This window comes from Archangium sp. Cb G35, assembly GCF_001896145.1.
Lineage (GTDB): Bacteria > Myxococcota > Myxococcia > Myxococcales > Myxococcaceae > Archangium > Archangium violaceum.
Window position 1 is genome coordinate 1 of record NZ_MPOI01000004.1, and the last position, 57,671, is coordinate 57,671.

The following is a 57,671-nucleotide window of genomic DNA, read 5'->3' on the forward strand; positions in this document are numbered from 1 at the left end:
GTCCAGGCTCCAGCGGGCCGCGGCGAACAGCCGGTAGTAGGCCGAATGGTGCTTGGGGCCACCGGCACCTACCGCTACCAGCACCCCGGTGAGGGTGTGCCTGCCGGCGAACAGCCACCCCTTCACCACCGTCGCCAACGAGTTGAGCGTCGGCGTCGTCATACTGGCGCCCATTTGCAGGACGAGTTGCAGGAACATGTCGGGCAGCATCATGGCGGGCCTCCTGTTGGGCTGAGGCGGTGTCTGCCCCTGGCTCCAGCAGCCCACCTCTCCCATCATCTCCTCCAGCATGACCTCTAATGTCCTGCCGATGCCCGCTCCACCTCCGCTTCCCTGCGCCATCTTCAGGCAAGCTGGAAGGCGTCACTGGGCGCGAGGGCTACTCAGCCCACCAGCGCATCCGCCGCTCGCCCCTCCAGTCCGCCACAAACTGCGAAACTCGAACTGAGAGAGCTTCGCGAAAAGCCCGTCGGCACGGTCAGGCTCACCTCTGACGAGCACGCCATCCGGACGGTGCTCTGGCCGGCGCTACGCAAGGTGCTGCCGGATTATCCAGACATCAACCTGGAGATCACCATGGACTATGCTCTGACCGACATCGTCGCGGAGAGGTACGACGCCGGCGTCCGCTCGGGAGGGCTCATCGCCAAGGACATGATCGCGGTGCCCATCGGACCGGAGATGCGCGGCGTGACGGTCGCCTCGCCGCGGTATCTCGGCGGGCGCAAGCGCCCAGAAACTCCCCAGGATCTGACGGCACATCGCTGTATCAAGCTTCACCTGCCGACCTATGGAGGACTTCCTCCGTGGGGATATAAGAAGGGCGCCCAGGAACTGCGCGTCCGCGTGGAAGGCCAGCTCGTCTTCAACAGCATCAATCCGATCCTGGAAGCTGCGCTGGACGGCTTCGGATTGGCTCAGCTGCCGGATGCCCTGGTCCAACCCCTGCTGGATCGCGGGGACCTCGTGGAGGTCTTGGCCGACTACTCGCAGCGCTTCCCCGGCTACCATCTCTATTACCCCAGCCGCAGGCAGCCGACGGCCGCTTTCAGAGTCATTGTCGAGGCGCTGCGCTATCGCGGCACCTAGTCGCCGCGCATCCATGATTCAGCCGCCCTCGATGCGTATGCGTATAGGCGGGATAGAGGCCATGTTGAGGGTGAGGGCTGGAGCGCAGGTGCCGAGGAGGACCGCTGACAGGGGCCGCCCGAGCAGTGAGCCAAGCAGGTGGACAGGCCGCGCAGCCCCTTGAGGTATACGACTGCCCAGGCCGCGCTTCCATGGGGTGCGCGGTAGGTGACTGGGCCTTTTGGCTCTGGGGAGGCGTAAACTTTCTTCAACTGGCTTATACGAGTTCGTCCAACTTCCCCGTCACCTCCTCTGCGTTCCAATCCATCAACCGTGGGATTCCCGATACCTTCGTCACCCAGGTGAGTCCATCCGGTGGAGCGTTCTGGTACTCGAGCTATCTGGGTGGAAGCGCTGCGGACTCCGCGGGAGGGATCGCGCTGGACTCTTCGCTGAACGTCTATGTGTCAGGCCGCACGCTCTCCAGCGACTTTCCGACGACTGTTTATGGCTACAGTGGCGGCTATGACGCATTCATTACCAAGTTCACAGGGCCTTGAGTCGTTGAAGCACGGATGAGGACCGGGTTCATGGGGGCCAAGCAGCTCAGCTTGCGCCTCCACTCCTCCGGCCCGCTGGGATGCGGAGCGCGAGTCCACCGGGCACAACGAGCTCAGCCTGGGATGCGGCTGGAGCGCAGGCTGTTGTTATGGTGAGACCATGAACCCCGCCTCCGCCTCCCCACTGCCCCTGCTGCTCATCCTGCTGCTGATCTCCCCCGGCGTGGGCTTCGCGCAGGAGGCCCCCCCTGCCTCGCCCGATGACCCCACCGTGCAGCCCGAGCACTCCACCGACGCCCCTCTACCGGGCAGCGGTGAGCGCTCGCCCCCGCGGTTGATGGAGGAACCCCAGCGCCCCTATCAGGGCGTCCGCATCCTGGCGGAGTTCGGGGGCGGCGTGTTGCTCGGGGCCACGGGGCTCGTGCTGGGTTACTTCCCCACCCTGTTTTCGAACGCCGAAGCCCTCCCCATGCTCGTGCTCACTGGCACCGGGATCGCGCTGGGGACCTACTGGGGCGGTCAACTCCTGAAAGGCCAGGCGAGTCTGCGCGGTACGGTCGTGGGAATGCTCCTGGGCGGCGCTGCGGGCATGCTCCTCAGCGTCGCCGCAGGGGCTCCCCCCACCAGCGTCTTGAGCATCTACTTCGCGCCTCCCCTCATGCTGCTCGGCGCCATCATCGGGTACGAGTCCACCGAGAAGGGAGACCCCCCCACGCGCGTCCAGCCCGTGGTGAGCCTCACCCCGCGCGGCGCGAGCCTCGGCCTGGCCGGTACCTTCTGAGCCCCGTGCCGGCTCCCCTTCCATCAACCTTCCACGGGCCTCCCATTCTCCCATGCGCTCCCCCAAGCAGGTGAGGAGGGGGCGGGCGTGGCACCTGAGGCAGCGGTCAGGAAGGAGCCGAAGAAGGAGCGGATGCCGCGAGTGGACTGGGCGAAGCTGCTGCGCAGGACGTTCGCGTTGGATGTCTTCACCTGTGCCTGGTGTGGAGGCAGGCGCCGGGTGTTGGCGTACCTGACGGCCCCCAACGCAGTGCGCGCCATTCTGGAGCACCTGTCACTGCCCACGCGGCCTGCTCAGCTGGCTGCAGCGCAGGGGCCACCCCAGCACGCGTGGTGTTGAGCCTCGAGCAGTCACGGTGCCAAAGACGCCCACGCCCCTGCTGCCTCCCCCTGGGGAGGCCACTGGGCCGGCGTGTGCCCCATGGGGCTGCACCGCCTCTCCACCGGCCCGGCGCACAGCCCTCGTGGCACTCGTCAGCAGCCCTCCTCGACCCCTCGGCTCCAGCCCTGCTTCATCAGAGGTTGCCCGGCGCTCTGAGCCGAGCCTGCTCCCAACGAGGAAGCTCGGCTCGTCTTGGGGGTGAACTCATTGCCACCCTGTGCTGCTCGGCCGTGGTCTCATGTATGCGGGAGTTGCTCGAGCGCGACTACGGCCTTGATCGCGCCCGCCATGTCGAGCACGAGCAGGCGGGCGGACGCGGCGGGGCAGTGCCGCTCCGGATGCAGCACGAGTTGCAGCGAGGGCTGCTCGGTGTCCTGCGGCTCGATTGCGAACAGCCGTTTGCCATCGCGCACCTCGAGCAGCGAGAGCTTCGCATCGAAGAAGCGAGTGGCGATCCTCGTGCAGGCGGTCGTGTCGCCGAAGTGATCGAGTTGGCAGATGTTCGGATCCAGCGTCACCCTCGCCGAGCCCTCGTCGGCGGAGATCGTAATGCGGTGGACTGCCTGCCCATTCGAGAGCGGAAGCGGCGTCACCTGGTACGGAGTCTCGAGCTCCAGATGGAGATGTTTCATGGTGGCCTCCATTCGTATAGAGGGGCGGAGGCGAGATCGTGACGCGTTGGCGGTGGTGCTGGGGGCGTTGTGTCAGTCTGACATGCCCCTGCATACGCTTCCCCCGGACTTCCAGCGCGGAAGATTGCCCGCGTCCCCCACTGGGGTAGCCTGCACGGACGATGGAAGGGTACCTCGACGCGTTCATCGCCTTCATCCGCGCCGAGCGCGGCCTGTCCGGCAAGACGGTGGATGCCTATGCCGCGGATCTGGCGGTGTACTTCGCGGACTTGAAGCGCAAGGGCATCACCGACGTGGTGCGCGTGCAGCAGGACGACATCACCGGCCACCTGACGACGCTCAACATGCGCCGGCTCTCCCGCCGCAGCCAGGCACGGCACCTCGCGGCCATCCGCGGCTTCCACCGCTTCCTCGTGGCCGAGAAGTACGTGGAGAAGGATCCCACCGAGGACATCGACACCCCGCGCTCCGCTCGCAAGCTGCCCATCTTCCTCACGCTGGAGGAGGTGGAGCAGTTGCTCGCCGCTCCGGACGAGGGCACGCCTGCGGGCATGCGGGACAAGGCCATGCTCGAGGTGCTGTACGCCACCGGTCTGCGCGTGAGCGAGCTGGTGGGCCTGGGCATCAACGACATCCAGCTGGGCGCCGGCTACCTGGTGGCCAAGGGCAAGGGCGCCAAAGAGCGCATCGTCCCGGTGGGCACCATCGCGGCGGAGAAGGTGCGCACGTACCTCGCGGGGCCCCGGCAGTTGCTGCTGGGCGAGCGCGAGTCCAAGGCGCTCTTCGTCACGCCGCGCGGGGATGGTTTCACCCGTCAGGGCTTCTGGAAGCTGCTCAAGCGTTACGCGCTCAAGGCGGGCATCCGCAAGCCGCTGTCGCCGCACAAGCTGCGGCACTCGTTCGCCACGCATCTGGTGGAGCGCGGCGCGGACTTGCGTGCGGTGCAGGCCATGCTGGGCCACGCGGACCTGGCCACCACGCAGATCTACACGCACGTGAACAGCGCGCGGCTGCGGGCCGTCTACGACAACGCCCACCCGCGCGGAGACGACGTGCGCGGGCGGGGAGGGGCCCTGGGCGGCCGCGTGGCGAGGAAGAGGGCAGGGGGCACGTAGACCCCCACCCGTCACCTCACGTCATCACGGCGTGGGCGCCGCCACGGTCTGGCCGCCCGCGGGAGCCGGCTGGCCCTCGACCGGAGCGGCAGCAGCCGCGGCCTCGGCCGCCGCCTTCTCGGCCGCCAGCTTCGCGGCGGCCTCCGCCTCGGCGCGCTTCTGCGTCTCGGCCTCGGCGATCTTGCCCATGGCCGCCAGGCCCTTGTCGAAGTCCGCCCCGAGCATGGCATCCATGTTCACGAACAGGCTGAAGGCCTTGCCCATGAAGTCGTTGGTGCCGTCCATCTTCCACGTCACCGTCACGCCCTCGGCCGCCGGGCTGAAGGTGAAGGTGGTCGGGCTGGTGGACGCGAACGGCCGGATGAACTCCAGCTTGATGCGGACGAGCTCGTTGCTCTTGCTCTCCTCGATCTCCATCCGGCCCTCGCCCACCTGGTCATTGCCAGACCAGCCGTACTTCGCGCCCACGCCCGTGGCCGCGCCCTCGAAGGTCGTCTTCTGGTTCGGGTCCAGCTTGTCCCAGGGCGACCACCCACCCCAGTTGTGGAAGTCGTTCACCAGCGCGAACGTGATGTCCGGCGCCGCCTTGAACGTCGCGCTGCGCTGCACGGTGTAGGTGGCCGGCTGCATGGCGATGACGCCGCACAGCGCCACGATGATGCCGACGACACCGAGGAGGATTTTCTTGAGCATTGGGGAGAGCTTTCCTGACGGGTGAGAAGGCGGGCGGGTCATAGGGGAATGTGCTGAGCACTCGCAAGAGTCCGGGAGTGTGGACTCCTCGCGGATCGTCTCGACCCTGCCGTGCGGAGAACCCTACCGGAGAAGTCAGAGTCCGGTGTACGATGGCTCAAGACGAGGAAGCGGTGCGCTGCCTCGCGGGTTCTGACCACAAAGGTAGGGGGTGCGGAGATGGGGAAGGGGAAGAAGCCGGCCACGTATGAGGACATCGAGGCGCTGCCGGTCGGGTGGGTCGGGGAGTTGTTGGAGGACGAACTGGTGGCTTCTCCGCGCCCGGCCATGCCTCATGCGCGGGTGGCCTGGGCCCTGGGCGTGCTGTTGGGCCCTGTTTCCGATCTGGGACAGCGTGGACTGGGCGGTGGGTGGTGGATCCTCCATGAGCCGGAGCTCCATCTCGGGAGGGATGTCCTGGTGCCGGACCTCGCGGGGTGGCGTCGCGATCGAATGCCCGTCCCGCCCTTCATGGACGAGCCGTTCTCCACCGTGGCTCCAGATTGGGTGTGCGAGGTGCTCTCGCCCTCGACCGAGCGGGTCGACAGGAAACGTAAACTCCCGCTCTACCACCGCGAGGGTGTGAGCCATGTCTGGCTCATTGACCCGTCGGTTCGCAGTCTGGAGATCTACCGTCGGCAGGAGAGGGACTGGTTACACGTTGGCCAGCACAGCGGGGACGGAGAGGTCATGGCAGAGCCGTTTGACATGCTCCGGTTGATGCTGGGCTCGCTGTGGTGGCCACGGGCCAGCACAACACGGGCCCAGATACCCTCACCCTAGCCCTCTCCCGAGGGGAGAGGGGACATCGCACGGCTTCGTCTGGGGGGTCTCAGCGCACGATGATGGGGATGCCGAATGGCTCCGTCTTCGCGCGCTTCCTCGGGGCCCCGGTGTCCGGCATCAGCTTCGCGACGCCCGCTTCCATCAGCCGCTTCAGCGCCCGGTACGCCGCCAGCTCACCCATGGCCGTGTTCCGCAACGCCTCGCGCACCGTCCGGCTGCTCCTCAGCTTCGTGTACAGGTACAGGTCGTCCGCCGTCAGCGACGGCGGGGCAGGGCGCGGCAACGGCTCGAAGTACAGCCGCCCGTCCAGCGCCAGCACCTCCTCCGCCAGCGCCACCGTCAACCGCACCTCCGCCTCCCGGTACAGCGTGTGCGCCTCCGGCACCGGCGCCCGCTCCAACACCTGCGCCGCCACCGCCACCGCCTCCTCGTACCGGCCCCCGTCCACCAGGCCTCGCGCCAGCGTCAGCAGATCCGCCAGCTCCGTCGCCTCGCCCACCTTCGGGCCCCTCGGCTTGCGCGGCGTCAGCGCCCCGCGCCGGTACAGGCGCAGCACCCAGCGCGCCCCATGCAGTGGGCCCTCCGGCGACGCCGCCAGCAACTCGCTCAGCGTCGCCCCGTTCTCGGCCAGCTGCAGCAGCTGCTCCTCCGCCGCCGACACCGTCTCCACCGCGAACTCCCGGTACACCCCGAACGTCGTCGCCGGCCCCGGGAAGAGATTCCAGAACACCTTCCACTCGAGCAGCCGCGTCAGCGCGTCCCGGTGCAGCTCCTTCAGGCCCAGCTGAAGCTCCACCGCCCGCCCCAGCGGCGGCAGCCCCGGACGGAACTCCACCTCGCCGGACTCCCACCCGTAGCAGTCGAAGAGCGCCTCGCGCGCCTTGTGCTCCATCGCCTCCAGCAGCCGCGCCCTCGCCACCAGGCCCCGTTCCACCACGAAGGTGCCAAAGGGCACGCCCGCCGTCTCCGCCGCCTCGAAGGCCACCGCCGCCCGCTCCGCGTCCAGGATCCGCAGCCGCGCCAGCATCTGCCCCAGGTGCTCCGTCGCCTCGCTGGAGCTCTCGCCCACCAGGTAGCCGCGCTGGAAGAAGAAGTGCCGGCGCACCGCGCCGCGCTCCACGCGCAGCATCCCGTCCACGGCTGGTGCCTCGAAGAACGCGGGCATCAACAGCTGCAGCCGGTAGCTGGCCAGATTCCCCTTGAACCGATCCATGTCGACGACTTCCTTCTCGCTGGGGGAACGGCAGGGTAACGAAGCCCGTCACCCTCGGCAACCCTTTGATTTCACAGTCCTTTGACCCGGCTGCCGAGAAGTTCCCAGTAGTCGGTCTGCTCGGGGAGCGGGCGGCCGGGTTCAATTGCCGTGGCGCGCTCGCAGGAAAGTTGCAGGGTCGCCCTGGGTGTGCGAACCAGGGCTGTCACCCCTTTCGTGTATAGGCGTGGGAGTCATGCGGATCCTCTCGGGAGTCCAGTCGTCGGGCCGGTTGCACATCGGCAACTACTACGGCGCCATCCGTCAGTTCGTGCAGCTCCAGGACGAGGGCCAGGCCTACTTCTTCATCGCCAACCTGCACGCGCTCACCACCGTGCGTGAGCCCAAGCTCGCCGACGAGCTGACGCGCGACGCCGCCATGGCCTACGTGTCGCTCGGCCTGGATCCGAAGAAGGCCGTCCTCTTCCGGCAGAGCGACGTGCGCGAGGTGCTCGAGCTCTACTGGATCCTCGGCACCGTGGTGCCGCACGCCCACCTCGAGCGCGCCCACAGCTACAAGGACAAGATCGCCAAGGGTATCAGCCCGGACTTCGGCCTCTTCGCCTACCCGGTGCTGATGGCCGCGGACATCCTGCTCTACAGCCCGGACTACGTGCCGGTGGGCAAGGATCAGATCCAGCACATCGAGTTCGCTCGTGACTGGGCGGTGAAGTTCAACCTCACCTACGTGCCCGGCTACGACCCGCAGGACCCCGAGGGCAAGGAGAAGGGTCACGCCCCCGGCATCCTCAAGCTGCCCGCGGCCCGCGTCCAGGAGAGCACCGCCACGGTGCCGGGCGTGGACGGACAGAAGATGTCCAAGTCCTACGGCAACACCATCGAGCTCTTCGGAGAAGAGAAGGAGATCAAGAAGCGCATCATGGGCATCAAGACGGACTCCACGCCCGTCGAGGCACCCAAGCCCACCGAGAACGCTCCCTTGTACGATCTGCTCAAGCTCATGCTGCCCGAGCAGCGCTTCCCGGAGGTGGATGCCTCCTGGCGCGCCGGTGGCAAGGGCTACGGCGAGTACAAGAAGCTGCTCCTCGAGGCCTACCACGACACCTTCGGTCCGGCACGCAAGCGCTATGACGAGCTCAAGCGCGATCCCGCCGAGCTCGAGCGCATCCTCCAGGATGGCGCCGAGCGCGCCCGGGCCGAGGCCTCCCAGCTCATGCAGCGGATCCGCCGCGCCGTGGGCGTTCCCTGAGCGCGTGAAGGACGTCTGGTGAGCGCAGGCCGTCGCAGCGCCCCTCCCACCGAGGAGACCCTCGAGGCAGACGTGCCCCGCAGTCCGGGCGACGCGTTCCGCGTCGCCTTGCCCAATTTCGAGGGACCGCTCGACCTGCTGCTCCACCTCATCAAGGAGCACCGGCTCGACATCTTCGACATCCCCCTGGCGCTCATCACCGAGAAGTACCTCGAGCACCTGGAGCGGATGCGGGAGATCAACCTCGACATCGCCGGCGAGTTCCTGGTGATGGCCGCCACGCTGGCGCACCTCAAGAGCCGCATGCTCCTGCCGCGCCAGGACACCGCCGAGCAGACGGCGGACGCGGTCGCCGAGCTGCAGCAGGAGGACGCCGGAGATCCGCGCGCCGAGCTGGTGCGCCGCCTGCTCGAGTACCAGAAGTACAAGGACGCCGCCGAGCAGCTCGCCAGGCAGGACATCCTGGATCGCGACGTCTTCCCGCGCCGGGTGCCCGTGGAGGCCGTGCCCATCCCCGAGGAGGAGGTGGGCCTGCAGGAGTTCTCCGTCCTCAAGTTGATCGAAGCGCTCGACCGGGTGCTGGAGCGTCTGACGCCCAAGCTGCAGCACGAGGTGGTGCGCGAGAAGGTGAGCATCTCCGAGGCCATCATGCGCATCGCCGAGCGCCTGAAGGCCCAGGGAGCGTGTACCTTCGAGAGTCTGTTCGATGAGCATCGTACGCGTCAGGAGCTGGTGATCACCTTCCTGGCCATCCTGGAGATGGTGAAGCGGCGGTTGCTCAAGGTGAGCCAGGAAGCCCCCCTGGCGGACATCCTGCTCACGCCCAACGGGGATGCCCTGGAGCGGCTGGTCCCCACGGAGGTGGATGAGAGTGAGTACCGGTAACAACGGTCCCGAGGACACCGGAGGCAAGCCCCCGCGCTCCTCCGGCGGCCCCAGCCCCTTCACCGAGGAGGAGATCGCCGCCGTCACCGGCCCCGGTGACGAGGACGAGCTGGAGGACTCCGAGGTCGCGACGATCGAGGCCGACGAGGTCCCCGACCTCCAGTCGTCCTTCGAGAAGCTCGTCGTCAAGAGCCGCAACCTCTCTCCGGAGCGCATCCGCACCGTCGTGGAGAGCGTGCTCTTCGTGGCCGAGAAGCCGTTGGATCTGGATCAGCTCTTCGAGGCCACGGGCATCGATCGCGAGAAGATCCAGGAGGCGCTCAACCTCATCTCCGGCGTCCACCGGGACGGCATCAGCGGGATCGTCCTGTACGAGGTGTCCGGCGGCTGGCAGTTCCGCACGGATCCGCACTCGGGCGAGTACGTGCGGCGCTACCTGCGCGTGAAGCCCCAGCGCCTCACCCGCGCCGCCGTGGAGACGCTGGCCATCATCGCCTACCGCCAGCCCGTCACCCGCCCGGAGATCGAGGACATCCGCGGCGTGGACTGCGGCGCCGTCATCAAGGCGCTGCTGGATCGCAAGCTGATCAAGATCCTCGGCAAGAAGGAGGAGGTGGGCCGGCCCATGCTGTACGGGACGACCCGCGAGTTCCTCGAGTTCTTCGCCCTGAAGGACCTGTCCGCCCTGCCCACGCTGCGCGAGTTCCACGAGCTGACGCAGGAGCACCAGGAGATCGTGGAGAAGGAGCGGCCCTCGGCTCCGGCCGCCGCCGGCACCGTGGAGCTGCTGGCGGATCCGGACTTCCAGAAGCGCATGGACAAGAGCGTGGCGGCGTCGGAGGCCGCGCTCGAGGAGCTGGAGCAGGCCATGGACGCCGCGGACAAGACGCAGAAGGCCGCCTCCAGCGTCCTGAACCCGACCCCCCCACCACCCCCCGAGGCCCCCCCCGAGGGTGAAAAGGGGCCAGAGCCCGCTTGACGGGGGGGCCAAGAAGTGGAAGGTGGCGGAAATGGCGTCTGAACGTTTGCAGAAGTACCTGGCCCGCGCGGGCGTGGCCTCTCGGCGGCACGCGGAAGAGCTCATCACCGACGGCCGCGTCACGGTGAACAACCAGAAGGTGACCGAGCTGGGCTCCAAGGTGTCCCCGGGAGACCTGGTGACGGTGGACGGCAAGCTCGTCTCGCCGCCGGAGGAGTCCACCTACTACCTGCTGTACAAGCCGGTGGGCGTCGTGACGACGCTCTCGGATCCGCAGGGGCGGCCCACGGTGGCCAACTACATCGAGGAGACCGGCAAGCGGCTCTTCCCGGTGGGCCGGCTGGACTACGACGCCGAGGGGGCGCTGCTCGTCACGGACGACGGGGCGCTGGCGCACAAGCTGACGCACCCGAGCTTCCAGGTGCCGCGCACGTACCTGGCGAAGGTGAAGGGCTCGCCGGACGCGGCCACGCTGGAGAAGCTGCGCGGCGGCGTGCGGCTGGAGGACGGCATGGCCACGCCGCTGTCCGTGGACGTCTTCGAGCAGGCCGAGCGCAACACCTGGCTGAAGATTGTGGTGGCCGAGGGCCGCCCGCACCTCATCAAGCGGCTGTGCGCCGCGGTGGGGGCCCCGGTGGTGCGGCTGTACCGGCCCTCCTACGCGGGCATCACCGTCGAGGGCCTGCGCCCGGGCGAGATGAAGCCGCTGTCGGAGAACCAGGTGCGCATGCTGCAGGAGGTGGCCGACGGGAAGGCCACGCCTCCGGAGCGAGAGCTGAGGCTGCCGCCGCGGCGCCACGGGCGTTCGGCCCCGGGCTTCGAGGCGGCGGACCTGGACGATGATGATTTCGGTGACGAGGCGCCTCCCGCGCCCGCCAAGTCGCGTGCGGCGGCGAAGAAGCCCGCGCCGCGAGGGGCTGCCGCCCGGACGGAGCGTCCCGAGCGCAAGGGTGTGAAGGCGGAGCGTCCGGCGCGAGCGGCGGCGGGTGCTCCCGAGCGCAAGACGTTCGCCCCGCGTGGCGAGGGCGGTTCCCGTCCGGCGTTCCGTGGCGCGGCGGGCCGTGCCGAGCGCCGCGGGACGTGGACTCCCGGCGAGGACGAGGTCGAGGAGACTCCGAGCAGCCGTCCCGAGCGTGAGGAGCGTGGCGAGCGCGGTGGCCGTCCGGAGCGCAAGTCGTTCGGAGCGGGCGCCGGTGGCCGTCCGGAGCGCCGTGAGTGGTCGCCTCGGGGTGGTGAGGAGCGCGGCGAGCGTCCTGCTCGCAAGCCGTTTGGCGCGGGCGCCGGTGCCCGTCCTGCCCGGAAGTCCTTCGGCGAGGGTGCCGGTGGCCGTCCGGAGCGCCGTGAGTGGTCGCCTCGCGGCGGTGAGGAGCGCGGCGAGCGTCCTGCGCGCAAGCCGTTTGGCGCGGGCGCCGGTGCCCGTCCCGCCCGGAAGTCCTTCGGCGAGGGYGCCGGTGGCCGTCCGGAGCGCCGCGAGTGGTCGCCTCGGGGTGGTGAGGAGCGCGGTGAGCGTCCTGCGCGCAAGCCGTTTGGCGCGGGCGCCGGTGCCCGTCCCGCCCGGAAGTCCTTCGGAGAGGACGCCGGTGGCCGTCCGGAGCGCCGTGAGTGGTCGCCTCGGGGTGAGGAGCGCGGTGAGCGTCCTGCGCGCAAGCCGTTTGGCGCGGGCGCGGGTGGACGTTCGGAGCGCAGCAGCCCCTTCTCGTCGAATCCGAGCGCCGAGCGCCGGGTTCCCTCGCGTGGCCCCCGTCCAGAGCGTCGCGAGTGGGCGCCTCGGGACGAGGAGCGTGGTGAGCGCCCCGCGCGCAAGCCGTTCGGAGCGGGCGCGGGTGGCCCGGCCCGCCGCGGTGCGGCACGTCCGGGAGGCGAGGAGACGGGCGAGGGCTCGAAGCCCTTCGTGAACTGGCGCGAGAAGAAGCAGGGGCCCACGTCCGATTGGAACTCCCGGGCTCCTCGGGGCGCCGGTGGTCCTCGCGGCGCCGGGGGTCCTCGCGGCGCTGGGGCGCCCAGGGGCCGAGGGGGCCCTCGCAAGGGCCGCTGAGTCGTGGGCGGTCGCACGCACCGCTGATATAACCGCCGGCGTCTCACGCTTTCCCTCCCCGGAGAACGATGCGAACCGGCGTGCGCTCCTTCCTTGTCGTCCTGTCCCTTCTCTCCACCGCCGGGTGCAGTGGAAGCCGGGATCAGCTTCTCGCGGATCTGCAGAGCCCTCGCCCCGAGGTGAGGGCCCTCGCCGTGAAGAAGCTGGCCGAGGACGCCCGTGCCGATGATCTGGCCCTCTTCACCCGTGCCGCCAAGGACATGGCCTCCATCGTCCGCGGCGAGGCTGCCTCCGCGCTCGGCAAGAGCCAGGATCCCCGCGTGGTGGATCTGCTCGGCGAGCTGCTCGAGGACTCCGACGTGGACGTGCAGGGCCAGGCGGCCATGGCCCTGGCGCAGGTGAAGAACGACAAGGCCAAGGCCTATCTCACGCTGCAGTACGGCCGCCGCGGCCGTCAGACGCGCCAGGTGATCGTCCAGGCCCTCAAGCAGGCCAACGTGCCCGGCGCCATGGCCGAGGTCGTCGCCGCCGAGTCCAAGGCCATCTGGGAGCGCAACCTCCTGGCCATCAACGAGGGGTCGCTGCCCGAGCGCGTGGGCGCCGCCGAGGAGCTGGGCAAGAGCGGCCGTCCCGATGCCTTCACCCGGTTGGTGCCCCTGGTGCGCGGCAGCCAGGTCATTCTCGCCGCCGCCGCGGTGCGCGGCCTGGGGGACCTGGGCGACAAGCGCGCCGTGCCCGCCATCCTGCCCCTGCTGGACGAGAGCTTCCCCGAGCTGCGCGAGTCGGCCATCACCGCCCTCACGCGGCTGCAGGAGCCCCAGGCCATTCCCCGGCTGCAGGCCGTGGCGGTGGAGAAGAGCTCCGTGAGCCCCCTGGCCATCGACGCCCTGCTCGACATGCCGCGCCAGCCCCAGACGGATGCGGCGCTGTGCGCCATCGCGCTCGATGCCGGGACCCGTGAGGCCATCCCCGTTGCCCGGGCCATGCGCGAGCGCGGCGGCTGCCCCGTGGATCCCATCGTCGAGCGTCTGTCGCGCCCCTCCACCGCCGCCGGCGGGTTGCAGGTGGTGATCGGCCTCGGCCCCGCGGCCAAGGACCTGCTCCCCAAGGTGCTGCCCTACATCGCCCAGGGCGATGCCACGTTGCGTGCGCTCGCCGTGGACGCGGCCGCGGCCATCGGGGATGCCTCCGCCGCCCCCGTGCTGCAGAAGGCCTTCGAGCAGGAGCTCGCGTCCGCGCAGGTGCTCCGCCAGGACTGGGTCACCCAGAAGCTCCCCGAGAGTTATGGGCCGGGCTTCGATCCCTCCCAGCCGGAGAGTGGCGGCGACCGTGCGGCGAAGCGCGAGAAGCACTCCAGCCTCATGGCCCGCGTGAAGGCGCTCAACGCGGCCAAGACGCGCGAGCAGGGCCGGCCCGTGGTGCAGCAGCGCGCCCCCGCCGAGCTGTTCGATGACGTGGACTCGAGCAAGCTCGAGCCGCTGGCCGGGCTGCTGCGCGCGCTCGGGGCCGTGAATGCGCCCGGGGCGCTGGAGCTGCTCAAGAGCTTCGCCGGCGACTCCAGCGTGACGGTGCGCACCGCCGCCCTGGTGGGCCTGACGCGGCTGGGACCCGAGGGCGTGGCGCTCGCGAAGAACGGCCTGTTCGAGGCCGAGCGCGATCTGGTGAAGGCCCTGGCCCAGGCGCTCGCCGAGCAGGGCGAGGCCGGGCGGTCCGCGCTGGTGGAGCTGCTGCCGCAGATCCACGGCGAGAAGCTGGTGGTGCTCGATGCCCTCGTGAAGACGGGCGTGCCGGCCTCCGCGGTGGGCGAGCTCCAGAAGGTCGTCTCCGAGGGAGGCACCGAGGTGGTGCTGGCCGCCACGCTGCTGGGCCGGCTGAAGGCGAAGGAGGCGGTGCCCACGCTGGTGAAGGCGCTGGAGGAGCCCTCGGGCGTCGGCCGGCGCGAGCTGCTCACCGCCCTGGGAGAGATCGGCGACAGCACGGCGGCCGAGGTGGTGGCGCGCGACCTGTACCATGACCTGCCGGAGATCCGGGCGGCGGCGGCGGGGGCGCTCACGAAGATGGGCACGGGCGCCCAGGCCGATGCACTGGACGCGCTCAAGAGTGACTATTACCGTCGGGTCCGTGAGGCAGCGGTGACGGCGTTGGCCAAGACGACGACCGCGGCCGAGGGGGCACGCTGACATGGAGCCACGGCAGCTCAGGGACAAAGCCAACGAAGCCCTCACCAAGGGACGCTTTGCCCGGGCCGCCGAGCTCTTCGAGGAATACTGTCAGCTGGACCCGAAGGACTACCAGGCGCGCGTGCGGCTGGGGGATGCCTGGGTGAAGGTGGGCAACAATGCCCGCGCCATCTCCTCCTACCAGGCCGCCGCCGAGGGGTTCGCCCGCGAGGGGTTCCTCCCGCGAGCCATCGCCGCCAGCAAGCTCATCCTGGAGCTGGATGCGTCGCACCAGGGCGTGCAGCAGATGCTCGCCAACCTCTACGCCCGCCGGGGCGGAACGGGAGGCCCGGCTCGCGCGGTGACGCCCAGGCCGCTGGAAGCGCCTCCCGTGGCGAAGCAGTCCGCGTTCTTCATCGAGCTGCCGCCGGACGTCGACGAGGCCCTGGCCTCGGAGGAGCCCGAGTCCGTTGGGGACTCCGAGCCCGAGCCCAGGGCCGCCTCGTCCCTGTCGGGGCTCGAGGTGGAGCTGGACTTCGAGGAGGCAGGCACCGAGCCTCCCGCCGCGCCCGCGGCGGACATCGAGGTGGAGCTGGATCTCGGCGATGCGGAGAAGGGGAGCCCGGAAGCCGCGCCCGTCCAGGCCGCCGTGGCGAAGTCCGCGCCTCCAGGTCTGCGCCGCCGCTCGAGCGACGTGCGTCCGGCCGTGACGGAGCCGCCATCCGCGCCTTCCACTCCCGAGCCTCCGCCCCAGCCCCTCCGGGTGGCGGCCGTGGGCCCTGCCTCGCCGCGCCTCGAGCGCTTCACGCCCCAGGACGGTGTGGACTTCCAGCCGCCGGTGCCGGGGAGCACGCCCTTCACGGAACTCGCGGTGCAGGCGGACTCGTTGCTGCACGCGGTGGAGCTGGCGGCGCTCGCGGGCGCCGGGCAGCACGCGGAGCCCGTGCCGTCCGCCCCCGAGGTGGAGGAGACGAGCACGCCGGAAGCCGAGGAGCCCGTCGCCGAGACGGCCCCCCAGGACGAGGCGTTGCCGAAGATTCCGCTCTTCTCGGACCTGCCGCGTGACGCCTTCATCGCGCTGTTCGAGCGTTGCCCGCTGCGCCGCTTCCCGGAGGGCGGACGCATCATCGAGCAGGGCACGCGGGGTGATGCCTTCTACGTCATCTGCGCGGGCCGCGTGAGCATCGTGCGCCAGTCCGGCGCCGAGCAGCGCGAGCTGGCCCAGCTGGGCGAGGGGGCCTTCTTCGGCGAGATGGCGCTGTTGTCGGGCGCGCCGCGCTCGGCCTCGGTGGTGAGCGCCTCCGAGGAGACGCAGGTGCTGGAGATCTCCGCGCCGGTGCTCGCGAGCCTCTCGCGCAGCTACCCGCAGGTGGCCAAGGCACTGAGGCGCTTCTGCCGGCAGCGATTGTTGTCGGACGTGGTGAACACCTCGGCGCTCTTCCAGCCCTTCGGCCGCAAGGATCGGCGCGAGCTGGTGGAGCGCTTCCGGGCTCGCGAGGTGCGCCGGGGCGACATCATCATCCACGAGGGCCACCAGGTGGACGGCCTCTATGTGGTGCTCTCCGGCGAGGTGGCCGTCACCAAGGGCGAGCAGCCCCTGGCCCGGCTGCGCGAGGGCGAGCTGTTCGGCGAGATGTCCCTGCTGCAGAAGACACCCGCCAACGCCACCGTGAAGGCCGCGCGCAACACCTCGCTGCTGCGGCTGCCTCGCGAGGACTTCGACACCCTCATCCTCACCCATCCGCAGATCCTCGCGCTCGTCTCCGAGCTGATCGAGACCCGCCAGCGCAGCAACGAGGCCCTCCTCGGAGGGCAGGAGAAAGTCACTGGCGAGACGCTGGAGCCATACGAGGAGCTGGTGCTGTTCTGAAGCCTGCTCCCTCGGGGGGTGAGTGTCCGTCCCTTGACGCCGTGCGGTGGGTGGAAGCGGAAAAATGCTGTATGTGTGAGGAATGGCGCGAATCTCATTCCTCGCATTGCTGGTGCTGCTCACAGGGGGTTGTGCTTCGCAGCGGCTCGCGGGCGCGAATCTGGATCGCGTGTCGCGGCCCGCGTTCATCTCCCGGATCGAACTCGAGGCGGGCCCGCACAGCCTCGTGTTCCGCGAGGACAGCGCCTACAAGGACAAGCTCAAGAAGCTGGAGCCGAAGGAGGCGGATCGCCGGCTGCAGGCGAAGCTGACCGGAGCGGTGTCCCGTTTCGAGGTCTCCGAGCGCCTGCGGGTGAATACGTTCCGGCAGCTCCCCGAGGAGCGGCCGTGGGTGGACGCGTTGGATCCGGCGCGAGTGGCGACGATGCTGGAGAGCTTCCTGGTGGAGGAGGTGCCGGCGAACGCTCCGGACTATGACCTGCTGACGCGGCTGGGGGCGGACTCGGTGGTGGAGTTCGTCATCCAGGACTACGGAATGCGCAGCGTGAAGGGGCAGGCGGGCGCGTACATGCGGGGCTATGCGCGCATGTTCAAGATCAACGGGAGGGCGGAGATCTGGCGCCGGCCCTTCCTGGTGGACCGGGTGGCCGAGGGCGCCGAGCACCTGGATCCCTTCAAGGTGGGGAAGGATCCCGCGCTGTTCCGCCGTGAGCTGACGGCGATGCTGGACGTGGTCGCCGGGCAGTTCGCGGAGGAGCTGCGTCCGCCGGATCGCAAGCCGGGCGGGCCGCTGCCGCCGGAGGAGGGTGACAGTGTCCACTCGACGGGCCGTGAGCTGCCGGCCCCGCCGAAGCCCACCGAGCCCGAGCTGGCACCCGGCGAGCTGCCGGATCCGGATCCGTGACCTCTCGGCTTTCAGCCTGGTTTTCAGTTCAGTGAAGTGAGCGAAGATATCCCCTCTCCCCTCGGGAGAGGGTCAGGGTGAGGGTGCCTGTCCCGGTACTCCAACCCGTGGCTCACAGTGTGGACAGTGGGTTCAACCAGAGTTCACCCGAAACCCTCACCCCGTCCCTCTCCCGGGGGGAGAGGGGAAATGGCCGCGGATCAGCGCTTGTAGGGAGCTCAGAAGATCGCGTGCTCCGCGAGGAGCACCGCGAGCCCCAGCACGAAGCTGACGAGCGTGATGGGAAGACCCACGCGCAGGTAGCCGAGGAAACTGAGCTCGGCCTTGCCGCGGGCGGCCTCGAAGACGATGAGATTGGCCACGCTGCCCACCAGCGTGAGATTGCCCGCCAGCGTGGATCCGAGCGCCAGCACGTGCCAGCCGAGCACGGGATCATGCAGGGTGGGCACCCAGGCGCGGGCCAGCATGACGAAGGGCACGTTGCTGAAGAGGTTGGAGGCCACGAGCGTCAGCCCGGCGAAGCCGAGCGTCTCGCGCCAGGGCGGCCCGGACATGAAGGGCGAGAAGACGCGGTAGATGTCATCCGCCCAGCCAGCCTTGTTGACGCCGTAGACGACCACGAAGAGGCAGGCGAAGAAGAGCAGCAGGACGTAGTCCACGCGCTCGATGGCCTGGCGGGGAGGGGCGCGGCGGGAGAGCGTCATCACCACCGCGGCGCCGGCCAGGGCGCTCCAGCTCATGGGCAGGCCGATGAAGAAGGCGGCGACCACACCCACGAGCGTGGCGAGCGTGAGCCCGAGCAGCGGGCGGTCCACGGGAGGCGGAGGCGGGTGCGTGTCGAAGCGCTCGTGGGAGAGCTGCTTGCGGAAGACGAAGAGGAGCCCGGCGATGACCACGCCGGTGGAGAGCACGGCCGGCAGCGCCATGTAGGCCACGAATTGCGCATAGGGCAGCCCGGAGGCGCCCTGGATGAGCATGTTCTGGGGGTTGCCGGTGAAGGTGGCCACCGAGCCCGAGTTGGAGGCCATGCAGACGGCGAGCAGGTACGGGATGGGCGGCAGGCGCGCGTCCTCGACGACCACGAGCACCAGCGGGGTGAGCATCAGACAGATGGTGTCGTTGACGAGGAAGGCGGAGAGGAAGGCGCTGGTGCAGGCCACGGCCACGAGCAGCAGCCGGGGCGTGTGGGCCTTCTTCAGCGCCCAGGCACCGGCGGCGCGGAAGAAGGCGGCCTGCGAGAGGTAGTCCGCCATCAGCATCATCCCCAGCAGGAGCACGAGCGTGTCCATGTCCACGGCGTGCCGGGAGGGATCGGAGCTGTAGTTGAAGACCTCGGAGGGGGCGACGACACCGGCCACCACCATGAGGACGGCGCCCACGAGCGCGCCTCCGGGGCGATCCAACCTGGGAAAGGGGAGGCGGATACCGGCGATGAAGACGTAGGTGAACAGGAAGATGGCGAGGGCCAAGGCGGGCGGACAGTACCCGAAAGCCTTCTGCTAGGCTGCGGTGGACTTTCTCGGAGGGGGAGAGGGGTATGGCAGGCACCGACCGCCACGACGCACCGGTGGAGCTCGACGGAAGCGAGGGCGAGGGGGGAGGGCAGATCCTCCGCTCGGCGCTCTCGCTGTCGCTCATCACTGGGAGGCCCTTCCACATGAGGAACGTGAGGGCCAACCGCCAGCCTCCGGGGTTGAGGCCGCAGCACCTCGCCTGCGTGCGGGGCGCGGAAGCCATCAGCGGGGGACGGAGCGAGGGCGCGGCGGTGGGGGCCTCGGAGCTGCGCTTCGAGCCGGGACCCGTACGTCCGGGCGACTACGTGTTGGAGGTGGGGACGGCGGGCAGTACGCCGCTGCTCTTCCAGTGCCTCTTCTACCCGCTGGCGCTGGCGGGGGGCGGCTCGCTCACCCTGCGCGGGGGAACGCACCTGCCGCACAGCCCCAGCTACCACTACGTCGTGGGCGTGTGGCTGCCGGTGGTGAAGGCCTACGGGCTGAACGCCGCGCTGCGCCTGGTGCACGCGGGCTTCTACCCACAGGGCGCGGGAGAGTTCATCGCCGAGGTGGAGCCGGTGCGGGATCCCCCAGACCGGGTGGATCTGCCCTCCCGAGGGACGCTGCGGGACATCGCGGTGGGCTCGTTCGTGGGCGGATTGCCCTTCGGCATCGCGGAGCGGCAATCCAAGGCGGCGGTGGCGGCCCTGCGCGAGCGGGGCATCTACAGCCACGCGGAGAACCGGCCGCTGCCGGTGACGCACTCGGTGGGCACGGTGACGTTCATCATGGCGCAGTTCGAGAACACCATCGCCGGCTTCACATCCCTGGGGAAGCGGGGGCTTCCGGCGGAGGACGTGGGGCGCGAGGCGGCGGAAGAGGTGGCGCGCTTCATGGAGAGCGGGGGCGCATTGGACGAGCACCTCGGAGATCAAATCCTCCTGCCCGCGGCGCTGCTGGCGGCGGGGAAGCTGGGCGCCTCCTCTCCGGGGACGACGCGCTACACGACGGCGCGGGTGACGGATCACCTCACCACGCACGCGTGGCTCATCGAGCGCTTCCTGCCCGTGCGCGTCACGGTGGAGCCGGGAGGCGCGGTCGAGGTCGCTCCGGCCTGAGCGCCATTGGCGGGCCCGGCCCCTCCGTGCCACAGTTCCTCCCGATGAGCGCTGCCCTCGATCTCGTCCTGGAAGCCGGAAACATCACCGACACGCGCGCGGATGTGGTGCTGCTCAAGCACGCCCAGAGCTTCTACGGCGCGGATCAGGCCGTGGCCTCGCGGCTCGTCCAGGTGGGCATTCCGATGGCGAGCTTCTCGGTGCCCATCGGGGATCATGTCTTCATCGAGACGCGGGGTGCCATTGGCGCGCCCCTGGCCCTCTTTCTCGGCACCGTGAAGCTGGGGAAGTTCGGCTACCACGAGATCCGCCAGTTCGCGGCCCGGGCGCTCAAGGCGCTCGAGTCGCGCCCGGACATCCGGCACATCGCCTGCACGGTGCACGGCCCCAACTACGGCCTGGACGAGGACGAGGCGGCGCTCGCGCTCGTCGGAGGCCTCGTCGAGGCCTTCATGCGGGGCGCCGGGCCGCAGGGGCTGGAGCGCATCACCGTGGTGGAGCTACAGCAGAAGCGCGCGGATCGGCTGCGCACGGCGCTGGAGCGGGGACTTGGCAAGAGTCCGGGGGTGGAGCCCCTGACGAGCGGTTGGGGTTTCCGCGTCAAGCGCACGAGCCAGCACGTCCAGGCGCCGCCCATGGCCACGGCCGGGGCGCAGTCGATGGCCAAGCCCCACGCCTTCGTCGCCATGCCCTTCGCCACCGAGATGGAGGACGTCTACCACTACGGCATCCTGGGCCCCGTGAAGGGCGCGGGGCTCCTGTGCGAGCGCGTGGATCAGGCCGTGTTCGAGGGCGCCATCATCCAGCGCATCAAGGAGCGCATCGACACCGCGAAGGTCATCATCGCGGACCTGTCCATGGCCAACCCCAACGTCTACCTGGAAGTTGGTTACGCCTGGGGCAGGGGACGGCCCACGATCCTGCTGGTCCGGGACCTCAAGGAGCTCAAGTTCGACGTCGCGGGCCACCGCTGCCTCGTGTACCGCAACATCCGGGACCTGGAGACTCAGCTCACGCGCGAGCTGCAGCACCTGGGCTGAGCACACCGGGTGCCCCTACTTCGCTTCCGGCTCCGGGGACCTGGGCCGGAAGAGGGGACACCGGAGCACGGGCTGGGGCGCGTACTTCTGCGGCAGCAGCGGGCAGAGGATGAACGTGGACGTCTTCGTCCTCACGTACCTCGGCGGCGCGGCGCAGCGGTGACAGAGGCTCGTCGGGAAGGGCAGCGGGGAGGGCGGAGACTCATCCATGAGGCCCTACCCACGCCTGGACCGCGAGCCGATGTCAAGCGCGAGCACCGGGCGCGCTCAGGGCATGCTGACGTTGGGGCAGGCGAGCTGCCCGCCGGTGAGGAAGTAGTTGTTCGTCCGCAGCACCAGGTGCCCGTTGTCGGTGGAGGGGTTCGTCTGGGCCTGCTCGCCCGCGCCGAAGATCATGCCGATACCGTGGGCGGCGGCCACCTCCTCGGGGTGGTCGAAGAAGTAGTCCAGACGGTTGTCCTTCCAGTGCTGGTCGTAGCCGGGCATGGACATGTTGCCCACGGGGAGCTGCCACCAGAGGTTGGGCCGGCCCATCCGCTCTGAGAGCGCCTTGGCGAACCGGAAGGCCTGACGGAAGTGGGGGAGCGTGGCGTTGGTCGCATCCCACCAGCTGTCGCGGCCCAGACGCACCTGATAGTACTGGGCGTCGCGGTCGCTCGTCTCCACCACGACGAAGTCCCCGGCGGCCCCCCCGCACTCCATGAGGAAGTCCGCCACCTTGCGGGCCTCACCCTCCACGTCGAGCGCGGGATCCCTGTTCATCATGGCGTCGATCTTCGTGGCCCACGCCGAGGCATGCAGGCCCACCTTGGCGTTGGGGGCGTACTTGCGGGCCATGGAGATCATGCAGCGGCCCATGCCGGCGATGGTGTTCTCCACGTTCGCGCAATCCGTGGGATTGGCCGAGGCGACCGCCGCCGGAATCATGTGCGGATTCGGGTTCACGTGCTGCGCATACGCCCAGAAGTCTGGCTCGATGTGAAGCAATGCAGTGGAATTACCAATCTGCTTCAACACGAAACGCCAGTCATTGTAATAGCGTTGCATCAAGGAGAGGGTCTGCGCCGCGGCCACTTCCTGCGCGCCCTCGGCCACACGGCTGGTGTGGAGCATCTGGTAATAGGTGATCATCGGGATCTGTCCCAGATTGATCGTCTGCTGGAAGTAGTCACGCAGGTACTGCCCCGGAGGAACCTGGTCCCACTGCCAGCACCCCCACCAACCACAGCCATTGGGATTCCAGTTGGAGCAGGACTGCCCGGCGGAGGAGCAGCTCGTGCTGCACGAGTTGCACGGCTCCACGCTGTCGAACAGGCCGCCCGCGAGGTAGATGTAACGGATATCGAACGGCGCCAGCCCGGCCACGGCGTTGTCCGTCTGCCCGCCGAGGAGTACGTGGTCCTTTCCGAGTGAATCGAGCAGTGGCTGGCCAAGGCAGTCCGTGGGCGGGGTCGTGCCGCCATCCGTGCCGGTCCCCGCATCCGGAGTGCCCGCGTCCGGAGTGCCCGCGTCCGGAGTGCCCGCGTCCGGAGTGCCCGCATCGGAGCCGCCCGAGCCGGCGTCCGGAGTGCCCGCGTCTGGCGGACACTTCTTGCACGCACCTCCACCGCGCGGGGCGGCCTCTGCTTCACGGGGTGCTCCGCTGAGGATGTAGAAGAACAACATCCCGGGGACCAACAGCAACGACCAACGCGCGCTGGAAGGCATGAGGGACCTCGTGAATTCGGGTCTGATTCTTTGACATAAAACCAGACTCGCGATCCCACGCGGCGGCCACCATCAACCTGTCTTCTTCATCCATCGGATGAAAGTGATTGCAATGCCGATAGAAGTTTTCGTGGGAATACGTGTAAGTCCGGTCCCGGCGAAAATTTTCAGATTACTGCCCTCCTACGAGGGTGCTACCGCCTGAGCTTCCAGCTTGGCGTGGTGCCGCGCGGTGAACAGCAGCGCGAGCGCACTCAGGACATGCCAGGTGGCGTGTCCCTGCACCCAGTGATTGTCCGGGTCGCACCACACCCGCGTCACGTCCGCCACTGAGCACGCCGCCGCCGCGGCCATCAGCCCCACCGCCAGCCAGAAATCCCGGTACGACTCGCGCGGCTCCTTCCGCCGGGACAGGCGCATCTCGGTTCCCACGATCACCAGCACCGCCCCCAGCACCACGAGCTGGTAGGGGACTCCCGCGAGCCGCATCACCGGCACGAGCAGGGTGCACCCCACGGTCAGCCCGGTGTGGACCGCTCCCACCCGCTCGCGCGGCAACCAGCCGAGGCGGTGTAGGTTCAACGCCACCAGCAGGAAGGCGAGTACGTACATCCCCACGAAGTCCAGGAGCTGGGTGGCGAAGTTGTTCGTCGCGTGGAAGGCGAAGGAGAGTGCCCCCACGAGCAACGTCGTCCACGCGAAGTGTCCCATGGCTCGGCTGCCGGTGACCCGCCACATCCACGCACACCCCAACGCCACGGCCAGGTAGGCGAGGTTGGACCAGGCGTTCGCGGGCTCGTTCACCCAGGCGCATAGCTTCTCGGGTGCTGCCAGGTCTGGTCCTCTAGAATCCATCATGCCTACATCTCACGACATCGTGGCGATAAAGAGTCCGAACATGTCATGCCTACATTAGCGGCTTTTGTGTGGATGGGTAGTGGATGTATATGTATATAGAATTGCAAATATATATCATGTTTCGTGTTTTGATATTGATTTATTATTGTGTTTTGCTTGCATGTGATTTGCTTGGATTTGTGTTTGTCAATTCAAATAAAAATAAATTAAATCAAATAAATAAAGACAATCATTTAATTAATTTTAATTAATAATTAATTGTGTTTGCATGCATAAACACAGGCAAACAAATAATGTCTTGCTATTGATTGAATTCCAAAGCCTTGCATCCCGCGGGGCCGCGGCGAGCACCTCAAGTGCATCGGGGCCCCGAGCGGGATGGGGCCGCCTCAATCCAAGGGGGTGCTGGCGCCGCGCAGGGCCTCGTCCACCAGCCACGAGGGCACCTCCAGCGCTCTGGCCAACTGCTTCAGCTCCAGGTAACCCAGGTTGTCCACGTCGCCGTCCGGGGCCTTGCGCAGCGTGAGGTGCTGCACCAGCCGGGACCGCTCGGGCAGGGTCGCCTTCTCCAGGTACAGCTGCTCCAGCACGGGCAGGAGCCTTCCCGTCCTCAGGGCCAATTGCAGCAGATCGGGATGCTCGGACTTCTCCAGGTAGGAAGGATCCAGCTCCCGCAGCTCCCACGCCAACAGGGTGTCTGCCTCCTCGTCCGACAGTCCTTCCTCGCTCGCATACTGGCCCGCGTTCTTCAGGAAGGTCCTCGTCTTGGAGAACGCCACGAGCGCGCGCACCCGCCACGGGCTGAAGGCATGGGAGCGGAAACCACCGAGTGCCTCCTCGCCCTCGCCGCGCCGCTCGCGGGCCGATGGATCCGACAGGAGCGCCTCCACATGGCGCGCCGCCGCCTGCAGCTCGGACTTCACCGAGCCGGAGGTCCATCCACTCACCCGTGCGAGCAGGGCGCTCGCGGAGGCTTCCAGCTCCCGGGCGCACAGCAATCCCGCCCGGTCGGCGCTGGCCTCGGCCGCCCGGTTCCACCGGTACAGCCCCAGGGCCGAGGCGGGGGAGACGCACCTTCCGGACTCCTCGTCCCAGGCGATGGCCGTGGCCGGCAGGGGGAGGGTGAAGTGCTCGAAGGCGAGGTGCCCGAGCTCGTGCCCGAGGATGAAGCGCAGCTCGGCCTCCTGGAACGCCTCCAGGAGCCGGGAGGACAGGACGATGGCGGGCGTGTCTGACGGGGCGTAGACGGCCGCGGCCCGGATCATGGGCTCGGGGTTGACGAACACGTCCACGGGTCCTTCGTAGCCCAGGACCTCCTTACAGGCGGCCAGTGCATCCAGGACTCGCGGCGCCACCGGGTGCGTCAGCTTGAAGGCGTTCGAGAGCAGTTGCCTCTGCCTCGTGACGGCGCCGAACCCACCCGGCATCGAGCTCACTTCCCGCAGCGCCAGCTGGACGTCCTCGCTGGCGAGCAGCTCATCGCGAAAGCGGCGATCGAGCGCGGATTGGAAGTTGCTCGGGTTGACGTGCGACATGGTGCGTGACCCCTCCTGCCCACCAGCGTACCTCATCAGGGTTGACTCACCCCATCCCCTTGAAGGGGAGGGCGGCATAGGATGCCGGGCCCATGGCACCTTCCGATGCCGTCCCCGGGACCCTCGAGTTCTCCACGCCGCTCGTCTGCCAGCAGCTCTGGAACGGAGACCACCAGGTGTTCCCCGTGGCCGCGCCCACCCTGACGAGCCACGCGCCCACCCTCGAGGCCTGTCTGGGCGAGCAGCGCCTGTTCCTCGAGGAGCACCTGTCCAAGGTGGAGCCCGAGGAGCTGGCCCGCTTCTCCTTCCCCGAGCAGGTGCGGCTCGAGATGCTGGAGATCCTCGCGCCCCGTGCCGATCTCCCCAAACGCCTCGTCAAACCCGTCACCGTCGAGCTGGCCACCATCGTCGTACCGCTCCCGGAGGAGACCTGGGTCTTCGTCCCGGCGATCGATCACACGGTCTACGTGGGCAGGAACCAGGACGTCCGGGAGACGGTGCGCGCGGACGTGGAGCGGTTGCTCGCCGCGCGGGAGCCGGCCGCGCATGAGTACCTGCGGCTGCTGCCTCCGAAGTCCGTGACGCTCGAAACCGTCCAGCTCGCGCTCCGGCGTCAGGACGCGAGCGACAAGGCCCGGCAGGCGAAGAAGAAGCTGGAGGAGAAGCTCAAGCGGGAGCAGGCGCACCAGGTGCTCCTCTCCGTCTCCACGCCGCTGCATGATCGCGACGAGGCCCGGTACGGGCCGCCGCTCATCGCCCGGGACACCGAGCTCGCGCTGCTGTCCGGCCTGCTCGGCGGCGAGAAGCGGCAGGGCGTGCTGCTCGTGGGCCCGGAGCTGGTGGGCAAGACGGAGCTGCTCCTCGCGTGGCTCCGTGCCGAGCGCAAGGCCGGCCGCGAGCGGCGGGTGTACGCCACGAGCGGCTCGCGGTTGATCGCCGGCATGTCCGGCTTCGGTCAGTGGCAGGAGCGCGTGCTGCGCGTGATGCGCGCGGCGCAGGAGCTCGACGCGGTCCTGTACTTCGAGAACCTCGGCGAGCTGCTCGCGCAGCAGTCCTCGGAGCACATCGACATCCCCGGCGCGATGAAGCCCTTCCTGGAGGAGGGCCGGGTACGGTTCCTCGGCGAGCTCACCCCGGAGTCCCTGGATCTGCTCGAGACCCGGCACCCGGGCCTCTTCGCGGTGCTCGGGCGCGTGCGCGTGGAGCCGCTGGGGACCCGGCAGACCCGCGAGGCGCTCCGGACCCGGACGGTCTGGCAACGGAAGGCGGAGCCCTGCCGGTCCTCGCTGGCCGACGACGCGGTGGATCCGCTCGTGGACCTGGCCGAGCGTTACCTGCCGAGCCGCGCGCTGCCCGGCAAGGCGGTGCGGTTGTACGAGGAGATGCGCGCGGGCCTGCAACAGGAGCGCACCGGCACCGGCGAAGTGCCCCTGCTCACCCGCGAGCGCGTGTACTCGCTCTTCAGCCTCAAGACCGGCGTCCCCGAGTTCCTGTTGCGCGAGGATCGCGCGCTGCTCGCGGGCGAGGTCGAGGCGCACTTCCGCCGCCAGCTCGTCGGCCAGGAGACGGCGGTGCTCCGTGTCGTGGAGACGCTGTGCATGGTGAAGGCGGGGCTCCAACCCCAGGGCAAGCCACTGGCCACCTTCCTCTTCGTGGGCCCCACCGGCGTCGGGAAGACCGAGCTGGCGCGGCTGCTCGCCACGTTCCTCTTCGGCTCGCCGGAGCGGATGTTCCGCTTCGACATGAGCGAGTTCATGGACGGCTGGGCCGCCGAGCGGCTCATCCGGGGCAACAACCAGGGCGAGGGGTTGCTCACGCGCCGCGTCCGCCAGCAGCCCTTCTGCGTGCTGCTGCTCGATGAAATCGAGAAGGCCCACCCGGCCGTCTTCGATCTGCTCCTGCAGGTGTGCGGGGAAGGGCGGCTCACCGATGCCCGGGGACAGACGGCGTGGTTCCACAACGCCATCATCATCATGACGAGCAACCTCGGGGTGGCGCACCGCCGCTCCCCACTGGGTATCGGTGCCACCTCGGTGGATGACGCCTCGTACTACCTGCGCGAGGTGCACCGGCACTTCCGCCCCGAGTTCGTCAACCGCATCGACCAGCTCATTCCCTTCCATCCGCTCACCTCCGAGCAGGCGGCGGAGGTGGCCCGGTTCGGCGTGGAGCGGTTGCGGCAACGGCGCGGGTTGATGCAGCGGGGGGTCTCGCTCCTCGTGCCTCCCGAGATCACCACCTCGCTCGCCATGTCCGGCTACCAGGAGGCCTATGGCGCGCGGGCCATGCGCAGGCACCTGGACCAGCAGCTCGTCGTCCCCATCGCCCGCGCGCTCTCCGAGGCCGGGCCCGACGCCCAGGGCGGACGTGTGGTCATCGCCTCCCGCCCTGGCGGGATCGCCGTGGAGCTGTCCAAGGGCAGTCAGAAGACGGCGCGCAATCAGCTCGACCTCGTGCGTGACATGCAGAAGCAGCGGCGGGTCATCGACACGCTCTTCCGGATGGATGCCGTGGAGAACGTCGGGGAGCGGATCCACTTCCTGGTGGCCCAGCTCGCCCAGGGCGATCAGAAGAAGATGCGAGGGCCCGAGGCCTCCTCGCTGGGACAGCTCCAGCACGAGCACAGCCGGCTCGAGGCGCTCTGGAGCGAGGCCCGGAGGTTGCGCGCCTCACTCCTGGCCGCCGAGGAGCTGGCGTTGATGGCGCTCTTCGAGCAGCAGGATGCCGCTCCCTTCGTGGACGAGGCCCACGAGCAGATGAAGGCCATCCGCCAGCTCATGCCGTCCGTGTTGCTCGCGCTCCAGCCCCGGAGGGACCAGATCACGTTGATCCTCCAGGAGGCGGGGGAGACGCGCGGTTTCGAGCGCTGGCTCCTGCCGCTGATCGAGGATTCGCCCCGGCGCGGCTGGACGGTCGAGGGCCGTGTCTCGGTCACCCACAAGAGCAGCGAGCGCAAGCGCAAATGGGATGACAAGTCGTTGAGCGCGGAGCAGCTCCGGAAGGAGCTCGCCGCGCCTACGCGGGGCTTCCGGGAGGTGCTGCTCTCGGTCAGCGGCACGAACGCGGGGGTCTTCCTGGCGCTCGAGGCCGGGATTCATCGTTACCCTCCCACGGAGAAGGACGAGCTGGTCCAGGTCGAGATCAGGCCCGTGGCCATGTCCACCCAGTTGTTCCAGAAGGAGCTCGATCTGCCTGCCATCGCCCCTCCGGCACAACGGGCCATCAAGGAGCTGCGGCTGATGCCGGCCATTCGTGAGTACGTCCCCGGCGGTGAACTCCTGTTGTGCGATGGCGCACGCAAGCTCCAGCTGGATCCCGGGGAGCACTTCCAGGCGCTCGAACAGATCCTGCTCGAACACATCCTTCTCCTCGAACACGCCGGGACCTTCGAGCCCGAGAGTGGCTTCTCCTTCGCGCTCGACGTGATGAGGGGGGCGGCTCGATGAACCTCACCATCGGCGTGTACCAGAGCCGCGATGCCTCCGGTGGCTACCGGTGGACCACGCTCGCGCTCGGCCCGCATACCCGCGGCCGCGAGGGCCGGAGCACCGTCAAGCTCCAGCAGAAGCTCGTGGAGGATCTCCGGAGCGTCATCGGCGAGCTGCCCGTCCAGGAGCTGTCGTACTTCCAGCTCCCCAGAGGCATCCGCCTGGAGCGGGTGCAGCTGGAGCTGGACTTCAAGCGCGTGCGCACTGGAACCGAGACGCCACGGCTGTCCGGCCTCTTCCCCCTCATCCTCGAGCCGCGCTGGCGCACGCGTGACGAGCTCATGACCATCGCCTACCACCCCGCGCGCCAGCACGAGTGGTTCCCGGTCGATACCGGCGCCAGTCTCGAGGATCAGGCGAAGGTCTTCTTCACCCGCGCCTGGGCCGGGCTGGAGCCGCACGAGCATGATGAGCTGCGCTCCAACCGGAAGGACACCCTCAAGGCGCTCGCGTTCATGGCCCAGCCGAAGTCGCTGCTCGACGCGCTCGGCAAGAAGAAGGGGCCCTGGGACGACCTGGAGGACGAGGACCGGCGGGAACGGAGTGGTGGCAAGAAGAAGCAGAAGAAGTCCGGTGGCGGCACCCAGGTGCTGCACAAGCTGGGGACCAACCTCACGCTCCAGGCCGCGGAGGGCACGCTCGACACCGGCATGCCGCGCAGCCCCTACCGCGAGCAACTCCAACTCCTGCTCGGAGGCGAGCGGCGCACGCCCGTGCTGCTCGTGGGTCCTCCCGGCTGCGGCAAGCGGACCCTGCTCAAGCGTTTCGTGGCCGAGCAGCTCGAGGCCGAGGGCTTCCAGACCCACCGCAACCTGGACAAGGTGACCGAGGTCTGGTCGATCGCCGGCAAGCGGCTCATCGCCGGCATGAGCTACGTGGGCGACTGGGAGCAGCGTTGCCTCAAGGTGCTCGAGGACACGAGGGGAGGGCGCCGCATCCTCTTCGTCGAGGATCTGCATGCCTTCGGCCGCATCGGCCGCTCGCGGGAGAGTGACACCAACCTCGCGCTCTTCTTCCAGGGTGCGCTCTCCCGTGGGGAGATCACGCTCGCCGGCACGGTGACGCCCGAGCAGCTCCAGCGGCTGGAGACGGATGCCCCGTCGTTCGCCGCGCTCTTCACCCAGGTGCACGTGCGCTCCACCCGCGCCGACGAGACGCTCCGGATGCTGCTGCACGAGGCGCGCGAGCTGGAGTCCAAACACCGCATCGCCTGGTCCCCTCCGCTCTTCCCGGTGCTGCTGGAGCAGTCCGGTACGCTCTTCTCCGGGTCCGCGCTTCCGGGCAAGGCGCTCGATCTGCTGCGCGAGCTGGCCACGGACCAGGGGAGCCCGGGCCGGGAGCTCGGCGTTGGCGAGCTGTTCGCTCACCTCTCACGCAGGACGGGCCTGCCGGATTTCCTCCTCCGCCCCCAGGAGCGGCTGGTGCCGGAGGAGGTCCATGAGGCCCTGTCGCGCAAGGTGATGGGACAACCGGAGGCGGTGCGGGTGGCATGCGATCTCGTCGCGCGCATCCATGCTGGGCTCACGGATCCCCAGCGGCCTTATGGCGTCTTTCTGTTCACCGGCCCCACGGGTACGGGAAAGACGGAGCTCGCCCGCGCGCTGGCCGGCTACCTGTATGGCGATGCGTCGCGGCTGGTGCGGCTCGACATGGGCGAGTTCCAGACGCCGGATGCCGTCGCGCGGCTCACGGGCGACGCCTGGCAACCCGAGGGCCGCTTGACGCGCCTCATCCGCGAGCAGCCCTTCTCGCTCGTGTTGCTCGATGAGATCGAGAAGGCGCACCCCTCGCTGCTCAACCTGCTGCTCCAGACGTTCGACGAGGGCCGGCTGACGGATGCCTCGGGCGAGACGGCGGACTTCACCCATACCGTCATCGTGATGACGAGCAACCTCGGGGCCCGGCGTAAGCCGGCGGTGGGGCTCGGGGCACCGGACGCTCGCGCCCTGGAGCTGGATGCTGACCGGGCCGTGCGCGAGTTCTTCCCGCCCGAACTCTTCAACCGCATCGACCGCATCGTGCACTTCTCGCCGCTGTCGCGGGACGTGGGTGAGAAGGTGGTGGAGAAGGAACTGGCGCGGTTGCTGTCCCGGCACGGGCTCGTCTCTCGCAACATCTTCGTGGCCGCCGACGAGGCGGTGAAGCGGCGCATCGTCGAGGAGTCCTTCGATCCACACCTGGGCGCGCGGCCGTTGAAGCGCTACCTGGAGGAAAAGGTCGGGCAGGTCCTCTCCGATGCCATCATCCGGGGACCTCAGGCGATCATGCGGTTGTTCCAGCTCTACACCCGGGAAGGCCGCTTCGAGGTGCAGGCCGATGCGCTCATTCCTCGGGAGCCCGTGGCCCAGGGCTTCGCGCTGGAGCCGCTCCTGTCGCTCCCCATCGCACGGCTGCGCGAGAAGATGCTCGAGCTGCGCGAGGTGGTGCAGGGGATGCGCGAGAGCGAGGCACTCGGTGCGTTGTCCGACCAGGTCCGCTTCCACCTGGAGCGCCTGCGGGCGGGAGAGCACGAGCACGCCGAGTCGCTCTTCACGCTCGATGCGATGCGCATGTACCTGGAAGCCTTCGCGACGCAACTGGAGTTGCTCGCCCGCGCTCCCGAGGAGGCGGAGCGGGAGATGATCGAGGCCGAGCGTTTCGGCGTGGAGCGGGTGGGTGTCGACCGCTGGTCGCAGGGGACGCGCATCCGGCTCTTCTCCCGGCGCGCGCTCGAGCCGGTGAAGGCCGTCTCCCGGGAGCAGATGCTCGATGCGCTGTCGGAGGTCTTCTTCCTGCAACGCATCCTCCGGGGGATTTCCAGCGCGGATCAGCACGTGGTCATGTTGGAGTTGCTCCCGCTCGGCCAGTGGCGTCAGGGCGCGTCCACCGGCTCGCTGCTCTCGCGATGGCTCTGCTCGGCCTATGCGCACTCGCGTGGGGAGATCGAGTCCTTCGCCGCGCACCTGCCCGGTGGGGCCGTGGTGTCCGGCGGGGCCCGGCAGCTCCGGGAATTCCTGCACCTGTCCGCACAGGAGCCCGTGCACGCCGCGATCAAGCTGGTGGGCCCGGGCGTGCGGCCGTTCTTCGAGGGAGAGGCCGGGATGCACGTGTGGCAGTCCTCGGGCCGGCTCCCGGAGATCGTCAAGGTCCGCGTCCACGAGGCGAACGCGCCGGCGCCCGCGGAACTGCTCGCGTTGCACGCCGTGAAGCTCCAGGCGTTCCACAAGGCGCGCCAGGAGGGCGTGCGTCCGCTCCCGGAGGATCCCGAGGCAGCGGCTCCCGTCGTCCGTGCCTACCGCTTCGAGCCGCCCGCCCGTCAGGGGACGGTGTCGGTGCTGGAGCTGGATGACTACCTGCTGACCCACAGCGGCAGCCACCGGGTGAGGACTCCCGCCGAGGCCCTGCCGGCCCTGTGGCGGCTGCGGATGAGCGAGCGGGTGACCCCATGAGCGACAAGAGCCTTCGCGTCTACTTCACCACCCACCACGATGGCCGGCTCACCGGACAGCTCCTGCCGGTCTGGGACAGCTTCTTCGATGAGCCTCCGCCCTCGGCCTACGGAAAGAGCGAGGCGGAGATCTACGCGCTGCTCGAGACCCGCATCCGGTTGATGCTGCTCGAGAACCCCGCCGGGCTCGAGCGGTTCCTCTGGGAGGAGAACCTGGAGGCGCGGACGATCACCGTGGAGATCCATCCGCAGACCCTGCACAAGAAGCGGCCGGTGATCGCCAAGGTGCTGATCCCGCTGAAGCTGACGTACGTCTACGGGAAGCTGGAAAGCGGAGCCTGGCGCATCCGGGTGCCGCGCTTCGGCTGGTCGTTCGTGCTCGAGGACCTCTCCATCGCGCGCGAGGTGTTGCAGAACGCGCTCACCACCGTGCTGCTCGGGGAGAAGCCCAAGGGGCTGTACGAATTCCGCCACGAGGGCGCGGAGTACGTGAGCAGCTGGGAGCTCGGCTGGCTGCAACGGGACAACCGGCGTGGCCCGGGCGAGGAGCGTCCGCCGGAGGTGCTCGAGCAGATCAGTGAGGAGTTGACCTCGCGCGCCCTGGGCGGGAGGCAGCCGGCACTGGTGTACGACGCTGAGTCGATGCGTTCCTGGCTCGCTCACGCGCAGCGTCAGCCACCTCAGTCATTGCTGCTCGTGGGGGGCCCGGGTTCCGGCAAGACGAGCCAGGTGCTGAAGCTCGCGAGGCTGATCGCCGAGCAGCGGCGCGAGGACAAGAAGGCGAACCTGCCGAGGATCTGGCGCACCAGCGCCGAGCGCATCGTCGCCGGCATGGTGTACCTGGGCATGTGGCAGGAGCGCTGTCTGAAGATCGTCGACGCGCTCTCGTACGAGAACGACTACCTCTACGTGGATCGGCTCACGTCGATCCTCGCGCCCCAGCCGGACGGCTCGTCCATTGGTGATCTGCTGCTGCCCGCGGCGATGAGCGGGGAGATCTCCCTCATCGCCGAGTGCACCGAGGCCGAGCTCGAGCGCTGCCAGCGGCGTTTCCCGGAGTCGCTGCGGCCCTTCCGCATCATCCGCATCGAGCCTCCGCCGGCCTCGCAGGTGCCGGAGTTGATGCTGCGCTACCAGGCGGCGAAGCGCAGCCGGGTGAGCATCCATGCCCTGGGTTTGAGGCAGCTCGTCGGGCACCTGGAGACGTTCCAGCGCGACAGCCTGTTTCCGGGCAAGGCCTTCCGCTTCCTCGACTGGCTGGAGCAGCAGGGCGAGCCGGGCAAGGCCCGGACGCTCTATCCGCGTGACGCCTCCGAGGCCTACGCGCGTTACACGGGACTGCCGCTCCAGCTCATCAGTGACGAGATCCCCGCCGAGCAGGCCACGATGGCGGGGCAGTTGAAGCAGGGGGTCATCGGCCAGGAGCGTGCCTGCGAGCAGGCGGCGGGAGTCCTGGCGCGCTTCAAGGCGGGGCTGAACGATCCGGAGAAGCCGGTGGGCACGCTGCTCTTCGCCGGGCCCACGGGAGTGGGGAAGACGGAGCTGTCCAAGCAGCTCGCGCGCACGCTCTTCGGCAACGAGGACCGGATGATCCGGCTCGACATGTCCGAGTACATGCAGCCCGGTTCGGCCCAGCGGTTGATGGAGGTGGGTCCTGGCATCACCAGCCTCGCCGAGCGCGTGCGGCAGCAGCCGATGTCGCTGGTGCTCTTCGATGAGCTCGAGAAGGCGCACCCCGAGGTGTTCGATCTGCTGCTCGGCATCCTGGGGGAGGGGAGACTCACGGACAGCCTCGGGCGGCTGGTGGACTTCCGGATGACGGTGGTGTGCATGACGAGCAACCTCGGCGTCGAGCAATCGGAACCCACGGGCTTCGGGGCCGAGCGCGGCTCGGAGGACTTCATGCGCGCCATCCGGCAGGCGTTCCGGCCGGAGCTATTCAACCGCATCGACCACGTCATCCCGTTCCGCCGGCTGTCGGAGCCGGACGTGCTGCGGATCGTGGACCTGGAGCTGGAGAAGGCGGCCTCCCGGGCGGGACTGCTGCGGCGCAGACTCCGGTTGGTGGTGGAGCCGGACGCGCGGGCCTGGCTGGCGCGCCACGGGTACGATCCGAAGCTGGGCGCCCGGCCCTTGAAGCGGCTCATCGAGGCGAAGGTGATGGCACCCATCGCCGTGAAGCTCTCGGCCGAGGCGGGGCTGGAGGGCGCGATGCTCCCGGTGGTCGTGGCCGGAACGGAAGCCGAGCGGATGCTGCGGCCGGAGTACCGGGCCGTCGCGACGGTGCTCGGAGACTGAAGCCATGGGCGCCGGGCCGCTTCTTCCCGGGCCGCTGGCACATTCTGGCACACCCGCTGGCACGGCTCCGGCACACTTTGTCAGTGGGTGATGGCACCGGCCAGGGCGCGTGTCTCTCTGGAGCCAGGGTCATCCACGGCCCTGGCACGTTGCGTGCTCATGAGCTCCCCCAAGGGAGACACGCAATGTCCAAGGCCCAGGCAGTGACGCTCAGACAGAACCCGGTGTACCCGGCGCCGCATGGAAGCTGGCGCGGACCCTCCGTCAAGTCTTCGCTCCAAGCGATTGCCGGGCGAATCGAGAAGGGCGGACAGCGCGAAGGTGTCGTCCGGATGCTCGACGATCTGCTCCAGACGCTCGACATGAAACGAACCGAGGATCAGCTCGTCGGTGCCATCGCGGTGGCACTCCGCAAGCGCGCGGTAGGCGCACGGACCTACGCCGGCAATCTGTACCTGCGCGAGGACGAGCTCCAGCACATGCGCCTCTACTCCCTCCTCCGGGAGCATGTGCCCATGATCTCCATGACCCATCCCCTCGCCAACGAGCTCCTGCTGCCCCATGTCTCATCCCAGGAGCAGGTGGTCATCCTCGACATCGGAATCGGAAATGGCGAGCAGCTCGCCGGCCTCATCCACCTGTGCGGCACCCGCGAGGCCGCGCCCCGGCGTCTCGTCGTGGTGGGGCTCGACCTCAGTGCGCCATCCCTCGCGAATGCACAGCGGAATCTCTCGGCCGCCGCGGAGCAGTGGGGAATCGATTTCAGGTTCATCTCCCTGAACAAACAGGTGGAGGCACTGACGCACGAGGACTGGACCCTGCTCGACAGCCTCGAGGGAACACGCGTCGTCAATGCCACGTTCGCTCTGCACCATCTTCGCCACGACGACGCGGATCCGGACGTCCGCGATCGGCTCTTTCAGCGCCTGCGTCGCTGGCGGCCCCGCTCCCTCGTCATCAGCGAGACGGACGCTGAGCTCAACACCGTTCCGCTCCCCGAGCGGACCGGGAATACCTACGACTACTTCCTGGGGGTATTCCAGCACATCGACGCGATCGACATCCCCGAGGGGGACAGACTTCTCTTGAAGCTCGGCATGATCGCGCGGGAGATCGAGGACATCCTCGGACCCGACGAGGAGGAGCGCTGTGAACGCTACGAGAGCGGCCACCACTGGCGCGAGCGCCTCGAACGGGCCGGCTTCGCGATCAGCCCGCCCCCCTCATCGCTGCTCCAGGACTCGAACGAGGCCATTACCATCACCGTCGACCGCGGCTACGTCACCTTGCACGGTGCGGGCACGTCGCTCGTCACGATCCTCTGTGCCAGGCCCGCCGGCGCGTGAGTGAGTGAGCCGTCCACCCATGAACCGGGCATCACTCGGGTTCAGGCGTATACTGCGCCCATGTCCGTGTGCCCGAGCTGCCTGGAGGTCCTGACGCCCGCCCTGTTGGGACTCGGTGGCCGGCGGCTCGCGGGCAGCTGCGGGCTCTGTGGGGATGAGGTGTGCCAGCACTGCCTGCGCTCGGGCTCGCCGGATGTGGAGGTGCTCTTCCAGAACGCGAGCCCCGAAGGCACGAAGAGGCCTCGGGCCTCTCGGAGGCAGGCCTGTGCCAGTTGCCTGTGGGATGCGCTCGCGGCTCGCGGCGGGACCCCGTCCTTCCCCGAGCCCCCGGGCCGGCGCAGGCGGGCGGCGCAGGCGGCCTGCACGCACCCTCAGGCGATCCGGTGGATGCGGTGCTGCCCCAGCTGCGGCCTGGAGCTGGAATGGGAGGCCGAGCACGGCAACCCCAGCTGCGACGCGTGTGGCGCTCCCTCGCACGAGGCCTTCAACGCCTGCTGGGCCTGCGGCGAGTCCTTCGAGGAGGAGAACGAAGCCCAGGAGTCCGCCGAGGGCTATGCACTCGACTTCGACTGCCGTTCCCGCGGGTGTGAGGGCAGGGTGGCATGGCTGATGCCGTACTGCCCCTGGTGCGCCACTGCGCAGCGCTGGCGGCCCTCCAATGAGGAGGGGGCGCCCGTGTGCGTGGGGTGCGAGGCGAAGCTCGAGCCCACCTGGGCTTTCTGCACCGCGTGTGGCGAGGAGGCTCCGCTGCCCGAGGAATGCTTCTCGTGCACGGATTCACTCGATCAGGTCGACTGCGCCGCGCGCTGCGAGCACTGCCGGCGGATGGTGTGTGGCGACTGCTTCGGCGACTACTCGCTGCCGGGGGCCCGAGAGCTGTTGCTGTGCACGGTGTGCGCGGAGGAGCTCGGGGCCAGGCCGCTCGAGGAAGAGGAACCCCCCGAGCCCGAGGAGCCCGAACCCGAGGAGCCCGAGCCGCCCGCCGCCGCGAGGCCCGCTCCGAGCAGCCCATGGGAGGTGCTCGGCGTGGCTCCGGGCACGCCCCTGGCCGAGGTGAAGCGGGCCTACCTGGCCCTCATCACCCAGTACCACCCGGACAAGGTGGCGCAGCTGGGGCCGAAGCTCCAGGCGCTGGCCGCGGAGGAAACGCGCAAGATCAATCAAGCGTGGAGCGAGCTGCGCCAGCGCGCGGACAGAGGGTCCGCGTAAGGGTGGGTCATGGCTCCGGGTTGTGCTCTGGCGCGCGGTAGCATGGCCAAGAGGATCCACGCGCCGTGACGGTCAGGCGTCCGCCAATGTTGGAGACAGTCGCAAATAAAAACCAACGTCCTGTTTGCTCCATCAGAAGCAGAGAACTAGCCTCGCCCCCTCTCGTTCACCGAAGGGGGCTTCATGACAAAGCAGGTGTCGTTCTTCCTCAATGGCAGGGCGGTCACGATCGAGGAGCCATCTCCGGATCTTCTGTTGATCGACTACCTCCGTTCTCCGGAGGTGAGCCTGGCGGGACCGAAGAAGCCTTGCGGCCAGGGCGGCTGCGGCGGCTGTACCGTCATCCTCTCGAACTGGAACGAGAAGAAGAATCGCGCCGAGCATCGCGCCATCAACTCGTGCCTGCGTCCGGTGCTGGCGCTGGAGGGCCTGGTGGTGACGACGGTGGAGGGCACCGGTGCCGCGCGGCGTCCCAACCCCGAGAACCTGAGCCACTCCGCCACCTACTTCCGGGCCGCCGCGGTGCCGCAGTCGGCGCTCCCGCCTCCGCCCGCGCTGGTGAACGCCCAGGATGAGGCCAACGCCAAGCGCCTCGAGGTGATCAGGAAGGTCAACAAGGCCCGGCCCAAGGCCGCCCTGACGGCGAAGCTGCGCGAGGAGGTGCCGGAACATCCCTCGGAGTTCTCGCACGAGGGTATCAACCCCGTGGCCCACCGCCTGGCCATCAACAACGGCACGCAGTGCGGCTACTGCACCGTGGGCTTCGTGATGAACATGTCCGAGTTCATCGTGAACAACCCCAAGGCTACCAAGCGGGAGATCGAGGACATCTTCGACGGCAACATCTGCCGGTGCACGGGCTACCGCTCCATCCTCACCGGCATGAAGACCTTCGCCTCCAACTGGACGAAGGAGGACGAAGCGAACCGGATGAAGTGTCTGGGCGATGATGCCGTCCAGTCGCAGCTGCCGACGGCGAACGTGGTGATTCCATTCCCCTCCGAGGCCCGGGCGCCCGCCAGTGGCGTCTCGCTGGATGACACCTCGCGCCGGTGGTTGACCCCGGCGAGCCTGGCCGAGCTGGCCCGCCTCATGCGCGAGAACCAGCGCAAGAAGGTCCGCCTCGTCCACTCCAATACCTCCTACGGCATCTACAAGGAGGAGTACCTGGAGACGGAGCTCTTCCTGGACGTCCGGTTCATCCCGGAGCTCAACGTGGCGCCCAAGGTGACGGACACCGGGCTGCGCGTTGGGGCGGGCATCAACTACAGCGAGCTCATCCGCGTCCTGGAGAGCACGATGCTCTCGCGCGGCGAGGCGAAGGCCCGGAAGGATGGGGAGACGGACTACTCGGAGACGACGCGGTTGGGCGCCACCCGCTTCATGGCGCGGCGGACCGCCGGCCGCATCGTGCGCAACGCCGCGTCGCTGGGCGGCAACTCGATGCTGGTGCTCAAGCACATCGCCGAGGGTACTGGTGAGCCGTTCCCCTCGGATGCCTTCACGGCCCTGGCCGCCATCGACGCGGAAATCGAGTTCCTGGACACGCAGCAGGGGGAGAACGCCCAGCCCCAGCGCGCCACCGTCCAGGCGCTGGTGGAGCGGGTGGCCGCCAGGCCCGCGCTGGCCGACTCCCTCGTGCTGCTCGCCTACCACCTGCCCTTCGGCAAGCGCAACGAGGTGGTGCTCGCCCAGAAGGTGGCGCTGCGTGACGTGAACGCGCACAGCATCCTCAACGCGACCAGCCGCCTGAGCCTGTCCAAGACGATGGAGGTGGACGTGGCGGTGCTCGTCTTCGGCGGCGTCGCTCCCTATCCGTGGCGCGCCCGGAAGACGGAGAAGGCCCTGCAGGACAAGCCGCTGTCACTGGCCTCCCTCCCGGCCCTGGCCAAGACCCTGGCCGCCGAGGTGAGCGCCGAGCTCGCGCGCTGGGCCCCGCGCATGAAGGGCCTGCCCTCGGAGGGATTCACGGACGAGTACCGCGTGCAGCTCGCCACGGCCTTCTTCTACAAGGCGGCGGTCAACGCGATGGACGAGCGCGGCGTCGCCGTTCCCCCGTCCATCCGCTCGGCTGGCGAAATCACGTGGGGCCACTGGCCCGTCAGCGACGGCATCCAGGAGTACGCGATCCAGGACTACAAGGCTCCCGTCTCGCAGCCGTACATCAAGATCACCGCGATGGAGCAGTCCTCCGGGCAGCTGCACTATACCCATGAGCTGCCGGTCCCCCCGCGGACCGTCAATGCCTCCTTCGTCCAGAGCCGGCGGGCGCTCGCCGGCTTCCAATTCGTCATCCCCGGCAGCGACAAGGCGCGCGAGACGAGCGAGCTGCGCGAGCACCTCTCCAGCCGCTACGAGGGCTTCGTGGACCTCATCACCTGCGAGGTCTTCAAGCACGGGCAGATCAACAAGCAGGGCATGGGCGCCGACCAGCCGATCTTCGCCGAGGGGCGGGTCGACTACGTGGGCCAGTCCATCGCGCTGGTGCTCGCGGACACCGAGCAGTTGGCCGAGCGCATCGCCCAGTACGTCACCGACACGTGCGTCTCCTACGGCCCGGTCCCGCCACCGCAGGGAGACGACAGGCCATTGCCCTCGTGGTGGTCCAAGCCCATCTTGAGCCTGGAGGACGCCATCCGTCTGGGGAGCATCTACCCGGACTGGCCCCAAGCCGCCGCCTTCGTGACCCACGTCTGGAAGGTGACGCGCAATGGCAGCCGGTTTGGCTGGGTCACCCCCAAGAACAAGCCCGAGCAGCAGGTGGACCGGACGATCGTCAACCGGCAGGCGACGCTGGACGGCATTTCCTGCCAGGTCGTCGAGAGCACCCAGGCGTGCGGCGGCCAGGTGCACTTCTACATGGAGACGCAGGCGGCCATCGCCGAGCCCCTGGACGGCCGGCGCATGATGGTGCGGCCCTCCACGCAGAGCCCCATGGAGATGCACCAGACCACCGCCATGGCGTTGGGCGCTCGCTACAACAGCATCGACGTGCAGGTCCCCCCGGTGGGAGGCGGCTACGGCGGCAAGACGGAGCAGACCCGCTTCGTGGTGGGAGCGGCGGCCATCGCCGCGCATGAAATCAAACGGCCGGTGCGCCTGGTCCTCTCTCGCGAGCAGGACACGGCGATGATCGGCAAGCGCCACGCCTACTTCTCCCAGTACCAGATCGCCATCGATCGCGGCGACGTGGACTCCAAGGACAAGGGGCGTATCCGCGGCCTGCTCAACAAGATGTGGGGAGACGGCGGCGCGTTCTACGACTGCTCGTTCATCGTCTCCAACTGCATCCAGGCGCGCGGGGACAATGCCTATCAGATCCCCAACTTCGAGACGCAGATCGACGTGTGCCGCACCAACACCGCGCCGAGCACCGCGTTCCGCGCGTTCGGCGACATCCAGGGCAAGCTGATGCTGGAGAACGCCGTGGATGACGCGGCCTACGCCATCGGCATGCTGCCCGAGGACGTGCGGGAGAAGAACCTCTACGAGCGCGGGGACGTGACGCCCTTCGGCCAGGCGCTCTCGTACTGCTACATCCGCGAGGTCTGGTCCTACCTGAAGCAGAAGTGTGACTACGCGACGAAGCGCCGCGAGGTCGACGAGTTCAACGCGAAGAACCGCTGGCGCAAGCGCGGCCTGGCGATGATGCCGGTCAAGTACGGCTCGGGCTACAACCTGGTGATGCTGGAGCAGGCGGCCGCGGTCGTCTCGGTGTTCCAGGGCGACGGCAGCATCGTCATCCACCAGGGCGGTGTGGAGATGGGGCAGGGCCTGCTCACGCAGGTCCGGCAGATCGCCGCCTACGTGCTGAACGTGCCCCTGGAGTACATCCAGGTGGAGGCGCCCAAGACGCTCGTGACCCCCAACCCGTCCAGCACTGGCGCGTCCACCGGAACGGCCTACAACGGCGAGGCGGTCAAGCGCACGTGCCAGGAGCTCGCCGCGCGCCTGCGGGACTTCGCCTACGAGCTGCGCACGGAGCAGGGCAACGACTGGTGCGTGAACCAGGGCATCGACTTCTGGAACCACGGGCAAGAAGGGTGGATGGCCACGGTGACGGTCAACGGGCAGACCAAGCGCATCTGGCAGTTCCTGGTGGCGCTGGCCTACCAGTACCGGGTGAGCCTGGTGTCCACCTTCACCGCGCCCATCCGGGGCGGTGAGACGCCGGTGCCGGTGGTCACCTACAAGCCGTATGAGCAGCAACCCGTGCTGCCCGGCTACCCCCTGATCGACAAGGAGCATGCCTATCCCGGCGCGTTCGACTCGTTCGTGGGGTTCACCTACTCGGCCGCGTGCTCGGTGGTGGAGGTGGACATCCTGACGGGCGAGGTGAAGGTGCTCAGCTCGGACCTCGTCTACGACATGGGCTGGAGCCTCAACCCGGCCATCGACGTGGGCCAGGTGGAAGGCGCCTTCGTGCAGGGCCTCGGCTACGTGCTGTCCGAGAAGCTGGCGTTCGAGCCCGACGGCCAGGAAGCCGGCCGCCTCAACTCCCTGAACACCTGGCGCTACAAGCCGCCCGCGACCACCAGCATCCCGCTGGAGCTCAACGTGTACCTCTTCCCGCGCAACCTGGCGGGCGTCCCGGAGGACGCCACCGAGGGCATCTTCTCCTCGAAGGAGGTCGGCGAGCCGCCGCTGGTGCTGGCCACCAGCGTGTTCCTCGCGGTGAAGGCGGCGATCCGCACCTCGCGCGTGGAGCGTAAGCTGAGCGGCCTCTTCCGGTTCGACGCGCCCGCCACCGTGCAGGAGGTGCGCAAGGCGTGCGAGGTGAGCCTGAACGACCTCAAGCCGTGAGCCGGGCACGGCGCGCCGGCGCATGACGCGCCGGCGCATCCAACCACCTCCCGCTCAGGGCTGGGCTTCGACGATGCCGTAGCCCAGCCCCATGCGGAACTTCATGGACAGAGCCGCTCGACCGACTTGATCCGCACCGCTCCGTCGACGTTCGGGTCGTTCGTCTGGTCGCCGATGGCGATGGTGCCGTTCGTCGTGAAGTTGTTCCGCGTGAGCTTCGCGACGCCGTCGATGCTCACCGTCGCCACCTTCGCCGCGTCCACCGCGAGCTCGTAGACATGATATGCGCCGTCGGTCACCGGGAACGCCGCGGACTGCGTGTCGTCCGCCCAGCCGATCGCACCGCTGTCGAGGTAGATCAGCTGCGAACGATCCGTGGTGTTGCCGGCCGGCGACGTGAAGCTCCCCAGGATGGCCGCGCCGCTGTCCAACGTGTTGTGGGTGTTCACCGACTCGACCTGCATCGTCACGTGGATTTTGAACGGCTTCGTTGCGTCGAGCGCGTTCGCCCTCGCGATGAGCAGTTGCCCGCTCGTCCGCCCGCCGCTGTTCGTCGACGTCTGGAGGCGAACGTAGTCCGCGCCGTACGTGAGCGTATTCGGCGTCTGCGAGATCGCCGTCCAGCCCTGCGCCGTGATGTCTTCGCCGCCGACCAGCAGCGGAACGCTCGCGCGGGCCGTCCACTGCGTCGTCGACGTCGCCGGCACGCACGTCTCGCAGGCGTTCGCCGGATTCGGCGCACCCGCGGCGTAGACCACGCCGTCGATGAAGCACTTGGGAGCGCACATGCCAGCCGAGCACACCTGTCCCGGGTTGCACGGCGTCCCGTCAGCGCGTTGCGTCCACGCGGTCGCGGACGTTGCTGGCGTGCACTGTTCGCACGAATTCGCCGCGTTCACCGCTCCGGCGGAGACCTGCTTGCCGTCGATCTGGCAGAGCGCGACACAGACGCCGCCTTCACAAGCCTCGCCTGTCGCACAGGCCTTGTCGCAACCACCGCAGTGCTTCGGGTCGTTCTCGATGCTCACGCAGGAGCCGCCACACAGCTCGACGCCGGCGCTGTCGCACTCCACCGGGTCGCAGGGGAGAGAAGTGTCGCCGCAACCGGCGACGAAACCGAGCACGACGAGGCAGGAGAGAACGGTAGATCGAATGGAGAGCATTGTGCCTGCTACCTTACCCCCGCTCCCGTAGCAACCTCCGCTGAAGCCGTTGGCGGAGAAGACGTCCTCGTCAGTCCTGACTCTTGCGACGGACCAGGCGAAGCTTGCCCTTCTCCCCGGCGCACCAGAAGTTGCCGTCTCCCGTTCCCTCGACTCCCGCGATCGTCTTCACGGGAACAGCCAGGGATTCCTCCACCGTTCCATCGGACGCGAGGCGGCGGAGCTCGCACGGCTTCCCGTCCCCGCTCGCGCCATGCCAGAGCGATCCCTCGACGCACGACACGCCGGTGACGAAGCGATCCGACGTGAGCGTCTTCACGATCGCACCGGTCTTCGCATCGACCTTGTGGATCTTCGAGCCGTCGTAATGACCGATCCAGAGATGACCATCCGCCCATGCCATCCCGCTGTCATGGCCCTTGGCCGGCGCGGGAAGCTTCCGGACGACGCGGCCGTCCGCTGGCTGGATGACGAGGATTTCTCCGTGAGCGAGCTGATAGAGGTGCTCGCCGTCGAACGCCGTGCCCGCATCGGCAGCCGGAACCGGAAGACGGCGAACGACCTTCTCCGTCTCCGGATCGAACGCGACGAGCTCGTTGTCGCGCGCGAACCACACGAGATTCCCGTCGAAGGTGACTCCATGGATCTGCGCGTCGTCCAAGGGCAGGTACTCGCGAACGATCTCAGCGGTGCGTTTCGACGCGCTCATGGCAATACTCTCGGGCTTTGGACTCGGGTTGTGGGTCTTTCGTCAACGATCGCCGGATTCGTACCACGAGCGCGGCCACGGCGGCGCCAGCTCCTGTCGTCGTGGCGGCGGTGATCGCAAGGGATGTCAAACAAGCGGGGCACACGGTTTCTCCTCGGTCGGCTCCAAGGAAACCCTAGGGACGTGCGGCGAGACCCGGGAGTAACATTCGTGACGCGGAGCCCGATGACAAGTCAGCCGCTCCAGGCGATCCTCGGAGGATGCCATCCGCTCCTACAGCCCTGCTTGAAGCCGGACGCGCGCTCGCGAGCGGCGAGCCGCTGAGGGCGCTCGGGATCGTCGGGCGGACGGAGGGCTCGCTCGGGCTCACGCTCAGGGGAATCGCCTATGCGCAGATCGGCGATCTCGAGCTGGCGAGGACGTCGCTCGAGCGAGCCATCTCGATCGCGGACGAGCCGCTGACACGAGCACGCGCACGAGCAGCGCTCGTCGAGATCGCGCTGAGCACGGGCGATCCCCTGCTCGCCGCACGAGCCGCGAAGGAGTCCGTTGACGAGCTCGCCCGTCTCGGTGATGCACGCAATGCGGCGATGCAGCGCCTTGTCCTCGCGCGCGCCGAGGTCCTGCTCGGCCGCCTCGGCGAGGCCCGCCGTGTCGTCGAGGACGTCATGGCCACGGCACTCGCGCCGGACCTGCGCGCGAGCGCCTTGCTCGCCCAGGCGGAGATCTGTCTCCGTGCCATCGCAACGTCCGATGCACGCGACGCTCTCTCCCGCGCTCGCCGTGCGCTCGAAGGAGCACCGAATCACCTGCTCGCGCGTGCCCTCGCCGCGCTCGAGCAGGAGCTCTCACGCCCCGTCGCTCGGATGCTGCGCGGAGGCGTCCTCCACGAGGCCGATCTCTTCGCGATCGAGGAGAGCTCTCGCGGCGGGTTTCTCCTCGTCGATGCGTGCCGGCGCCTCGTCATGGGTGGGCAGCTCAAGTGCCCGCTCGCGAGGAGGCCCGTGTTGTTCGCGTTGCTCCTCGTCCTCGGCCGCGCCTGGCCGGCCTCCGTGCCGAGAGACGAGCTCGTGGCACGCGCCTTCGACGTGCGCCGGGTCAACGCTTCGCATCGGGCGAGGCTGCGTGTCGAGATCGGCCGGCTCCGCAAGGTCATGGCCGGGCTCGCGGCGGAGCCGATCGCCACGCCGGACGGCTACACGCTCTCGTCGGCGCGTGAGGTGGTCGTGCTTCTTCCACCTTCGGATGACGAGGCCGCACGCATCGCGCTTCTCCTCGGCGATGGTGCGTCGTGGTCGGCACAAGGTCTGGCGGAGCACGCCGGTGTCTCGAAGCGCACCGCGCAGCGGGCGCTCGGCGCTCTGGTGGCGAGCGGCGGTGCGATCCGGACGGGAAGGGGAAAAGACGTGCGCTATACGCGGCCCGGAACCCCCATCGCGTCACGAATGTTACTCCTCGGTCTCGTGCCCCAGACATAGATCACTCCCGTGGCGGCAAGAGTGCCGCCCGAAAGCGCGGAGTCGCATCATGAGCCAGGCGAGCATGATCACGGGCGAGACGAATCAGGAGACGCGAAGGAGCGTAGTCACGCGTGAGGAGTGGGTCGAGGCCCGCAGGGCCCTGCTCGCGAGGGAGAAGGCCTTCACGCGCGAACGCGACGCCCTGAGCGCCGCGCGTCGCGAGCTTCCGATGGTGAAGGTCGAGAAGAGCTACCTTTTCGAGGAGCCGAACGGCAAGCGCTCGCTCGCCGAGCTCTTCGAGGGCAAGCGCCAGCTCATCGTGTACCACTTCATGTTCGATCCGAGCTGGGACGAGGGATGCAAGAGCTGCTCCTTCGTCGCTGACAACTTCGAGGGTTCCCTCGTTCACCTCTCGGCGCGTGATACGTCGTTCGCCGCGATCTCGCGTGCGCCGTTCGCGAAGCTCGAAGGCTTCAAGAAGCGCATGGGCTGGAAGTTCCGCTGGCTCTCTTCGTCGGGCACGGACTTCAACTACGACTACCACGTGTCGTTCCGTCCCGAGGACGTCGCGGCGCGGGCTGTAGAATACAACTACGAGAAGAAGCCCTTTTCGGGGTCGGAGGCACCGGGCCTCAGTGTGTTCCTCCGCGAGGGCAACGACATCTTCCACACGTACTCGACGTACGCACGCGGCCTCGACCTCTTGATCAACACGTACAACTACCTGGATCTCACGCCACTCGGCCGCCAGGAGCAGGGGCTTCCGTACGGGATGGCGTGGGTGCGCCATCACGACAAGTACGATGCGCCCTGAGATATGACAAGACGCTCAGCGATGTCGAATGCAGTCACGTTGGTTGATTGCAACCATACTGGCGAGCGCGGGTCATCCAGAGATTGTGGCGCATCTCCCAAGCGCCGTGCGTGCTCCGTCCCGGAGTAGTGTCTCCGGTCATGCGCCACCAGACCTCACTCGTCCTCGTCCTCGCATTCACCGCCGTAGCCAGCACGTCTTCCTGCACACCACCCGACAGCCCGCCGATGCCCTCGGATCCCCAGTTGTGCAACGGACCGCTCGGCACCCGGGCTCAGCTCACGACTCCCATCGGGGCCACCGAGGGCCCGAGGATCGACGAGCCACTCGAGTGCAGCAAGGGCAGCAGCGGCATGGATGAAGGTGCCTATATCCGCATCCATGGACAAGGGACGCGCCAGCTCGTCATGCCGGGCAGGGCCGGTGAGCAGACCTGCGTGCCTCCAGCCGGGGCAAAGTCAGACGTCTGCCCCGAGGTCCCCGCGAACGAAGTGGCAGACGAGATCAAAAAACGGCTCCAGGCTCGCGGAATCGTGGTCAACGGCACTGGAGCGGGCGTGTGTGCTCAGCCTGTCGGGGATGATTTCGACACCTGGGACTACTCCGTCGGTATCACGGACTGGAAGGATGCCGACGCCGCCGTCGCCATCGTCGACGAAGTGCTCCAGGGGTGGGGCATCGGCCACCACTTTGGAATCTCCGTGTGGGGAATGAACTGCGACATGGTGCTCTTCTGAGGCCGCCAACAGGCCTTCCATCCTTCATCCCTCCGCACCCATGCTCTCCACCGCGCTCCTCGTCCTTCTCGCCGCGACGCCCTCCAGCACCGATACCCTCCGCGCCTCCCTCCAGGAGCGCATCGCCCAGGTGAAGGGGGCCACCGTGGCCGTCGCCTACCAGCATCTCGGCAATCCCAAGGACTCGCTCTTCCTGGAGGCCGAGCGCTCCTTCCATGCGGCCAGCACCATGAAGGTGCCAGTGATGATCGAGTTCTTCCGCCAGGTGGATGCCGGCAAGCTGTCCGTGGGCCAGGAATTGACCCTCACCAACCAGTTCGCTTCCATCGTGGATGGCTCGCCGTATGCCTTGGATGCGAAGGACGACGAGGATGCCTCCCTCTATGAGCGGCTCGGCAAGCCGGTGCCCGCGCGTGAGCTCGTCGAGCGGATGATCACCCGCTCGAGCAACCTGGCCACCAACACCGTCATCGCCCTGGTGGACGCGAAGCGCGTCACGAAGACCCTGCGCTCGCTGGGCGCGCGCCAGATGACCGTGCTGCGCGGCGTGGAGGATGGCAAGGCGTACCAGAAGGGCCTCAACAACACCGCGACGGCGCGGGACCTCGCCACCCTGATGGCGGCCATCGAGCAGGGGAGGGCGGCGTCACCTGCCTCCACGCAGGCGATGCGCACCATCCTCCTGGCCCAGGAACTGAACCTGGAGATCCCCGCGGGCCTGCCACCGGGCACGCCCGTGGCGCACAAGACGGGGCAGATCTCCGGCATCCTCCACGATGCCGCCATCGTCTATCCGTCCGGCAAGTCTCCCTACGTCCTCGTGGTGCTCACCAGCGGCATTCCGGACGAGAAGGTGGCCCGCTCGCTCATCGCGGACCTCTCCCGGCAGGTCCACGCGCACGCGACGCGGTAACGCCGCGACCTGGGCGGCGCGGCGCCGGATTCGGTTGATTTTGCCTGGCCCGAAGGTGTAGATGGGCTGAAGTTGAAAATCATAATCAATATCGACGATCTTGTTCCCACCGCGGTTCCAGCGGCCATCGAGCGCGCGGACACCTCACGCCCCGTTGGAAGGGCGCACGGGGGTCTCGCTGCGTTCCTCCTGTGCTGCCTCGCCGTCGCGCCGGCGTACGCGCAGGATCGCGACCCGGGCGAGGGGGTGGGGCCAGTGGCCGCCCCCTCCGAGCCCCCGCCCGCGGAGAGCGCTCCCGGCACCCCCGAGGCGCAACCCCAGGCGGCCGAGCCGGCACCACCGGCGGCCGACCCCGCCCCGCCAGACTCCGCCCCTCCTCCAGAGAAGGTTCGCGGCACCGTCGTCCGTGCGAAGTCCTCCTCGTCCCGCCGGCTCGTCCGCAGTGCCGAGGCGGTGGACGTCGTCGACACGTCCGAGGCGCAGGGCAGGTCGGAGGACCTGGCCGAGGTGCTGACCCGCCAGTCCGCGGTGCAGGTTCAGCGCACCGGAGGCCTGGGGAGCAACACCCAGCTCTCGCTCGCGGGCCTCGCGGGAGACCAGGTGCGCCTGCTGCTCGACGGCATCCCGCTCGACTACTCGCCGTTCGTGGCCGGGCTGGGCAACGTGCCCGTCTCCTTCATCCAGCAGATGGAGGTGTTCAACGGCGTGGTGCCGGTGCGGCTCGCGACGGACGCGCTGGGCGGCGCGATTCACCTCCGCTCGGACCTGAGTCCCCCCGAGACCGGGGCGTCATTTACCCTCCAGTCCGGCTCGTTCGACTCGTACCGCGGCACCGCGCGGCTGTCGTGGCTCGCGCCCGAGCGCCGCTTCTACGCGCGGGCGGTGGGTTTCCACGACCGCTCCCGCAACGACTACCTCATAACCGCCGAGGCCTCCGGTGCGATGGGCCGCGTCGAGTCGCGTGAGATCCATCGCAGCCACGACGCGTATCTGGCGTCCGGTGTGAACCTGGAGGCGGGGGTACTCGATCTCCCCTGGGCCGACCGCCTCGCCGCGCACGCGTACTTCGCGCAGTACGACAAGGAGATTCCCCACAACCCGGTGATGACCACGCCCTACGGTGAGGTCACCACGCGGCGCCGGAGCCTCGGCCTGACGCTCCAGTATACCGCCCCTCCCACCGAGCGGCTGGGGCTCTGGGCGACCGCGGGCTTCAACCGCCGCCTCTCCGAGCTGTCCGATGTCTCGGCCTGCACCTACGACTGGTACGGCAACTGTGTCTCCGAGCGCCCCACTGGAGGAGAGATCAGCGGTCTGCCACAGGAGTTGTTCACGCGGTTCGACACGGCCTTCGCGCGTGTCCGCGGAGCGGTCTCCACCTGGGCCCCGGAAGACCTCGAGTTCTCCCTCGCCTTCGACCAGAGCTGGAGGACCGGCCGCAACGACTACCTCCAGCGCTTCGGCTACTACGACGCGGCCGCGGTGCCCATCGCCATGGGCTCGGGCATCGCCGGGGTGTCGCACCGCCAGCGGCTGTTCGAGGAGAGCCTGGAGAACGTCGTCTTCGCCAAGGGCTATCTGCAGCTCGCGCGCATCGGGGAGGACACGCGCTCGGCGGTGACCTCGCACGAGCGCACGTCCGTGGCGGCCGGCGTGGGTGACACGCTGCGCTTCGCGCTCACCCGGCAGCTCTCCTTGAAGGCGTCCTACGAGTACACCACGCGCCTGCCTCGCGCCGACGAGCTCTTCGGGGACGGTGCGTTCCTGCTCGAGAACCTGGAGCTCGCCCCCGAGCGCAGCCATAACGGCAACCTGGCGGTGGAGCTCACCCCGCTGGTGACTCCCGCGGGCGTGTTCTCCGCCAACCTGATGGGGGGCGTGCGGAGCGTCCAGGACCTCATCATCCTCATCGCCGGCAACCAGACCGAGCGCTACGAGAGCGTGGGCAAGGCGCGTGCGCTGACGCTTCACGGAGGCTTCGAATGGACCTCGCCCGGCCGCTGGCTCTCGCTCGGCGCGAACGCCACCGTCAACGACTACCGCAACCTCTCCGAGACCGGCACCTTCGCCCGCTTCAATGGGGACCGGCTGCCGTACCGTCCCTGGTTCCAGGCCTCGGGGGCGCTGACGGTGCGCGTGCCCGAGCTCGTCGCCACGGGGGATGCGCTGTCACTCACGTGGAACACGCGGTACGTGCATACCTTCTTCCGCTCGTGGGAGAGCGCGGGCCTCGGCTCGCCGAAGAAGCCGGTGCCGTCGCAGCTGGTGCACTCCGCCTCGCTGCACTACCGGCTGCCCGCCGCGCGGCACGCGTTCACGGCCTCGCTCAGCATCGACAACCTCTCCGACGCGGCGGTCTTCGACGTCATCGGCGTGCAGAAGCCCGGGCGCGCCGTCTTCGGGAAGTTCTCCGTCGATCTCTAACCCGTGCCGGAAGGCACGGACAGACACAACAGGAAGGCAACGACATGAAACTCCGGATTGCAATCGCTCTTCTCCTCGGCCTCGCGACGGCATGCGAGGATGGCAATAACGGCACCCCCGACGGTGGCAGCCCCGATGGCGGGGGCGAGACGCCGCTCTACGCCATCTCCACCTTCGTCAACACGGGCGGCGCGAACCAGAGCTACCTCGTGCTGACCGACAGCGTGTCGCGCGAGCAGCACATCGATGTGAAGGACGGAATCGAGCTCCCCGGTTCGTCCTCGCTCGCGGTGGGCGCGCCTCGGGGCAAGGCGCTGTTCGTCACTGGCGACGCCGCGGCCACCCTGACCCGCTACGACCTGGACGCGAGCGGGAGGCTGTTCGCCGGTGCGACGGTGTCCTTCCAGGACCAGGGCAGCACCGGCCAGCTCGCCGCCTACTCGTCGCAGTACATGTTCGTGTCCGAGACGAAGGCCTACTACCTGGACGCGAGGACGTACAAGGCCGTCATCTGGAACCCGAAGGACATGACGTTGACCGGGGCCATCGACTTGTCGGCGCTGAACCGGGCGGGGTTCGCCATTCAATTCTCGGGCAGCCACGCGGTGCGCGTGGGCAAGGAGCTCTTCTACGGCGTCGGCTGGCTGACCGCTGACCGCCTCGGCGTGGCGCCGAGGTCGGCGATGATTGTCATCAACACGGAGACGGACACGGCCACCATCGTCGAGGACACCCGTTGCGGCTGGGCGCGTGATGGCGTGCTGGGTGCTGATGGGCTCATCTACGTCGCCACCGAGTCCTTCGGCGGTGCGGCGTACGACCTCGATGATGCGAAGGCGGGCGCGCCGTGCATGATTCGCTTCAACCCGGCCACCAAGACGTTCGACAGCCTGCTGGTGTACCTGGACGATGTGATTGCTCCCGCGACGCCCGGGGACATCGCCGGCATGCTGGTGCCCGGCACCGGCGGCAAGGCGTACCTGCGCGTGCTCGACTCGACCCTGGTGCCCTCCAGCGCCACCACCCCCATCCAGCTTTCCACCGCCACGGCCTGGAGGCTCTGGGAGGTGACGCTGGGCAACGCGCCCACCGCCACCGTGGTCGCGGGCGCCGCGCCGACCAACGGGCGCTCGGTGCTGCAGGACGTGGGCGACGCGATCATCGTGCCCGACTACTACGGCGACTCCGCCAAGACCGGCCTGCACGTCATGTCCGGTGACCCGACGGTGAAGACGACGGTCGAGGGCCAGGCGCGCTCGGTCATGCGCCTGCGCTGAGCGCTCACCGTCACGGGAAGCTGGGGTGGCCCGCCGTCCTGGATCCAGCCGGGGGGCCACCGCGGCAGTAGCACCTACTCCGGCTTGTCAGGGGCGGCCTGCTCGCCCTCGGGCCGCATCGCCCCGACCAGGGCCATCATCTGCGCCACCAGGGTGGTGAGTGCCTGGCCCTCCTGGGCGCCCGCGCCTCCTCCGATGGTGACGGAGCGCAGCTCCTGGGGCCGAGGCATCTTCTCGGCGATGGACGGCAGCAGCTCCACCATCCGCGCCTGGAGGTTGGCCGAGCTGAGTCCGTTGAGGATGCGCTGGCGGTTCTCCAGCAACTCCAGCTCCACCCGCTTCTGCCGGTTGGCCGCGGCCCGCTGTGTGTCGAGCAGCTCGATGGCCGTGAGGGCCTCGCGCTTGCTTTGGGCGGCCTCTGCCTCCTGCTTCTGTTTCGCCAGATCCGCCTCCACTGCCAGGCGAGCCTTCTCCAACTCGGCCGTCTGGAGCGCGGATTGCTGCCGCTCGACGGCCAGCTTCCGGGCGTCCTCTTCCTCGCGCTGTTGGCGCCGCAGCCGCTCGGTTTGATCGCGGTCGTAGGCCTCCGACTCCTTGCGCGCGCGGAGCATCGCCAGCTCGCCGTCGGTCTCCAGCCGTGTCCGCTCGCGCTGCTGTTCCACTTCCATCTCACGGTGGTTGATGGCCTCTTCGGTCTCCAGCGTGGCCAGCCGCGCCACGCGCTCGCGCTCGGCCCGGAAGGGCTTCTGCAGGCTCTCCCAGAGCCTCGCCGAGCTCACCACCGCCTCCTTGATCTGCACCGTGACGATGCGCAGCCCTAGGCCCTTGTCGCCGCCGCCGCCCCCCTCGGCCACGTGGCGCAGGCGCGCCGTGAGCTCCTCGATGATCGGCTGCTTGTCCGAGAGCACCGCGTCGATGCTCATGGTGGCCACCTTGTCCTTGATGGCGGCCTCGGCCTGCTCGCGCAGCTGCACGTTCACCACCCTCATGGGGTCCTCGGCGTCCGTGAAGTCGAGCTTCTTGTACGCGGTGGCGAAGTCCTCGATGATCCACTGCACGTAGCCCTGGACCAGCAGCCCTTGCAGCTCGCGGCAGATGCTGTGCGCGTTGATGAGGATGGTCTGCATGGCCCCCGGTACGACGAGGAACGAGTCCGTTCCCGGGTTGAAGCCGAAGGAGACGCCGAGGCCGATGTGCAGGGGCTGGGCATGGCCCCGGCGGGTGTGCACGACGTAGGCGTTGGGGGGAACCACGACCGTCTTCCACCTCCAGAAGCCGGTGATGCGCACGTCCACGGCATTGCCCGGAATCTCGCGAGGGGGCGCGGCGAGGGCCCGGGCGGCTCTCGGTGCCGCCATCTGGGCCTGGGCCATGGGCATCACGGCCTTGCGTGCCTTCAGGTCCACCTCGAGGCGTTGCTGCTGCTCGCGGACCTGATCCAGGTATGCGTTCCTCACTGGCTCGTGGCTCATCGACGTCGGTGCCCCCATGTTCCGGAGGGGAGCCGGCCATCGGCACGCCATACCCGGAAGCTTCGCGCGCATCTAATCAGACTTGATCCATTGCGCCTATTCGGGGGCCCGGGCGAGAGCCACGAGCCGAGGAAGAAGCGGATGGTCTCGGAGGGCTTTCACCATCAGCGGCCGCATCCGCTTCTTCACCGCCAGGTCCAGGCCTTTCACATCCAACTGAGTGCAGGCAACGCTTTTGAATCTCAGCCTGGGGCCTTCCGCGGTGATGAGGGCCACGAGTCCTCGCATGAGCCGGGTTCCCGGGTAGTCGCTCGTCTCGCCGCCAGCCAATGTGACGAGCGCCACACGGAGCGCACGGATGACGCCTTCCACATGCTGGCCATGCTCGGTGGTACACCGCTCGTTGGCGAAGGATTGAATCCGTCCATCGGACTCGCACCACTGGAGCGCACACCGGACGCGCACGTCGTTCCATTGCACGTCGAAGGCCAGCGGGTGAGGGTGGAGGCGTGGCAGGTTCCGGGTGAGTTCCTCCACCCGCTGAGCGAGACCCCCCGGGTAATGCACCTCGCGCTCCACGCCCTGGGGCTCGGTGAAATGGATGCGCAGCCCGGGGATGAGGAAGGCCAGTTCCCGGCAGTGCTGGAGGATCCTCTCCACCTCGAGGACGTGCTCCTGGAAGATGCCGGGGTCCGGGAAGAAGTCGATGCGTACGCCACGGGCCGCGTCCCCCGGCACCGGCTCCGCGGGAGCCACTTCCGCGGGCTCGTTCGAAACGATGCCTCGCGCACCCTGGGCTCGCCACTGCCGGCCACCGTCCCACATGTCCACCTGGAAGCGGGAGGAGAGGGCGAAGACGACGGGCAGGCAGAGGCCCCACCCCGAGGGCCACTCACGTCCTTGGATGCACTGGAGGAGCTGCTCTGGGGGCAGGATGGGCCCCGGATCGAACAGACACAGGGAACCGTCCTCACGCAGCCTCAGGCTCGCCCCGCGATGCTCTCCGCGCCTGGCATGCTTGAACACCACGTCCAGGAACATGCGGACGAGTTGGTGCAGCCCGGAGGACTCCGTGTCCCCGAGATACAGGGCGGCACGCTTGCGGACAACCTCGTGGACGGGGATCTTCTGGATGGGCGGCTCGCTCACGTCGCTCATGATAGGTTCCAGGGTGCCGTGAGCGAACGTCCTTCCATCCTGGTGGTCGATGATGATCCGCACCTGCGCGAGGTGGTGGGCTTTGCCCTCTCGCAGGCGGGCTTCCACGTCGAGCAGGCTTCCAACGGACGCGCGGGCCTGGAGCAGGTGCGCCGCTCCGTGCCCGCGCTCATCGTCCTGGACATCATGATGCCCGAGATGGATGGGCTGGAGATGTGCCGCGAGGTCCGCCGCGCCCACGAGGTCCCCATCGTGTTCCTCTCCTCGCGCGACGACGAGGTGGACCGGATCCTCGGTCTCGAACTGGGCGGAGATGACTACATCGCCAAGCCCTTCAGCCCGCGCGAGCTGGTGGCGCGCATCAAGGCCGTGCTGCGGCGGGCCCGTGCCAACGCGAGCCCCGTGCCCTCCGCGCCCGCTCCCTCGCCCGCCCAGGTGTTGCAGCGCGGCCCCTTGCGGATGGACCTGGACCTGTGGCGCGCGTACTGGAACGGCCAGGAGGTGGTGCTCACCGTCACCGAGTTCCACCTGCTCGCCGCGCTCCTGCGCGCGCCCGGCAAGGCCTTCACCCGCGACGAGCTGATGACGCGCGTCTACGAGGACGTGGTGGTGAGTGACCGCACCATCGACAGCCACGTGCGGCACATCCGGCAGAAGTTCGCCTCGGCCGGGGGCGAAGTCATCCAGACGGTGCATGGCCTTGGCTACCGGCTCGCGCTCCCCTGACCGCCAGCGCGCCCGCCCGCGCCTGTGGATGGTCTTCGCCGCGGTGGGGCTGGGTGCCCTGATCATCGCGCTGCTTGGCCTGGCGTTCGTCCGCGTCTACGACAACCAGCTCATCCGTCAGACGGAGAGCGAGCTGATCGCCCAGGGCGTCGTGGTCTCCTCGCTGTATGGCGAGCTGCTGCGCGAGAAGGCCGGGACGGAGGCGTATGGTCTGACCCGGCTCTCTCCCGGGCCCTTCGCCTCGCCCTCGGACTCGAGCCTGCAACCCATCCTTCCCTCGCTCAGGGCCTCGGACGAGGCACTGCCCGCCGTGGAGGATCCTCCCGTCTCCGCCATTCCCGCGGATCCCCGTGCACGCGAGGCGGGCAAGCAGCTCTCTCCGCTGCTCGCCCAGGTGCGGCGCTCCACGCTGGCCGGCATCCGCGTGGTGGACGCCCAGGGCGTGGTGGTGGCCAGCAGCTCCATGGGGCTGGGGACCACGCTGCTGGCGCGTCAGGAAGTTCAGCAGGCCCTCCGCGGCGAGCCCCGGAGCGTGCTGCGCCGGCGGCTCGCCGATCCCGAGGACGCACCGCTCGCCTCCCTGAGCCGGGACACCGGGGTGCGCGTCACGGTGGTGCTGCCGGTGCTCGAGGGCGATCGGGTATGGGGCGCGGTGCTGCTCTCCCGCACGCCCATGACGTTCGCCAAGGCCCTCTATGCGGACCGGTGGAACCTCACGGCCACCGGCCTGGTGCTGCTGGGGGTGGTGGCGTTGATGTCGCTGGCCGCGGCGGCGCTGGTGGTCCGCCCGGTGAGGGCCCTGGTGCGGCAGACGCGCGCCATCGCCGCCAGCGCGCCCGAGGGCTTCGAGCCGGTGGCCCGCCCGGTGGTGGAGGAGCTCGCCGAGCTCTCCGAGTCCCTGGCCGGCATGGCCACGGCGTTGAGGGATCGCAACCAGTACATCCGCTCCTTCGCGGCCAACGTGTCGCACGAGTTCAAGACGCCGCTGGCCTCCATCCAGGGGGCGGTGGAGCTGCTGCGCGACAGCGCCGACGCCATGTCCCCCGAGCAGCGCGAGCGCTTCCTCGCCAACATCGACGCGGATGCCCGGCGGCTCACCCGGCTGGTGCAGCGGTTGTTGGAGCTGGCCCGGGCGGACTCGCTGGTGGCCCGTCCCTCGCGGACGGAGGTGGGCCCGCTGCTGGAAGCCCTGGCGGAGCGGGGCCGGGCCCGGGGGCTGGCCGTGGAGGTGGGAGCGGTGCCCGCGGGGCTCGTCCTGGGCCTGCCCGCCGAGGTGCTGGAGGACATCCTCTGGCAGCTCATCACCAACGCCTCCCAGCATGGGGGCGAAGGGGTGCACGTGCGGCTGGAGGCGGACGTGGCGGGGGAGGGGAGGGGACGGGTGGTGGTGCGCGACGATGGTAGGGGCATCTTCGAGTCCAACCGGGCCCGCGTCTTCGACGCCTTCTTCACCACGGCGCGCGAACGGGGAGGCACGGGGCTCGGCCTGACGATCGCCCAGTCGATGCTGCGGGCCTTCGGGGCCAGCCTGGAGTTGTTGCCATCGGGGCTACAACAGCAACGGGGGGTGGCTTTCGCGGTGGTGGAGGCGGCTCCCCGCTTGTGGACGGGCCATGCCTCGGGCTAGACCCACCCCGCCCGAGGTGGTCCCATGGTAGGCTGAGGTCATGACGCCATAAGTGGGGTGCCTGCGTGCCAAGGGGGCCTGACCCACGGGTCTGGGCACAGCAAGGAAGCAACACCATGTTCAAGAACGAGAGACTCGTTTTCGATCAGACCGTCGAGGGGCTTTTCGTCCGGGCCATCGGTCCGAAGATCACGCCCACCCTCAAGCAGCAGCTGAAGCAGGCGGGGTTGGACCTCGACAAGCGGCTGTTGCCGGCCTACCCGGTCGAGGTGTGGGAGCAGTGCCTGCGCCTGGCGGCGAGGTCGTTGCACCCGGGCAAGCCGGAGGCGGACGCCATGCGGATGCTCGGCGAGCGTCACATCGAGGGGTACAGCGAGACGATGCTGGGCCGGGCCCTCTTCGGTGTGTTCCGGCTGCTCAACCGCAAGAAGCGGCTGGCGCGCGTGCGGCAGAACTTCCGCGCGGGCAACAACTACCAGGAAGTCCTCATCACCGATGTGGGACCCACCGAGGTGGACATGTGGTTGAACGAGCGCGGCATGCTGCGCCACTTCAAGCACGGCATCGTTCTGGGCACGGGGCGCTGCGCGGGGGACCTCGAAACCACCGCAGTGCTGCGCCACTTTGATGATGAGGGCGTAACCTTCCGCATCTCCTGGCCGGAGGAGAAGCGCTGACGTGCTGTAACCCGTGCGCTTCTTGCCGGGCCACGTCGGCTCTGCGAAGGTTCACGTATAGGGGGGTGACGGTATGCCGACGAGCGAGCAAGCCAACCTGCCGCGTTGGAAGAAGCAGGCGGGGTTCTTCGAGATCTGGTTCCTGTGTGTGCTCGATCCGGGTGGCGAGCGCGCCTGGTGGTTGCGCTACACCCTGTTCACCCCGGCCCCGGGCGCTCCGGGTGAGCCTCGGGCCACGTTGTGGGCCGCGGCCTTCGACTGTGGGTCGCCCAACGAGCCCGCGGTGGCGGTGAAGGCCATTCATCCCATCTCCGCCTTCGATCCGGGGACGCCGGGCCGCTTCGGCATCCGCATCGGGGACGCGGAGCTGGCGCCGGGCAAGTGCCATGGCAGTGTCGCCTCGGGCGGGCACTCCATCGCGTGGGATCTGCGCTACACCCCCGAGTCCGGCGAGGCCGTCCGGCGTACGCCGCGGGGCGTGGGGATGCTGCCGCTGGTCACGCACGTCAACCACGCCCAGGACGACCTCACCTTCAGCGGAACCGTCACCGTGGACGGCAAGCAGTTCGAGGTGCGCGGAGCTCCGGGGATGCAGAAGCACCTGTGGGGCCACCGGCGCATTGAGGATCTGACGTGGCTGTACTGCCCGATCTTCCGCGAGGATCCGGAGGCCCGGCTGGAGGCCCTCACGGTCCGTCAACGGCGCGATCGGGGCCCGCGCCTCACGCCCATCTACCTGCGTACCTCGAAGCAGCAGCACACCTTCCATGAGGTGCCCGGGCTGCTGTTCACCAAGATGGAGGCGCCGCGTCCCGGTGAGCTGCTCTTCCAGGCGGCTTCGGC

43 protein-coding genes and 1 pseudogene (1 of these 44 running past the window's edge) are annotated in these 57,671 nt (G+C 68.6%); 31 read left to right on the forward strand and 13 right to left on the reverse strand.

Annotation, left to right across the window (positions count from 1 at the left end; all coding sequences use genetic code 11):
- Positions 1-213: pseudogene (locus BO221_RS13390) on the reverse strand (hypothetical protein); the annotation flags it as partial.
- 231 nt (positions 214-444) lie between these two features.
- Here BO221_RS13390 and BO221_RS13395 point away from each other — a divergent pair.
- The 4 genes from BO221_RS13395 to BO221_RS13410 all read left to right on the forward strand — a co-directional run bounded on the left by BO221_RS13395 (position 445) and on the right by BO221_RS13410 (position 2,748).
- Positions 445-1,089 carry a LysR substrate-binding domain-containing protein gene (locus tag BO221_RS13395; RefSeq protein WP_255408464.1) on the forward strand — a complete coding sequence of 215 codons (645 nt, stop codon included), beginning with the start codon at positions 445-447 and terminating at the stop codon, positions 1,087-1,089.
- 191 nt (positions 1,090-1,280) lie between these two features.
- Positions 1,281-1,628, forward strand: a complete 348-nt coding sequence (locus BO221_RS57600) for an SBBP repeat-containing protein (protein WP_073560855.1) — start codon at positions 1,281-1,283, stop codon at positions 1,626-1,628.
- A gap of 160 nt (positions 1,629-1,788) precedes the next feature.
- Positions 1,789-2,409, forward strand: a complete 621-nt coding sequence (locus BO221_RS13405; protein WP_073560856.1) for a hypothetical protein — start codon at positions 1,789-1,791, stop codon at positions 2,407-2,409.
- 87 nt (positions 2,410-2,496) lie between these two features.
- Positions 2,497-2,748 carry an ATP-dependent helicase HrpA gene (locus BO221_RS13410; protein ID WP_233165972.1) on the forward strand — a complete coding sequence of 84 codons (252 nt, stop codon included), beginning with the start codon at positions 2,497-2,499 and terminating at the stop codon, positions 2,746-2,748.
- A 278-nt stretch (positions 2,749-3,026) separates the two neighbouring features.
- On the opposite strand, the gene BO221_RS13415 is transcribed toward BO221_RS13410, so the two are convergent.
- The gene (locus BO221_RS13415) at positions 3,027-3,422 is read right to left on the reverse strand and encodes a hypothetical protein (RefSeq protein ID WP_073560857.1); all 396 of its coding nucleotides are present in this window, start codon (positions 3,420-3,422) and stop codon (positions 3,027-3,029) included.
- Positions 3,423-3,583: 161 nt separating this feature from the next.
- Here BO221_RS13415 and xerD point away from each other — a divergent pair, with 161 nt between their 5' ends.
- A complete protein-coding gene (gene xerD / locus BO221_RS13420; RefSeq protein ID WP_073560858.1) occupies positions 3,584-4,537 on the forward strand; it encodes a site-specific tyrosine recombinase XerD in 954 nt (317 codons plus the stop codon).
- A gap of 24 nt (positions 4,538-4,561) precedes the next feature.
- On the opposite strand, the gene BO221_RS13425 is transcribed toward xerD, so the two are convergent.
- Positions 4,562-5,230 carry an SRPBCC family protein gene (locus BO221_RS13425; RefSeq protein ID WP_073560859.1) on the reverse strand — a complete coding sequence of 223 codons (669 nt, stop codon included), beginning with the start codon at positions 5,228-5,230 and terminating at the stop codon, positions 4,562-4,564.
- Positions 5,231-5,449: 219 nt separating this feature from the next.
- On the opposite strand from BO221_RS13425, the gene BO221_RS13430 reads away from it, so the two are divergent.
- Complete coding sequence (locus BO221_RS13430) at positions 5,450-6,052, forward strand: Uma2 family endonuclease (protein ID WP_073560860.1); 603 nt, start codon at positions 5,450-5,452, stop codon at positions 6,050-6,052.
- 49 nt (positions 6,053-6,101) lie between these two features.
- Here BO221_RS13430 and BO221_RS13435 read toward each other — a convergent pair whose 3' ends face one another.
- A complete protein-coding gene (locus tag BO221_RS13435) occupies positions 6,102-7,268 on the reverse strand; it encodes a DUF4388 domain-containing protein (RefSeq protein ID WP_073560861.1) in 1,167 nt (388 codons plus the stop codon).
- 235 nt (positions 7,269-7,503) lie between these two features.
- Between BO221_RS13435 and trpS the strand changes: the two genes are divergently transcribed.
- The 7 genes from trpS to BO221_RS13470 all read left to right on the forward strand — a co-directional run bounded on the left by trpS (position 7,504) and on the right by BO221_RS13470 (position 17,349).
- Entirely contained in the window at positions 7,504-8,517 is a 1,014-nt protein-coding gene (gene trpS / locus BO221_RS13440) for a tryptophan--tRNA ligase (protein ID WP_073560862.1), read from the forward strand.
- 18 nt (positions 8,518-8,535) lie between these two features.
- The gene (locus BO221_RS13445) at positions 8,536-9,402 is read left to right on the forward strand and encodes a ScpA family protein (protein WP_073560863.1); all 867 of its coding nucleotides are present in this window, start codon (positions 8,536-8,538) and stop codon (positions 9,400-9,402) included.
- Positions 9,389-10,381, forward strand: coding sequence for an SMC-Scp complex subunit ScpB (scpB, locus tag BO221_RS13450; protein ID WP_073560864.1), 993 nt, complete (start codon positions 9,389-9,391; stop codon positions 10,379-10,381). The genes BO221_RS13445 and scpB overlap by 14 nt, the downstream gene beginning before the upstream one ends.
- Before the next feature lie 31 nt (positions 10,382-10,412).
- Positions 10,413-12,416: a pseudouridine synthase gene (locus BO221_RS13455; protein WP_073560865.1), complete on the forward strand. Its 2,004-nt coding sequence runs from the start codon at positions 10,413-10,415 to the stop codon at positions 12,414-12,416.
- A gap of 68 nt (positions 12,417-12,484) precedes the next feature.
- Positions 12,485-14,596, forward strand: coding sequence for a HEAT repeat domain-containing protein (locus BO221_RS13460; RefSeq protein WP_073560866.1), 2,112 nt, complete (start codon positions 12,485-12,487; stop codon positions 14,594-14,596).
- Between the two features lies 1 nt (position 14,597).
- Positions 14,598-16,445, forward strand: a complete 1,848-nt coding sequence (locus tag BO221_RS13465) for a cyclic nucleotide-binding domain-containing protein (protein ID WP_073560867.1) — start codon at positions 14,598-14,600, stop codon at positions 16,443-16,445.
- An 82-nt stretch (positions 16,446-16,527) separates the two neighbouring features.
- On the forward strand, positions 16,528-17,349 hold the full coding sequence (locus BO221_RS13470) for a hypothetical protein (protein WP_198956111.1): 822 nt from the start codon (positions 16,528-16,530) through the stop codon (positions 17,347-17,349).
- 218 nt (positions 17,350-17,567) lie between these two features.
- Here the strand turns inward: BO221_RS13470 and BO221_RS13475 are convergent, their stop codons facing one another.
- Positions 17,568-18,818, reverse strand: coding sequence for an SLC13 family permease (locus tag BO221_RS13475; RefSeq protein WP_073560868.1), 1,251 nt, complete (start codon positions 18,816-18,818; stop codon positions 17,568-17,570).
- A 68-nt stretch (positions 18,819-18,886) separates the two neighbouring features.
- On the opposite strand from BO221_RS13475, the gene rtcA reads away from it, so the two are divergent.
- Complete coding sequence (gene rtcA / locus BO221_RS13480; RefSeq protein ID WP_073560869.1) at positions 18,887-19,960, forward strand: RNA 3'-terminal phosphate cyclase; 1,074 nt, start codon at positions 18,887-18,889, stop codon at positions 19,958-19,960.
- A gap of 44 nt (positions 19,961-20,004) precedes the next feature.
- Positions 20,005-21,000 (forward strand): hypothetical protein, encoded by a 996-nt coding sequence (locus BO221_RS13485; protein WP_073560870.1) that lies wholly within the window; start codon positions 20,005-20,007, stop codon positions 20,998-21,000.
- A gap of 15 nt (positions 21,001-21,015) precedes the next feature.
- Here BO221_RS13485 and BO221_RS13490 read toward each other — a convergent pair whose 3' ends face one another.
- The 4 genes from BO221_RS13490 to BO221_RS13505 form a co-directional block, all read right to left on the reverse strand.
- The gene (locus tag BO221_RS13490) at positions 21,016-21,210 is read right to left on the reverse strand and encodes a hypothetical protein (RefSeq protein WP_073560871.1); all 195 of its coding nucleotides are present in this window, start codon (positions 21,208-21,210) and stop codon (positions 21,016-21,018) included.
- Between the two features lie 57 nt (positions 21,211-21,267).
- Positions 21,268-22,707 carry a hypothetical protein gene (locus tag BO221_RS13495; protein ID WP_198956130.1) on the reverse strand — a complete coding sequence of 480 codons (1,440 nt, stop codon included), beginning with the start codon at positions 22,705-22,707 and terminating at the stop codon, positions 21,268-21,270.
- 183 nt (positions 22,708-22,890) lie between these two features.
- On the reverse strand, positions 22,891-23,511 hold the full coding sequence (locus tag BO221_RS13500) for a ceramidase domain-containing protein (protein WP_073560872.1): 621 nt from the start codon (positions 23,509-23,511) through the stop codon (positions 22,891-22,893).
- 443 nt (positions 23,512-23,954) lie between these two features.
- The gene (locus BO221_RS13505; protein ID WP_073560873.1) at positions 23,955-25,100 is read right to left on the reverse strand and encodes a M48 family metallopeptidase; all 1,146 of its coding nucleotides are present in this window, start codon (positions 25,098-25,100) and stop codon (positions 23,955-23,957) included.
- A 92-nt stretch (positions 25,101-25,192) separates the two neighbouring features.
- Between BO221_RS13505 and BO221_RS13510 the strand changes: the two genes are divergently transcribed.
- The 6 genes from BO221_RS13510 to BO221_RS13535 all read left to right on the forward strand — a co-directional run bounded on the left by BO221_RS13510 (position 25,193) and on the right by BO221_RS13535 (position 41,671).
- The gene (locus tag BO221_RS13510) at positions 25,193-28,546 is read left to right on the forward strand and encodes an AAA family ATPase (protein ID WP_073560874.1); all 3,354 of its coding nucleotides are present in this window, start codon (positions 25,193-25,195) and stop codon (positions 28,544-28,546) included.
- Positions 28,543-32,016 (forward strand): AAA family ATPase, encoded by a 3,474-nt coding sequence (locus BO221_RS13515; RefSeq protein WP_073560875.1) that lies wholly within the window; start codon positions 28,543-28,545, stop codon positions 32,014-32,016. The genes BO221_RS13510 and BO221_RS13515 overlap by 4 nt, the downstream gene beginning before the upstream one ends.
- On the forward strand, positions 32,013-34,313 hold the full coding sequence (locus BO221_RS13520; RefSeq protein WP_233165980.1) for an AAA family ATPase: 2,301 nt from the start codon (positions 32,013-32,015) through the stop codon (positions 34,311-34,313). The genes BO221_RS13515 and BO221_RS13520 overlap by 4 nt, the downstream gene beginning before the upstream one ends.
- Positions 34,314-34,498: 185 nt before the next feature.
- The gene (locus BO221_RS13525) at positions 34,499-35,659 is read left to right on the forward strand and encodes a GRAS family protein (RefSeq protein WP_073560876.1); all 1,161 of its coding nucleotides are present in this window, start codon (positions 34,499-34,501) and stop codon (positions 35,657-35,659) included.
- A 60-nt stretch (positions 35,660-35,719) separates the two neighbouring features.
- The gene (locus BO221_RS13530; RefSeq protein ID WP_073560877.1) at positions 35,720-36,868 is read left to right on the forward strand and encodes a J domain-containing protein; all 1,149 of its coding nucleotides are present in this window, start codon (positions 35,720-35,722) and stop codon (positions 36,866-36,868) included.
- 183 nt (positions 36,869-37,051) lie between these two features.
- The gene (locus tag BO221_RS13535) at positions 37,052-41,671 is read left to right on the forward strand and encodes a molybdopterin cofactor-binding domain-containing protein (protein WP_073560878.1); all 4,620 of its coding nucleotides are present in this window, start codon (positions 37,052-37,054) and stop codon (positions 41,669-41,671) included.
- Positions 41,672-41,772: 101 nt separating this feature from the next.
- On the opposite strand, the gene BO221_RS13540 is transcribed toward BO221_RS13535, so the two are convergent.
- Together BO221_RS13540 and BO221_RS13545 are read right to left on the reverse strand one after the other, a co-directional pair.
- Positions 41,773-42,834 (reverse strand): hypothetical protein, encoded by a 1,062-nt coding sequence (locus BO221_RS13540; RefSeq protein WP_073560879.1) that lies wholly within the window; start codon positions 42,832-42,834, stop codon positions 41,773-41,775.
- A 70-nt stretch (positions 42,835-42,904) separates the two neighbouring features.
- Complete coding sequence (locus tag BO221_RS13545; protein ID WP_073560880.1) at positions 42,905-43,543, reverse strand: PQQ-binding-like beta-propeller repeat protein; 639 nt, start codon at positions 43,541-43,543, stop codon at positions 42,905-42,907.
- Between the two features lie 260 nt (positions 43,544-43,803).
- Between BO221_RS13545 and BO221_RS13550 the strand changes: the two genes are divergently transcribed.
- The 6 genes from BO221_RS13550 (at position 43,804) to BO221_RS13575 (ending at position 51,168) form a co-directional block, all read left to right on the forward strand.
- Positions 43,804-45,021 carry a hypothetical protein gene (locus BO221_RS13550; protein ID WP_073560881.1) on the forward strand — a complete coding sequence of 406 codons (1,218 nt, stop codon included), beginning with the start codon at positions 43,804-43,806 and terminating at the stop codon, positions 45,019-45,021.
- A gap of 49 nt (positions 45,022-45,070) precedes the next feature.
- Entirely contained in the window at positions 45,071-45,817 is a 747-nt protein-coding gene (locus BO221_RS13555) for a DUF899 domain-containing protein (RefSeq protein ID WP_233165982.1), read from the forward strand.
- Positions 45,818-45,957: 140 nt separating this feature from the next.
- The gene (locus BO221_RS13560; protein WP_073560882.1) at positions 45,958-46,554 is read left to right on the forward strand and encodes a hypothetical protein; all 597 of its coding nucleotides are present in this window, start codon (positions 45,958-45,960) and stop codon (positions 46,552-46,554) included.
- 40 nt (positions 46,555-46,594) lie between these two features.
- Positions 46,595-47,467, forward strand: coding sequence for a serine hydrolase (locus BO221_RS13565; RefSeq protein WP_073560883.1), 873 nt, complete (start codon positions 46,595-46,597; stop codon positions 47,465-47,467).
- A 72-nt stretch (positions 47,468-47,539) separates the two neighbouring features.
- Entirely contained in the window at positions 47,540-49,891 is a 2,352-nt protein-coding gene (locus tag BO221_RS13570; RefSeq protein ID WP_143195433.1) for a TonB-dependent receptor domain-containing protein, read from the forward strand.
- 44 nt (positions 49,892-49,935) lie between these two features.
- Complete coding sequence (locus BO221_RS13575) at positions 49,936-51,168, forward strand: hypothetical protein (protein ID WP_073560885.1); 1,233 nt, start codon at positions 49,936-49,938, stop codon at positions 51,166-51,168.
- A 74-nt stretch (positions 51,169-51,242) separates the two neighbouring features.
- On the opposite strand, the gene BO221_RS13580 is transcribed toward BO221_RS13575, so the two are convergent.
- Together BO221_RS13580 and BO221_RS13585 are read right to left on the reverse strand one after the other, a co-directional pair.
- Complete coding sequence (locus BO221_RS13580) at positions 51,243-52,625, reverse strand: SPFH domain-containing protein (RefSeq protein ID WP_233165984.1); 1,383 nt, start codon at positions 52,623-52,625, stop codon at positions 51,243-51,245.
- Between the two features lie 111 nt (positions 52,626-52,736).
- Positions 52,737-53,798, reverse strand: coding sequence for a hypothetical protein (locus BO221_RS13585; RefSeq protein ID WP_073560887.1), 1,062 nt, complete (start codon positions 53,796-53,798; stop codon positions 52,737-52,739).
- A gap of 18 nt (positions 53,799-53,816) precedes the next feature.
- Between BO221_RS13585 and BO221_RS13590 the strand changes: the two genes are divergently transcribed.
- The 4 genes from BO221_RS13590 to BO221_RS13605 all read left to right on the forward strand — a co-directional run.
- The gene (locus BO221_RS13590; RefSeq protein WP_073560888.1) at positions 53,817-54,524 is read left to right on the forward strand and encodes a response regulator transcription factor; all 708 of its coding nucleotides are present in this window, start codon (positions 53,817-53,819) and stop codon (positions 54,522-54,524) included.
- A complete protein-coding gene (locus tag BO221_RS13595; RefSeq protein ID WP_073560889.1) occupies positions 54,493-56,151 on the forward strand; it encodes a histidine kinase dimerization/phospho-acceptor domain-containing protein in 1,659 nt (552 codons plus the stop codon). Before BO221_RS13590 ends, BO221_RS13595 begins: the two co-directional genes overlap by 32 nt.
- 116 nt (positions 56,152-56,267) lie before the next feature.
- Entirely contained in the window at positions 56,268-56,828 is a 561-nt protein-coding gene (locus tag BO221_RS13600; RefSeq protein WP_073560890.1) for a DUF2378 family protein, read from the forward strand.
- Positions 56,829-56,901: 73 nt separating this feature from the next.
- Positions 56,902-57,671, forward strand: partial view of a hypothetical protein gene (locus tag BO221_RS13605; protein WP_073560891.1) — the 5' portion only. The gene runs 304 nt beyond the window's last position; only the first 770 of its 1,074 coding nucleotides appear in the window; the start codon lies at positions 56,902-56,904; the stop codon falls past the right edge of the window.

Bases quoted from the DNA above. Each gene is read 5' to 3' on its own strand.
- BO221_RS57600 (WP_073560855.1), top strand. From the start codon at position 1,281: ATGGGGTGCGCGGTAGGTGACTGGGCCTTTTGGCTCTGGGGAGGCGTA.
- BO221_RS13405 (WP_073560856.1), top strand. From the start codon at position 1,789: ATGAACCCCGCCTCCGCCTCCCCACTGCCCCTGCTGCTCATCCTGCTG.
- BO221_RS13415 (WP_073560857.1), bottom strand. From the start codon at position 3,422: ATGAAACATCTCCATCTGGAGCTCGAGACTCCGTACCAGGTGACGCCG.
- xerD (WP_073560858.1), top strand. From the start codon at position 3,584: ATGGAAGGGTACCTCGACGCGTTCATCGCCTTCATCCGCGCCGAGCGC.
- BO221_RS13425 (WP_073560859.1), bottom strand. From the start codon at position 5,230: ATGCTCAAGAAAATCCTCCTCGGTGTCGTCGGCATCATCGTGGCGCTG.
- BO221_RS13430 (WP_073560860.1), top strand. From the start codon at position 5,450: ATGGGGAAGGGGAAGAAGCCGGCCACGTATGAGGACATCGAGGCGCTG.
- BO221_RS13435 (WP_073560861.1), bottom strand. From the start codon at position 7,268: ATGGATCGGTTCAAGGGGAATCTGGCCAGCTACCGGCTGCAGCTGTTG.
- trpS (WP_073560862.1), top strand. From the start codon at position 7,504: ATGCGGATCCTCTCGGGAGTCCAGTCGTCGGGCCGGTTGCACATCGGC.
- BO221_RS13460 (WP_073560866.1), top strand. From the start codon at position 12,485: ATGCGAACCGGCGTGCGCTCCTTCCTTGTCGTCCTGTCCCTTCTCTCC.
- BO221_RS13465 (WP_073560867.1), top strand. From the start codon at position 14,598: ATGGAGCCACGGCAGCTCAGGGACAAAGCCAACGAAGCCCTCACCAAG.
- BO221_RS13470 (WP_198956111.1), top strand. From the start codon at position 16,528: ATGGCGCGAATCTCATTCCTCGCATTGCTGGTGCTGCTCACAGGGGGT.
- rtcA (WP_073560869.1), top strand. From the start codon at position 18,887: ATGGCAGGCACCGACCGCCACGACGCACCGGTGGAGCTCGACGGAAGC.
- BO221_RS13485 (WP_073560870.1), top strand. From the start codon at position 20,005: ATGAGCGCTGCCCTCGATCTCGTCCTGGAAGCCGGAAACATCACCGAC.
- BO221_RS13490 (WP_073560871.1), bottom strand. From the start codon at position 21,210: ATGGATGAGTCTCCGCCCTCCCCGCTGCCCTTCCCGACGAGCCTCTGT.
- BO221_RS13495 (WP_198956130.1), bottom strand. From the start codon at position 22,707: ATGCCTTCCAGCGCGCGTTGGTCGTTGCTGTTGGTCCCCGGGATGTTG.
- BO221_RS13505 (WP_073560873.1), bottom strand. From the start codon at position 25,100: ATGTCGCACGTCAACCCGAGCAACTTCCAATCCGCGCTCGATCGCCGC.
- BO221_RS13510 (WP_073560874.1), top strand. From the start codon at position 25,193: ATGGCACCTTCCGATGCCGTCCCCGGGACCCTCGAGTTCTCCACGCCG.
- BO221_RS13515 (WP_073560875.1), top strand. From the start codon at position 28,543: ATGAACCTCACCATCGGCGTGTACCAGAGCCGCGATGCCTCCGGTGGC.
- BO221_RS13520 (WP_233165980.1), top strand. From the start codon at position 32,013: ATGAGCGACAAGAGCCTTCGCGTCTACTTCACCACCCACCACGATGGC.
- BO221_RS13525 (WP_073560876.1), top strand. From the start codon at position 34,499: ATGTCCAAGGCCCAGGCAGTGACGCTCAGACAGAACCCGGTGTACCCG.
- BO221_RS13530 (WP_073560877.1), top strand. From the start codon at position 35,720: ATGTCCGTGTGCCCGAGCTGCCTGGAGGTCCTGACGCCCGCCCTGTTG.
- BO221_RS13535 (WP_073560878.1), top strand. From the start codon at position 37,052: ATGACAAAGCAGGTGTCGTTCTTCCTCAATGGCAGGGCGGTCACGATC.
- BO221_RS13540 (WP_073560879.1), bottom strand. From the start codon at position 42,834: ATGCTCTCCATTCGATCTACCGTTCTCTCCTGCCTCGTCGTGCTCGGT.
- BO221_RS13545 (WP_073560880.1), bottom strand. From the start codon at position 43,543: ATGAGCGCGTCGAAACGCACCGCTGAGATCGTTCGCGAGTACCTGCCC.
- BO221_RS13550 (WP_073560881.1), top strand. From the start codon at position 43,804: ATGCCATCCGCTCCTACAGCCCTGCTTGAAGCCGGACGCGCGCTCGCG.
- BO221_RS13555 (WP_233165982.1), top strand. From the start codon at position 45,071: ATGAGCCAGGCGAGCATGATCACGGGCGAGACGAATCAGGAGACGCGA.
- BO221_RS13560 (WP_073560882.1), top strand. From the start codon at position 45,958: ATGCGCCACCAGACCTCACTCGTCCTCGTCCTCGCATTCACCGCCGTA.
- BO221_RS13565 (WP_073560883.1), top strand. From the start codon at position 46,595: ATGCTCTCCACCGCGCTCCTCGTCCTTCTCGCCGCGACGCCCTCCAGC.
- BO221_RS13575 (WP_073560885.1), top strand. From the start codon at position 49,936: ATGAAACTCCGGATTGCAATCGCTCTTCTCCTCGGCCTCGCGACGGCA.
- BO221_RS13585 (WP_073560887.1), bottom strand. From the start codon at position 53,798: ATGAGCGACGTGAGCGAGCCGCCCATCCAGAAGATCCCCGTCCACGAG.
- BO221_RS13595 (WP_073560889.1), top strand. From the start codon at position 54,493: ATGGCCTTGGCTACCGGCTCGCGCTCCCCTGACCGCCAGCGCGCCCGC.
- BO221_RS13600 (WP_073560890.1), top strand. From the start codon at position 56,268: ATGTTCAAGAACGAGAGACTCGTTTTCGATCAGACCGTCGAGGGGCTT.